Source organism: Herbiconiux sp. (assembly GCF_023264895.1).
In the GTDB taxonomy this organism is placed as follows: domain Bacteria; phylum Actinomycetota; class Actinomycetes; order Actinomycetales; family Microbacteriaceae; genus Herbiconiux.
In genome coordinates this window covers 1-53,277 of sequence record NZ_JAHFUY010000021.1, presented here as the reverse complement: position 1 = coordinate 53,277, position 53,277 = coordinate 1, and the positions used below count along the sequence as shown (strand labels likewise).

66 protein-coding genes (1 of these 66 only partly in view) are annotated in these 53,277 nt (G+C 69.4%); 29 read left to right on the top strand and 37 right to left on the bottom strand.

What is annotated here, in order from left to right; all coding sequences use genetic code 11:
- Positions 1-631, bottom strand: partial view of an acyltransferase gene (locus Q0D57_RS04070; protein WP_291038558.1) — the 5' portion only. It extends 464 nt beyond the left edge of the window; 631 of the gene's 1,095 nt are visible here — the first part of the coding sequence; the start codon lies at positions 629-631; the stop codon falls past the left edge of the window.
- Between the two features lie 466 nt (positions 632-1,097).
- Here Q0D57_RS04070 and Q0D57_RS04065 point away from each other — a divergent pair, with 466 nt between their 5' ends.
- Both Q0D57_RS04065 and Q0D57_RS04060 read left to right on the top strand, forming a co-directional pair.
- On the top strand, positions 1,098-1,637 hold the full coding sequence (locus Q0D57_RS04065; RefSeq protein WP_291038555.1) for a hypothetical protein: 540 nt from the start codon (positions 1,098-1,100) through the stop codon (positions 1,635-1,637).
- Between the two features lie 357 nt (positions 1,638-1,994).
- A complete protein-coding gene (locus tag Q0D57_RS04060; protein WP_291038552.1) occupies positions 1,995-3,629 on the top strand; it encodes an InlB B-repeat-containing protein in 1,635 nt (544 codons plus the stop codon).
- Positions 3,630-3,758: 129 nt separating this feature from the next.
- Here Q0D57_RS04060 and Q0D57_RS04055 read toward each other — a convergent pair whose 3' ends face one another.
- Positions 3,759-4,022 carry a CopG family transcriptional regulator gene (locus Q0D57_RS04055; protein WP_291038549.1) on the bottom strand — a complete coding sequence of 88 codons (264 nt, stop codon included), beginning with the start codon at positions 4,020-4,022 and terminating at the stop codon, positions 3,759-3,761.
- Positions 4,023-4,646: 624 nt separating this feature from the next.
- Here Q0D57_RS04055 and Q0D57_RS04050 point away from each other — a divergent pair.
- Positions 4,647-5,603: a GGDEF domain-containing protein gene (locus Q0D57_RS04050; protein WP_291038546.1), complete on the top strand. Its 957-nt coding sequence runs from the start codon at positions 4,647-4,649 to the stop codon at positions 5,601-5,603.
- On the opposite strand, the gene Q0D57_RS04045 is transcribed toward Q0D57_RS04050, so the two are convergent.
- Entirely contained in the window at positions 5,604-6,266 is a 663-nt protein-coding gene (locus Q0D57_RS04045; protein ID WP_291038543.1) for a hypothetical protein, read from the bottom strand. It abuts the gene before it with no gap.
- A gap of 171 nt (positions 6,267-6,437) precedes the next feature.
- Here Q0D57_RS04045 and Q0D57_RS04040 point away from each other — a divergent pair, with 171 nt between their 5' ends.
- The gene (locus Q0D57_RS04040) at positions 6,438-7,364 is read left to right on the top strand and encodes an SDR family NAD(P)-dependent oxidoreductase (protein ID WP_291038540.1); all 927 of its coding nucleotides are present in this window, start codon (positions 6,438-6,440) and stop codon (positions 7,362-7,364) included.
- A 16-nt stretch (positions 7,365-7,380) separates the two neighbouring features.
- Here the strand turns inward: Q0D57_RS04040 and Q0D57_RS04035 are convergent, their stop codons facing one another.
- The 6 genes from Q0D57_RS04035 to Q0D57_RS04010 all read right to left on the bottom strand — a co-directional run bounded on the left by Q0D57_RS04035 (position 7,381) and on the right by Q0D57_RS04010 (position 12,746).
- The gene (locus tag Q0D57_RS04035) at positions 7,381-8,580 is read right to left on the bottom strand and encodes an ATP-binding protein (protein WP_291038537.1); all 1,200 of its coding nucleotides are present in this window, start codon (positions 8,578-8,580) and stop codon (positions 7,381-7,383) included.
- A gap of 132 nt (positions 8,581-8,712) precedes the next feature.
- Complete coding sequence (locus tag Q0D57_RS04030) at positions 8,713-9,564, bottom strand: MerR family DNA-binding transcriptional regulator (protein ID WP_291038534.1); 852 nt, start codon at positions 9,562-9,564, stop codon at positions 8,713-8,715.
- Between the two features lie 119 nt (positions 9,565-9,683).
- Positions 9,684-10,280 (bottom strand): TetR/AcrR family transcriptional regulator, encoded by a 597-nt coding sequence (locus Q0D57_RS04025; protein WP_291038531.1) that lies wholly within the window; start codon positions 10,278-10,280, stop codon positions 9,684-9,686.
- A gap of 118 nt (positions 10,281-10,398) precedes the next feature.
- Positions 10,399-10,707 carry an EthD family reductase gene (locus Q0D57_RS04020; RefSeq protein WP_291038529.1) on the bottom strand — a complete coding sequence of 103 codons (309 nt, stop codon included), beginning with the start codon at positions 10,705-10,707 and terminating at the stop codon, positions 10,399-10,401.
- Between the two features lie 51 nt (positions 10,708-10,758).
- Complete coding sequence (locus tag Q0D57_RS04015) at positions 10,759-12,189, bottom strand: NAD(P)/FAD-dependent oxidoreductase (RefSeq protein ID WP_291038526.1); 1,431 nt, start codon at positions 12,187-12,189, stop codon at positions 10,759-10,761.
- Positions 12,186-12,746: a hypothetical protein gene (locus Q0D57_RS04010; protein WP_291038523.1), complete on the bottom strand. Its 561-nt coding sequence runs from the start codon at positions 12,744-12,746 to the stop codon at positions 12,186-12,188. The genes Q0D57_RS04015 and Q0D57_RS04010 overlap by 4 nt, the downstream gene beginning before the upstream one ends.
- A 142-nt stretch (positions 12,747-12,888) precedes the next feature.
- Here Q0D57_RS04010 and Q0D57_RS04005 point away from each other — a divergent pair, with 142 nt between their 5' ends.
- Positions 12,889-13,761 carry a CPBP family intramembrane glutamic endopeptidase gene (locus Q0D57_RS04005; RefSeq protein WP_291038520.1) on the top strand — a complete coding sequence of 291 codons (873 nt, stop codon included), beginning with the start codon at positions 12,889-12,891 and terminating at the stop codon, positions 13,759-13,761.
- Here Q0D57_RS04005 and Q0D57_RS04000 read toward each other — a convergent pair.
- The 7 genes from Q0D57_RS04000 to Q0D57_RS03970 all read right to left on the bottom strand — a co-directional run bounded on the left by Q0D57_RS04000 (position 13,751) and on the right by Q0D57_RS03970 (position 17,387).
- Positions 13,751-14,071: a hypothetical protein gene (locus Q0D57_RS04000; protein ID WP_291038517.1), complete on the bottom strand. Its 321-nt coding sequence runs from the start codon at positions 14,069-14,071 to the stop codon at positions 13,751-13,753. The genes Q0D57_RS04005 and Q0D57_RS04000 overlap by 11 nt on opposite strands.
- Positions 14,072-14,153: 82 nt before the next feature.
- Positions 14,154-14,510, bottom strand: a complete 357-nt coding sequence (locus Q0D57_RS03995) for a hypothetical protein (protein ID WP_291038514.1) — start codon at positions 14,508-14,510, stop codon at positions 14,154-14,156.
- Positions 14,511-14,648: 138 nt separating this feature from the next.
- Entirely contained in the window at positions 14,649-14,930 is a 282-nt protein-coding gene (locus tag Q0D57_RS03990; RefSeq protein ID WP_291038511.1) for a hypothetical protein, read from the bottom strand.
- Between the two features lie 87 nt (positions 14,931-15,017).
- Entirely contained in the window at positions 15,018-15,482 is a 465-nt protein-coding gene (locus tag Q0D57_RS03985; protein ID WP_291038508.1) for a hypothetical protein, read from the bottom strand.
- Between the two features lie 85 nt (positions 15,483-15,567).
- Positions 15,568-15,714, bottom strand: coding sequence for a hypothetical protein (locus Q0D57_RS03980; RefSeq protein ID WP_291038505.1), 147 nt, complete (start codon positions 15,712-15,714; stop codon positions 15,568-15,570).
- The gene (locus Q0D57_RS03975) at positions 15,711-16,214 is read right to left on the bottom strand and encodes a hypothetical protein (protein ID WP_291038502.1); all 504 of its coding nucleotides are present in this window, start codon (positions 16,212-16,214) and stop codon (positions 15,711-15,713) included. Before Q0D57_RS03975 ends, Q0D57_RS03980 begins: the two co-directional genes overlap by 4 nt.
- Before the next feature lie 45 nt (positions 16,215-16,259).
- Complete coding sequence (locus tag Q0D57_RS03970) at positions 16,260-17,387, bottom strand: zinc-binding dehydrogenase (RefSeq protein WP_291038499.1); 1,128 nt, start codon at positions 17,385-17,387, stop codon at positions 16,260-16,262.
- 120 nt (positions 17,388-17,507) lie between these two features.
- Here Q0D57_RS03970 and Q0D57_RS03965 point away from each other — a divergent pair, with 120 nt between their 5' ends.
- From Q0D57_RS03965 to Q0D57_RS03955, 3 genes are all read left to right on the top strand, one after another.
- Positions 17,508-18,122, top strand: a complete 615-nt coding sequence (locus tag Q0D57_RS03965) for a TetR/AcrR family transcriptional regulator (RefSeq protein WP_291038496.1) — start codon at positions 17,508-17,510, stop codon at positions 18,120-18,122.
- 82 nt (positions 18,123-18,204) lie between these two features.
- Positions 18,205-18,750, top strand: a complete 546-nt coding sequence (locus Q0D57_RS03960) for a sigma-70 family RNA polymerase sigma factor (RefSeq protein ID WP_291038493.1) — start codon at positions 18,205-18,207, stop codon at positions 18,748-18,750.
- A complete protein-coding gene (locus tag Q0D57_RS03955) occupies positions 18,740-19,804 on the top strand; it encodes a hypothetical protein (RefSeq protein ID WP_291038490.1) in 1,065 nt (354 codons plus the stop codon). Before Q0D57_RS03960 ends, Q0D57_RS03955 begins: the two co-directional genes overlap by 11 nt.
- 16 nt (positions 19,805-19,820) lie before the next feature.
- Here Q0D57_RS03955 and Q0D57_RS03950 read toward each other — a convergent pair whose 3' ends face one another.
- Positions 19,821-20,153, bottom strand: a complete 333-nt coding sequence (locus Q0D57_RS03950; protein WP_291038487.1) for a metalloregulator ArsR/SmtB family transcription factor — start codon at positions 20,151-20,153, stop codon at positions 19,821-19,823.
- A 67-nt stretch (positions 20,154-20,220) separates the two neighbouring features.
- Between Q0D57_RS03950 and Q0D57_RS03945 the strand changes: the two genes are divergently transcribed.
- Positions 20,221-21,108: an NAD(P)H-binding protein gene (locus Q0D57_RS03945; RefSeq protein ID WP_291038484.1), complete on the top strand. Its 888-nt coding sequence runs from the start codon at positions 20,221-20,223 to the stop codon at positions 21,106-21,108.
- A 39-nt stretch (positions 21,109-21,147) separates the two neighbouring features.
- Here Q0D57_RS03945 and Q0D57_RS03940 read toward each other — a convergent pair whose 3' ends face one another.
- The 4 genes from Q0D57_RS03940 to Q0D57_RS03925 all read right to left on the bottom strand — a co-directional run bounded on the left by Q0D57_RS03940 (position 21,148) and on the right by Q0D57_RS03925 (position 23,618).
- Positions 21,148-22,026: a hypothetical protein gene (locus tag Q0D57_RS03940; protein WP_291038480.1), complete on the bottom strand. Its 879-nt coding sequence runs from the start codon at positions 22,024-22,026 to the stop codon at positions 21,148-21,150.
- A 125-nt stretch (positions 22,027-22,151) separates the two neighbouring features.
- The gene (locus Q0D57_RS03935; protein ID WP_291038477.1) at positions 22,152-22,358 is read right to left on the bottom strand and encodes a hypothetical protein; all 207 of its coding nucleotides are present in this window, start codon (positions 22,356-22,358) and stop codon (positions 22,152-22,154) included.
- A gap of 78 nt (positions 22,359-22,436) precedes the next feature.
- A complete protein-coding gene (locus tag Q0D57_RS03930; protein WP_291038474.1) occupies positions 22,437-22,604 on the bottom strand; it encodes a hypothetical protein in 168 nt (55 codons plus the stop codon).
- Between the two features lie 42 nt (positions 22,605-22,646).
- Positions 22,647-23,618 carry a diacylglycerol kinase family protein gene (locus tag Q0D57_RS03925; RefSeq protein WP_291038469.1) on the bottom strand — a complete coding sequence of 324 codons (972 nt, stop codon included), beginning with the start codon at positions 23,616-23,618 and terminating at the stop codon, positions 22,647-22,649.
- Between the two features lie 136 nt (positions 23,619-23,754).
- On the opposite strand from Q0D57_RS03925, the gene ppk2 reads away from it, so the two are divergent.
- Complete coding sequence (ppk2, locus tag Q0D57_RS03920) at positions 23,755-24,597, top strand: polyphosphate kinase 2 (protein WP_291038466.1); 843 nt, start codon at positions 23,755-23,757, stop codon at positions 24,595-24,597.
- Here ppk2 and Q0D57_RS03915 read toward each other — a convergent pair.
- Both Q0D57_RS03915 and Q0D57_RS03910 read right to left on the bottom strand, forming a co-directional pair.
- Positions 24,594-24,854, bottom strand: a complete 261-nt coding sequence (locus Q0D57_RS03915; RefSeq protein ID WP_291038464.1) for a hypothetical protein — start codon at positions 24,852-24,854, stop codon at positions 24,594-24,596. The two genes, ppk2 and Q0D57_RS03915, sit on opposite strands and share 4 nt — an antisense overlap.
- Before the next feature lie 290 nt (positions 24,855-25,144).
- On the bottom strand, positions 25,145-25,930 hold the full coding sequence (locus Q0D57_RS03910; RefSeq protein ID WP_291038459.1) for an IclR family transcriptional regulator: 786 nt from the start codon (positions 25,928-25,930) through the stop codon (positions 25,145-25,147).
- 147 nt (positions 25,931-26,077) lie between these two features.
- On the opposite strand from Q0D57_RS03910, the gene Q0D57_RS03905 reads away from it, so the two are divergent.
- The 12 genes from Q0D57_RS03905 to Q0D57_RS03850 are packed head-to-tail and all read left to right on the top strand — an operon-like array spanning position 26,078 to position 38,252.
- Positions 26,078-27,388: an ABC transporter substrate-binding protein gene (locus Q0D57_RS03905; protein ID WP_291038456.1), complete on the top strand. Its 1,311-nt coding sequence runs from the start codon at positions 26,078-26,080 to the stop codon at positions 27,386-27,388.
- A gap of 33 nt (positions 27,389-27,421) precedes the next feature.
- The gene (locus Q0D57_RS03900; protein ID WP_291038453.1) at positions 27,422-28,318 is read left to right on the top strand and encodes a branched-chain amino acid ABC transporter permease; all 897 of its coding nucleotides are present in this window, start codon (positions 27,422-27,424) and stop codon (positions 28,316-28,318) included.
- Positions 28,319-28,324: 6 nt separating this feature from the next.
- Positions 28,325-30,130 (top strand): branched-chain amino acid ABC transporter ATP-binding protein/permease, encoded by a 1,806-nt coding sequence (locus Q0D57_RS03895; RefSeq protein WP_291038446.1) that lies wholly within the window; start codon positions 28,325-28,327, stop codon positions 30,128-30,130.
- Positions 30,120-30,854 (top strand): ABC transporter ATP-binding protein, encoded by a 735-nt coding sequence (locus Q0D57_RS03890; protein WP_291038443.1) that lies wholly within the window; start codon positions 30,120-30,122, stop codon positions 30,852-30,854. The genes Q0D57_RS03895 and Q0D57_RS03890 overlap by 11 nt, the downstream gene beginning before the upstream one ends.
- The gene (locus Q0D57_RS03885; protein WP_291038440.1) at positions 30,851-31,390 is read left to right on the top strand and encodes an FGGY-family carbohydrate kinase; all 540 of its coding nucleotides are present in this window, start codon (positions 30,851-30,853) and stop codon (positions 31,388-31,390) included. The genes Q0D57_RS03890 and Q0D57_RS03885 overlap by 4 nt, the downstream gene beginning before the upstream one ends.
- Positions 31,387-32,934, top strand: a complete 1,548-nt coding sequence (locus Q0D57_RS03880) for an FGGY-family carbohydrate kinase (RefSeq protein WP_291038435.1) — start codon at positions 31,387-31,389, stop codon at positions 32,932-32,934. The genes Q0D57_RS03885 and Q0D57_RS03880 overlap by 4 nt, the downstream gene beginning before the upstream one ends.
- Positions 32,931-33,854, top strand: coding sequence for a phosphotriesterase-related protein (locus Q0D57_RS03875; RefSeq protein ID WP_291038432.1), 924 nt, complete (start codon positions 32,931-32,933; stop codon positions 33,852-33,854). Before Q0D57_RS03880 ends, Q0D57_RS03875 begins: the two co-directional genes overlap by 4 nt.
- The gene (locus tag Q0D57_RS03870) at positions 33,851-34,525 is read left to right on the top strand and encodes an HAD hydrolase-like protein (RefSeq protein WP_291038429.1); all 675 of its coding nucleotides are present in this window, start codon (positions 33,851-33,853) and stop codon (positions 34,523-34,525) included. Before Q0D57_RS03875 ends, Q0D57_RS03870 begins: the two co-directional genes overlap by 4 nt.
- A 43-nt stretch (positions 34,526-34,568) precedes the next feature.
- Positions 34,569-35,399 (top strand): transketolase, encoded by an 831-nt coding sequence (locus Q0D57_RS03865; protein ID WP_291038426.1) that lies wholly within the window; start codon positions 34,569-34,571, stop codon positions 35,397-35,399.
- On the top strand, positions 35,392-36,375 hold the full coding sequence (locus tag Q0D57_RS03860; RefSeq protein WP_291038423.1) for a transketolase C-terminal domain-containing protein: 984 nt from the start codon (positions 35,392-35,394) through the stop codon (positions 36,373-36,375). The genes Q0D57_RS03865 and Q0D57_RS03860 overlap by 8 nt, the downstream gene beginning before the upstream one ends.
- A 6-nt stretch (positions 36,376-36,381) precedes the next feature.
- Positions 36,382-37,491 carry a glycerol dehydrogenase gene (locus tag Q0D57_RS03855; RefSeq protein WP_291038420.1) on the top strand — a complete coding sequence of 370 codons (1,110 nt, stop codon included), beginning with the start codon at positions 36,382-36,384 and terminating at the stop codon, positions 37,489-37,491.
- Positions 37,488-38,252: an SDR family NAD(P)-dependent oxidoreductase gene (locus Q0D57_RS03850; RefSeq protein WP_291038417.1), complete on the top strand. Its 765-nt coding sequence runs from the start codon at positions 37,488-37,490 to the stop codon at positions 38,250-38,252. The genes Q0D57_RS03855 and Q0D57_RS03850 overlap by 4 nt, the downstream gene beginning before the upstream one ends.
- A gap of 25 nt (positions 38,253-38,277) precedes the next feature.
- Here Q0D57_RS03850 and Q0D57_RS03845 read toward each other — a convergent pair whose 3' ends face one another.
- The 4 genes from Q0D57_RS03845 to Q0D57_RS03830 form a co-directional block, all read right to left on the bottom strand.
- Positions 38,278-38,610, bottom strand: a complete 333-nt coding sequence (locus Q0D57_RS03845; protein ID WP_291038414.1) for a hypothetical protein — start codon at positions 38,608-38,610, stop codon at positions 38,278-38,280.
- A 112-nt stretch (positions 38,611-38,722) separates the two neighbouring features.
- Positions 38,723-39,028 carry a transcriptional regulator gene (locus Q0D57_RS03840; protein ID WP_291038411.1) on the bottom strand — a complete coding sequence of 102 codons (306 nt, stop codon included), beginning with the start codon at positions 39,026-39,028 and terminating at the stop codon, positions 38,723-38,725.
- Positions 39,018-39,491 carry a hypothetical protein gene (locus Q0D57_RS03835; RefSeq protein ID WP_291038408.1) on the bottom strand — a complete coding sequence of 158 codons (474 nt, stop codon included), beginning with the start codon at positions 39,489-39,491 and terminating at the stop codon, positions 39,018-39,020. The genes Q0D57_RS03840 and Q0D57_RS03835 overlap by 11 nt, the downstream gene beginning before the upstream one ends.
- Before the next feature lie 52 nt (positions 39,492-39,543).
- A complete protein-coding gene (locus Q0D57_RS03830) occupies positions 39,544-40,317 on the bottom strand; it encodes an SDR family NAD(P)-dependent oxidoreductase (RefSeq protein WP_291038404.1) in 774 nt (257 codons plus the stop codon).
- 94 nt (positions 40,318-40,411) lie between these two features.
- On the opposite strand from Q0D57_RS03830, the gene Q0D57_RS03825 reads away from it, so the two are divergent.
- The 4 genes from Q0D57_RS03825 (at position 40,412) to Q0D57_RS03810 (ending at position 43,611) form a co-directional block, all read left to right on the top strand.
- On the top strand, positions 40,412-40,951 hold the full coding sequence (locus Q0D57_RS03825) for a TetR family transcriptional regulator (RefSeq protein WP_291038401.1): 540 nt from the start codon (positions 40,412-40,414) through the stop codon (positions 40,949-40,951).
- Positions 40,952-41,077: 126 nt separating this feature from the next.
- Positions 41,078-42,460: an aminotransferase class V-fold PLP-dependent enzyme gene (locus Q0D57_RS03820; protein WP_291038398.1), complete on the top strand. Its 1,383-nt coding sequence runs from the start codon at positions 41,078-41,080 to the stop codon at positions 42,458-42,460.
- A 36-nt stretch (positions 42,461-42,496) separates the two neighbouring features.
- Positions 42,497-42,886: a hypothetical protein gene (locus Q0D57_RS03815; RefSeq protein WP_291038395.1), complete on the top strand. Its 390-nt coding sequence runs from the start codon at positions 42,497-42,499 to the stop codon at positions 42,884-42,886.
- 77 nt (positions 42,887-42,963) lie between these two features.
- Positions 42,964-43,611, top strand: a complete 648-nt coding sequence (locus tag Q0D57_RS03810; RefSeq protein ID WP_291038392.1) for a hypothetical protein — start codon at positions 42,964-42,966, stop codon at positions 43,609-43,611.
- A 9-nt stretch (positions 43,612-43,620) separates the two neighbouring features.
- Here Q0D57_RS03810 and Q0D57_RS03805 read toward each other — a convergent pair whose 3' ends face one another.
- From Q0D57_RS03805 to Q0D57_RS03785, 5 genes are all read right to left on the bottom strand, one after another.
- Entirely contained in the window at positions 43,621-44,109 is a 489-nt protein-coding gene (locus Q0D57_RS03805) for a DM13 domain-containing protein (protein ID WP_291038389.1), read from the bottom strand.
- Positions 44,110-44,248: 139 nt separating this feature from the next.
- Positions 44,249-44,575: an SMR family transporter gene (locus Q0D57_RS03800; protein ID WP_291038386.1), complete on the bottom strand. Its 327-nt coding sequence runs from the start codon at positions 44,573-44,575 to the stop codon at positions 44,249-44,251.
- Positions 44,572-44,919 (bottom strand): SMR family transporter, encoded by a 348-nt coding sequence (locus Q0D57_RS03795; RefSeq protein ID WP_291038383.1) that lies wholly within the window; start codon positions 44,917-44,919, stop codon positions 44,572-44,574. The genes Q0D57_RS03800 and Q0D57_RS03795 overlap by 4 nt, the downstream gene beginning before the upstream one ends.
- Entirely contained in the window at positions 44,916-45,461 is a 546-nt protein-coding gene (locus Q0D57_RS03790; protein WP_291038380.1) for a TetR/AcrR family transcriptional regulator, read from the bottom strand. Before Q0D57_RS03790 ends, Q0D57_RS03795 begins: the two co-directional genes overlap by 4 nt.
- 125 nt (positions 45,462-45,586) lie before the next feature.
- A complete protein-coding gene (locus Q0D57_RS03785; protein WP_291038377.1) occupies positions 45,587-46,534 on the bottom strand; it encodes an AraC family transcriptional regulator in 948 nt (315 codons plus the stop codon).
- Between the two features lie 197 nt (positions 46,535-46,731).
- Here Q0D57_RS03785 and Q0D57_RS03780 point away from each other — a divergent pair, with 197 nt between their 5' ends.
- Positions 46,732-47,463, top strand: a complete 732-nt coding sequence (locus tag Q0D57_RS03780) for an alpha/beta hydrolase (RefSeq protein ID WP_291038375.1) — start codon at positions 46,732-46,734, stop codon at positions 47,461-47,463.
- 27 nt (positions 47,464-47,490) lie between these two features.
- On the opposite strand, the gene Q0D57_RS03775 is transcribed toward Q0D57_RS03780, so the two are convergent.
- Positions 47,491-47,787 (bottom strand): circadian clock KaiB family protein, encoded by a 297-nt coding sequence (locus Q0D57_RS03775; protein WP_291038372.1) that lies wholly within the window; start codon positions 47,785-47,787, stop codon positions 47,491-47,493.
- Complete coding sequence (locus Q0D57_RS03770) at positions 47,784-49,493, bottom strand: ATPase domain-containing protein (protein ID WP_291038369.1); 1,710 nt, start codon at positions 49,491-49,493, stop codon at positions 47,784-47,786. The genes Q0D57_RS03775 and Q0D57_RS03770 overlap by 4 nt, the downstream gene beginning before the upstream one ends.
- 117 nt (positions 49,494-49,610) lie before the next feature.
- On the opposite strand from Q0D57_RS03770, the gene Q0D57_RS03765 reads away from it, so the two are divergent.
- A complete protein-coding gene (locus tag Q0D57_RS03765; RefSeq protein WP_291038366.1) occupies positions 49,611-49,973 on the top strand; it encodes a hypothetical protein in 363 nt (120 codons plus the stop codon).
- 233 nt (positions 49,974-50,206) lie between these two features.
- On the opposite strand, the gene Q0D57_RS03760 is transcribed toward Q0D57_RS03765, so the two are convergent.
- On the bottom strand, positions 50,207-50,452 hold the full coding sequence (locus tag Q0D57_RS03760) for a hypothetical protein (RefSeq protein WP_291038363.1): 246 nt from the start codon (positions 50,450-50,452) through the stop codon (positions 50,207-50,209).
- Entirely contained in the window at positions 50,449-50,778 is a 330-nt protein-coding gene (locus Q0D57_RS03755) for an ATP-dependent DNA ligase (protein WP_291038360.1), read from the bottom strand. The genes Q0D57_RS03760 and Q0D57_RS03755 overlap by 4 nt, the downstream gene beginning before the upstream one ends.
- A 251-nt stretch (positions 50,779-51,029) precedes the next feature.
- Here Q0D57_RS03755 and Q0D57_RS03750 point away from each other — a divergent pair, with 251 nt between their 5' ends.
- On the top strand, positions 51,030-52,940 hold the full coding sequence (locus Q0D57_RS03750; RefSeq protein WP_291038358.1) for an alkyl sulfatase dimerization domain-containing protein: 1,911 nt from the start codon (positions 51,030-51,032) through the stop codon (positions 52,938-52,940).
- Here the strand turns inward: Q0D57_RS03750 and Q0D57_RS03745 are convergent.
- Positions 52,930-53,277 (bottom strand): DUF1214 domain-containing protein (locus tag Q0D57_RS03745; RefSeq protein WP_291038354.1); only part of this gene is annotated, 348 nt, incomplete at its 5' end. The two genes, Q0D57_RS03750 and Q0D57_RS03745, sit on opposite strands and share 11 nt — an antisense overlap.

The window sequence follows — 53,277 nt, the reverse complement described above, 5'->3', positions numbered from 1 at the left end:
GGTCCCATGCGAAGGCCAGGCAGACTCCGATCGCGAACATGGGCATGTAGCGGAGAAAGGCGTTCTCGCTCGTGGACCCGATCGCGATGAGCACGATCGAGGCAGCAATTCCGACCAGCGGCGGGAGCCGTCGCAGGACGGCGATGTAGAAGACGAGCAGGAGCGAGAACAGCACTTCCCACTGCAGTGTCCACAGGGGCGAGAGATGGCCGCTGACCCCTGTCAGGAGTGTGAGGTCCTCGATCACCGCGTTGATGCTGAGCGTGTCTGGGTGTCCGTCGATCCAGTTTCCGAACCCGTTCGCGGCGCGAGGAATGAGAAGGATCGAGACGGAACTCAGGGCGACGGCGGCCCAGACCGGAATGTAGAGGCGCGCGAGGCGCGAGAGCACATAGCTCCCGTAGTCGAACTTCGGATGGGAGGCGAAGCGGGTGAGGACGAGCCCCGACAGCACGAAGAACAGCCAGACGGCATGGCCGCCGATCATTCCGAGTTCGCGGTTGACCTGGCTGAAGACCGGCGCTGTGAAGAGTGGGCTCTCGTAGTTGTCGACCACGATGAGTCGGAGGTGCCCGATCACTACGGCGACTGCCGCAACACCGCGGAGTCCGTCCAATGACCGAATGCGCACCTATGGTCTCCCCCCCAGAGCTTGCCGCCAGCCTAGCGAAAGCTCTACCCGCACCGGGGACGGCTACGCATGGACGCTCGCTGTGCCGCGCAACATCGCGGCAGCCGGAGTCGTGGGTTCAGTCTCGAGCTGACTGCGTGCCTGTTGGGACGCTTGCCGCGATGAAGGCGAAGGGGATCTAGCTTGTCGTGCTCGTTGGAGGTCGCGACTTGCTCGGCACCCTCGTTGAATCATTGGCGACTTGAAAGGCACGCATGCCCTGTGCGCTCAATTCTCGGCGCGAAGTGACCCAAGCGCCTGTCGAAAATGAGGAACATTCTACAATCCATTTGGGTAAAGCAACAGCTTCTGCGCCCCCCACTTGGGGCACAAGCTGGTGGTGACCAAGGAGGGTCATCATGAAACGACAACTTCTTCTCCTGGGTTCGTGCAAGAGCGGCCAGCCTGCAGACTCGTGGTCCTACCGGTGAACCTGCTCAAGCGGTGGGAGGAGATGGCGAAGAATCCACTCAACGCCGACCGGGTCGGGGAGTTCCCGGGGCCGGTTCTTCGGTCGCTTCATGAGGACACGATGATCGTCGGGTACTCGATCTGGTCGCATGGGGGCGCGGTGTCGTCGGTGGAGGTCAACCATGTCGTCGCATCCAGTGCCGGAGCCGACCGCCCGGCCGGCGTCGCGACGCGCGCGATCATCGGCGACGGCGGGTCTGACGATCCGTTGAAGCTGCATGCCCCGAGCTTTCTGGTGGCGTTCGATCCGGAGTGGGAGATTGCCGGCTCCGATCGGGTGGCGCGTGATCGCCTTTCACGGGAGATCGCATCGATCGGTCTTGATGAGGTGACCGTCGTCGTCGACGGTTCGGCCGTTTCGGGGGAGGGGTTCGTGCGGGGAAGGTGGTGCTTCTGGAAGAGCGTTCGAGGCGGCTTCACGTGGACGGTCGCAGCGCCCAGCGACATCGCCGCGGTCGGTTTCACGACGTCGATCAGGCTTACCGCGCATCCGTAGATCGTGGTTGAAGCGGCTCGGACAGGAGCGGCCGTGGGGTGTGCATGATCCGTTCGAGTCATAGGCATCGGGTCTGGCGGGAGACCGCGGAGCGGGCGAGGGGACTATGACTCGAACGGATCATGCACACCCCACTGCCAGACGAGCAACCCGGGGAGGTCCGGGGCAGGCGACTCAGGTCCATTGTTCGGGGGCGGCCGGGCGGGGAACATGAAGCGTGCAACGTCGCGCGGGCTCGGATGAGTGTTGGCGGGCGTGCGTCGACGTTTCAACCCGAGTCCGATGAGGTGCGACATGAAGCTGTCTGTTTCGAGAGGTGCTGCGGTGGTGGGCGCCGCAGCACTCTTCAGTGTTCTGGTGAGTGTGCCTCTTGGGGCGCATGCCGAAACGGGTGCTTCGGCGGCTGCGCCTGCCGTCGAGGCTCCGCTCGAGGGGTATCCGACCGTCGCTTCGCTGGCGGCCGCGTTCGCGAACGCCGCTCCCGGCGCGGTGATCGTGCTGAATCAGGACCTCACGGGCACTGCGTCCGATCCCGCCGTCGCGGTGCGCGATTCCACTGCGGTCACGCTCGACCTCAACGGGCACACGGTGAAGCTGACTCGCACAGATCGGTTCGCGGGCATCGATGTTCCGCCGGGCAGCACGCTGACGGTCACCGACTCGGACATCGATCACACCGGACACCTCATCGTCGAGGCGAGTGGCGGTGCGGGAATCGGGGCTTCTGCGCTCGGTCATCCGGGCCAGGCTTCCGGGTTCGGCAGCATCGTGATCGCCGGAGCGAAGGTCGACGCGACCTCGAGTGCTTCGGCGGCGATCGGATCCGCCATCGACGGCGGCCCCGGCGGAGACATCACGATCACCTACAACACCGTGGGCAACTTCAACTTCGGCAGTCATGTCACGGCGACGTCGAAGAGTGCTGCGGGCATCGGTGGCGCGTTCGACAGCGTCTGGCAGGGAGCCATCACGATCACGGGCCACAGCACCGTGGAGGCGACGGGTGGGCAGGGCATCGGCACGGCGGGCATCGGTGGCGGGCCCGACTCCACGATCGGAACGATCAGGATCAACGACGCCGATGTGACGGCGACCGGAAGCGGCAGTGGAGCCGGCATCGGGGGCGGTGGTGGTGCCAGGGGCCCGATGCCGCCGATCACCATCACCAACAGCATCGTCGAGGCAATCGGCGGCCCCCTCGGAGCCGGCATCAGCGCCGGCAGCCGGGGCGATGGGGAGGGGGTTCCTGTGCGGCTGGCGGTCACCGGCCGTTCGGTGCTGTCTCCGTCATCGGCAAGTGGTGTGGCGATCGATCTGAGTGCGGCGGGGTCGGAGCTCACGCTCGGCACGAGTGAGCTGTACATCGCGAGCGGCAACTCGGTCACGGTTCCCGAGGGCGTGACCGTGGTCAACGACGGCGGCGAGATCGCGGTGGAGGGCACGATGGCCAACCACGGCACGATCCGGAACATCAACGGAGGAAGGGTCCACCGCCCCGAGCGGGTCTCCGACAACAACACGACGATCACGTGGGATGGCAACGGCGGCACTGCGCCGGTCGCCGAGACCGGGCCCATCTTCGCGCGCACCATCACCGACGCCGGGGATGTCTCGTTCCCTGTCCCGGTGCGTGCGGGCTACGACTACGTGGGCTGGTACACCCAGGCCGATGGGGGCACTCGGCTGACCGAGGACGTCGACCTCGGGGGCGGTGGTCCGAAGACGATCACGGTGTATGCGGCGTGGGCGCCGTCGGGCGGCGGGAGTGAGTCGCCGGACATCGGGTCCGGCGCTCCTCCCGTGGGGTCGGGTTCGGGTGGGCCTGGCGGGCCCGCCGGCTCCGCTGGTGGCGCCACCCTCGCCGCCACGGGTTCCGGTGTGGCTCCCTGGGTGCCGATCGGGGGCGCGGCTCTAATCGTCATGGGGCTGTTCGGAGTTGTGCGGGGATCGCGTGCGGGCATCGGTTCGAGCCGGGAGACCGTGGCGGGGTGAGACCGTGGGGTGAACCACGCGGGGGGATCAGAAGGATGCCGTTCGGGCATGCCTCTCTGAGCGGAGCCGCGACATGCCGCACTGACCACCCACACCCAGAAGACTGGTCTGGTGCAGATCGCGGGCGGGTCAGAGGGCGTCGATGAGCTCGCGCATGAGCTGGGATGGTGTGGTGTGACGCTCCTGCGCCGCCACATCCAGCTTTGCCCGCCTCGCTGCGTCAAGACGCAGCGTGAACGGACGCGCCTGAGCACCCACGCTGACAGGACGACCAGGTATGGAAGAGCCAAGGTGCTTCCCGGTGTAACCCTCCTCGGACTCCGTCGCTGCTGCCCACTGCTCGATGTCGTCATCGGTGAAAGGCGCGCCATTCACATCGGTGTACTCACTCATCTGCTTACCTCCTCAACCCAACCTCTATCAGAACTTTCGTTGTCGCCGGCATCGCGTGAACCACCAGCCAACCCATCAACGGCCAGTTGCCTCTCACCTGACGACGTCGTAGCGGGCGCTGAAGGCAACGTGACCCTCGACCTACGCTCGCAATTCGCAGGTTACGCCTTCGGCACCATCGCCGTGACCAACGACGTGCCGGAGTTTCCCATGGAGGAAAAGGGACGACTGGGGACCCGCGCTGTTCGCGATCGCAGTGGCCGAATACAGCACTCCGGCGAATCCCTTGGGAGATGTGGCTCTTCTCGCGTCGCCGATCACCGTGGCCGTCGACGCGGACGGCCTGACCGGGAATCCCGGGCTGTCGTTCGAACTGGTGCCATCGGCTCGGTAAGCGGCCTCGGAGACCGCCGCCCTTCTTGGGCTTGGGTGAGGGACCAGTTCTCGACCTGGGCCGGTCGTGGTGGGGTGCACCGGGCGACGGGGTTCTCGGTAGGTCGGATGCCGCTGGAGGAGCAGCTGAGCGCGCCGGCGCGGAGTCGCCGGGGCTGACCAGCACCGGCGGGCGGTCGAGGTGCGATCAGGGGCGCGTCGGCTGCTCTATTCTGTGGGGCGGGGGAGCGCATGGAGAAGATCAGAGCGGTGTCGGTGGGGCGGAAGGTGACGCCGTTCGGGTGGGTCACGTCGGCGCTGGGGGCCGTCATCGTGGGGAGCGGGCTCATCGATGCGCTGACGTCGCCCTCGGGTGGCGGGCTCGGGAGTGCGTGGACGTGGGTGTGGGTGGTGGTGACCGTCGTCGTCGCGGCGGTTCCGCTGGTGCTGGGGGATCGGTCTGTTCGCGTGGTGGGGTTCGCGGGCGCGTGCGTGTTCTTCGCGGTCACGACGCTGCAGGTCGCCGTGTCCACCGCGCCGATCGGCACCGTCAACAACCTCGTGCTGTGGCCCATGGTGGCCTGCTATCTCGGGTGGTCGTTCCGTCGGCTGCCGGCGCGGGTCATCACCGGCGTCGCGTTCGCCGCATCCGGAGCCGCACTCGTCGTGAATACGCAGGACCAGATCGGCATCGTGTGGCTCAACCTGATGCTGGCGTCGGTGTTCTGCCTCGAGGCGGCGTCGTTCCTGCGCGTGCGGCTCGACCGTGAGATCAGCACCGACCCGCTCACGGGAGTGCTCAACCGCGCGGGGCTCGACGAGCGCATCGATGTGGAGCTGGGGCGGGCCGCCCGGACCGGTGCGCCCGTGACGATCGCCATCCTCGACCTCGACGACTTCAAGAGGATCAACGACGAGCGGGGCCACTCAGCGGGGGACCAGCTGCTGGTGGAGTTCGCGGCATCACTGCGGGCCCACGTGCGGCCGCTCGGCTCGGTGGTGCGCATCGGGGGTGACGAGTTCCTGCTCGTGCTCCCGGCCATGGAGTCGTCGCAGGCGGCGGAGCTGCTCGAGGGCATCCGGGAAGACGTCCACGAGCACTGGTCGTACGGGCTGGCCACGGGCACCCCCGATGACACGGCGCACACCATCCGCGACCGCGCCGACAGCGCCCTCTACGCGCAGAAGCAGCATCGCAAAGGCCTCTGATCAGAGGAGCAGCTGGCTCAGTGGATGGACGAGGTAGCGCAGCGAGTACGCCTCCCACACGGCGCCGACGATGAGGAGCGCGACCGCCGGCAGCGCCAGCAGGCCGAGGCTGCGGAGCCCTCGTGCGTACCCCTGGCGGCGGTTGGCGGCCCCTACGCGGTGGGGGAGCAGCCAGTTGCGGCCGAGCAGGTAGACGCCCAGCAGGAGGAGCACGTAGGCCTGGAGCTCGATGAGGATCGTGAGGGAGTGCGGGATGAGGGCGACCCCTCCCGCTGCGGTCGTCGGCGCGAGCGTGATGCCGGTCTCGACGGCCCAGTAGGCGAAGAGCGCCAACCCCGAGAACGGCACGATGAGGGAGGGCAGCACGATGGTCGCGAGACTCAGCCGGAGGACGTTCACGGCGAGGATCATGAGGGCGAAGAGCGGTGGGGTGTTCACGAGGTCGCGGACGAGCTCGCCCGTGCCGTCGTCTTCGAGCGCCGTGGAGCGGGCCGCCTGGAGCTCGGGGAAGAGGAGCCCGACCCCCAGCCCCCCGAGCGTGAGACCGTAGGCCGCGAGGTTCAGGACGAGGTAGGCGCGTCCGTTCTCGCGCACGATCCGGAAGGGGCGTCGCCAGAGGGGGACAGCCCCTGGGCGTGCGGCGGTTGCGGTGTCGGTTGTCATGCATCCAGTCCACGTTGCCGGGCCTCGGGCGTGAAGTGACACGGTGTCACCGAAGCGGGTGACAGGTGTCACGTACACCCCACGGCCCACACGGGCAACCGCCCGGCCTAGGGGCGATGGCCGGTTGCGCGCATCGGTCGTACGGTGAGGCGAACGACGAGAGGGCGAGTGATGAGCAGAACAGACGATGTAGCCGGGAAGACGATCGTGATCGCGGGCGCCTCGAGCGGCTTCGGGCGCGGTGGCGCCGTCGAGCTGGCGCGACGGGGCGCGCAGGTGGTCGTCGCGGCCCGCCGCGGTCCAGTGCTCGATGAGGTGGTCGCGGAGATCGCGGCCGACGGCGGGACGGCGCTCGCGGTGCCGACCGATGTCAGCGATCCGGATGCCGTCACCGCGCTGGCCGCGAGCGCGCTCGAGCGGTTCGGGCGGATCGACGTGTGGGTCAACAACGTGGGGATCGGCGCGATCGGCATGTTCTGGGACATCCCCCTCGACGCGCATGCCCGCCTCGTGGACGTCAACCTCAAGGGCCTCATCTACGGTGCCCACGTCGCCATCAGGCAGTTCCGCTCGCAGGGGTCCGGGGTGCTCGTGAACGTGGGCTCGATCGACAGCGAGGTGCCGCTGGCCTATCAGTCCTCGTATGCGGCCACGAAGGCCGGTGTGCTCAGTCTCAGCCGCTCCTTGAACGAGGAGCTGCGGCTCGTGGGTGACCAGGATCGGATCAAGGTCGGGACGATCATGCCGTGGGCCGTCGACACGCCGTGGTGGACCCACGCCGCCAACTACAGCGGGCACACCGCCCGGATGGCCGCGATGGACGACCCTCAGATCGTCGTCGACGCGATCGTCGCCGCCTGCACGGATCCGAAGGAGGAGCAGCCCGTCGGCGCCAAGGCCCGCACGGCGAACCTGTCCCACCACCTCTTCCCGGACCTCACCGAGCGGCTCTCGGCCAAGACCGCCGACGGCGAATCGAAGAAGGGTGATGAGCTCCCTGCGACCGACGGCTCGATCTTCGAGCCCGTCGCCGCCGGCACCACTGTCGACGGCGGCATCCGTGCGCGCATGAAGGAGGAGGACGCCGGCGGCCGCTGATCAATACCACAGTTCCTCAGACGTCCGGGAATCCGGTGACCCGGTCGTACGTCGCGCTATCTGCACCCTCGTTCTTCAGTCGGAGTGCGTACTCCTTCATGTACGGGAACGCGATGATGAAGCGACCCCGCACGACGGGGTCGGCCACCAGGATGCCGGCATCCACCAGATCTCTCCGGTAGCCGGGCAGGCTCGTCTCAGCGGTGCCGAGCACGCGGGCCATCTCCTTCGGGGTGATCTCGGGATGCTCAGCGATGGTCCGGATGATCAGCTTCTGCTTTGCAGACAGTTCCTCGTAGGCGACTCCCGCGACAGATCCGATGACCTTCTCGAGGAAGGCGTCGCGGACAGCCAGGACGTGCTCGACGTCGATCAAATCGCCGCCCGAGCGTTCGTAAGCCAGGTACCCGATCTCCTGGATCATGTAGGTGTTGCCTCGGCTGAGTGCTGCCATCTTCTCGACCGCGCTGTCGGTGATCAGCAGATCGGACGCGAGGGCGATGGCGCGGATGACCGATTGGCTCTCCTGGTAGGTGAACTCGTCGAGTCGGATCTCCTCGGCCCGCGTCAGGAAAGAGATGTGCTGGTTCCGGCGAGCACGCTCGATGGGGATGGGCAGCCCGGAGATGACCACGGCGACCGGCAGATCGTCCTCGATCAGGGACTGGTAGGCGCTTGAGAAGGAGACGATGTGCTCGAGAGTGGTGTCTCGGGCGTGTTTGAAGTTCATCTCATCGATGACGATGAGGAGACCGGACATCTTCCGCTTCACCAGCAGATCGATGAGCACTCGCATCGAGGCACCGAACGGACGCTTGTGAGCATCCGCGGCGCGTTTCTTCCGTGTCAGCTTCGCACCCGGGATGCCGACACCGAACGCGGTGAGACCGACGTTGATCTCTGCGAGTGAGAGATTGGGCTTGCGACCGAGCTCATCGACGAGCCAATCCACTGCGTAGTGGACGTCGTCCAGGAATCCACGCTTGGCACCTACGCGCAGCACGGGGATACCCATACCCTGAGCGCGGCGCACGGTGGCCGTGAGCAGGGTCGTCTTGCCGATGCCTCGGTTACCTGTGATGATCGTCGCACGACTATGGGCAGGGTGCTTGGCGCCAAGTGTGAAGGACGTGCGGTCGATGAGATCCATTTCGGTCTCGCGGCCGTAGAGCACTGTCGGTGGCGTCCCGAATCCCGGCGTGAACGGGTTGGCCATGCTGCTCCTTGCACTTATGCGCACTCTTTTGCATAAAATAATAATCTGGATACCGCAGCGCTAGCAACCCGCGATCAGGTCGGCGGCTCGGGCGTGCAGCTCGCTGCCGAAGCGGAGCGATCAAGCGGAAGATCAGCGGGAGACCGTGAGCGAGACCTCGACCGCGTAGTCGGCTTCGCTCTCGCCGAGGACGGTCTGCCGCACCTCGGTCACGCCGTCGATCCAACCCCGGGACTCGCCGCCGATCGTGCCGAGCGCACGATCGGCGAGGGAGTCGAAGAGGGCGACGATGGCGGGGTGGAGGGTGCCCTCCGGGAGTTCCTCGCCCTCGAGCGGCCTCCAGGTGGCCACCAGTTCGGTGCGGGGCGGGAGCAGCCCGGCGAAGCTGTCGGGGCCGCAGACGCTCTCGGGCACGGGGGAGGATGTCGGCCAGCAGCAGACGAGCTCGGCGGTTCCGAGCTCGCCCGCCCGCAGCGTCGTCCAGAACGGGCCGGAAGGCCCGAGACCGGATGCGTGGAGCGTCGCGAACAGGGCGCCGAACACCTGGTTGGCGTCGTCGTCCGACAGCTCGTCGGCGTCGTCCACCGGGACGGTGATGACCTGACCGACGAAGTGCTGGGCCGGCATGGAGCGCTCCCTCACGTCCACGGGCACCGCCAGGCCGCGCAGCACGCCTTCGGCCGCGCGGAAGGCCTGGTCCTCGCGGTCGCGCTGCTCCAGGATGCGACGGCGGTGGCTCTCGAGGGCCTCGCGGGCCTCGCCCGTCTCGCCGCCCAAGACCGCCGACGACACCGCGGGCAGTGGCACGCCGGCATCCCGGAGCGCACGGATCACGACGCCCGCGCGCACCTGGCCCTCCGCGTAGCGGCGATACGCCGACCGGTCGTCGACGTCGGCCGGCACCAGCACGCCCTTCTCGTCGTAGTGGCGGAGCGCCTTCACGCTCAGCCCCGTCAATCCCGCGAACTCACCGATTCCCAACATGAGTCCAGCATCCCCTCTCCCCTAGGGGGAGGGTCAAACCCGGCACGACCGGCACTGCCACACCGGCGTCATCGAGGCGCTGCGGCCGCCGAGCGCTGCCGCGACTCGGGGTCTGAGCCTCAGGAGCGGGCGGCGGCGAGGGCGTCGAGGTAGGCGGCCTGGAGGGTGTCGCTGATCTCGTCGGGCTCGCCGAGGTAGCCGCCCACCATGGCGCCGTCGCGGAGCATCAGGAGCTGGCGGGCGGTCTTGTCGGGGTCGGGCACCTGCGCCGCGGCGGCGATGCCGGCGAACATGTCGCGGGTCCAGGTGCGATGCGCATCGACGACCACTCGCACGGGATCATCTGCGTCGGGGGTCTCGGCGGCAGCGTTGATGAAGGCGCAGCCTCGGAAACCGGGCAGACAGCTCATGGTGCCGATCAGGCGGGCGATGTTCTGCAGCGCACCCGCGGGGTCGACGTCGGCGCGGGCGGCGTCGAAGGCACCGCGCTCGGCCGCGGCCTGCTGCTCGAGGTAGGCCACCGCGAGGTCGGTCTTGGTGCGGAAGTGGCGGTAGAAGGTGACCTTCGTGATGCCGGCCGCCTCGATGATCCGGTCGGCGCTGGTGCCGCGGATGCCGTGGGAGTAGAACAGGTCGGCGGCGGCATCGAGGATGCGCTTGCGGGCGGCCCCCTCATGGCCCCGGCCGACGGGTGCGGCGGTGGCGGTCTCGGTCACGTCCGGCCTCTCTCGCCGCTCGGGTGACGGCGTGCTCACCGTCAAGGCTATGCCCACCGGAACGCCGTGCCACGGATCGAGGATCCGGAGCACGGCGCTCGTGGGTGCTGTCAGTCGCTCACACCGACTCGACGTCGAGGAAGAGTCCGGTGATCCTGCCGCCGGTGGCACCGACGACCGTGCCGAAGAAGGCCTGCCCCTCGGGCGACGCGGCGGCCGCGGAGGCTTCGGTGTAGCCGTCGAAGGAGAGGGCGAGGGTGCGGTAGGCGGGGGTGGGGGTGCCGTCGTCCTTGGGCCAGACGCGGCCGGACTCGAGGCCGCGGAGGCCGGGCAGGGCGCGCGCCTTCTCGAGCAGGTCGGGCAGCGCCTGCTCGAACGCCTCGGTGTCGTCGAGGTTGTCGATGATGATCTCGATCGTGGTGGTCATGGTGTCTCCTTGTTCGTGTTCTGTGGGTGGGATGGTGGGGTGACGCTGCGGTCAGGGCCTGCCGTACGTCTCGAGCAGGCGCAGCCAGATCTCGCTGATGGTGGGGTAGGCGGGCACGGCGTGCCAGAGTCGCTCGAGGGGAACCTCCCCGACGATGGCGATCGTGGCCGAGTGCAGCAGCTCGGCGACGTCCTGGCCCACGAAGGTGGCGCCGACGATGACTCCACGCTCCTCGTCGACGACGAGCTTCGCCCGGCCGGTGTAGCCGTCGGCGTGCAGCTTGGCGCCGGCGACCCAGCCGATGTCGTACTCGACCGTGCGGATGTCGTGGCGGCGCTCGCGGGCCTGCGCCTCGGTGAGTCCGACGGCGGCGACCTCGGGATCCGTGAACACGACGCGGGGGACCGCGGCCTGGTCGGCGGTCGCCGCGTGCAGTCCCCACGCTCCGTCGTCGACGGGATCACCGGCGAGGCGGGCGGCGATGGCCTCGCCTGCGGCGCGCGCCTGGTACTTGCCCTGGTGGGTGAGCAGCGCGCGCCCGTTCACGTCGCCGACGCCGTAGAGCCAGTCGGTGCCGCGGACGAGCATGGTCTCGTCGACCTCGAGGGCGCGGCCGGCCGGGATGCCCACGGCGTCCAGCCCCAGATCGTCGGTGCTCGGGCGGCGGCCGGTGGAGACGAGCACCTCGGCGGCGGTCACCTCGGTGCCGTCGGCGAGCGCGATGCGGACGGTTCCGTCGGCGTCGCGGTCGACCCGGTCGAAGCCCACTCCGGTGCGCACGTCGATGCCCTCGGCCGTGGCGGCTGCCGCGACCAGCTCGCCGACGAACGGCTCTTCGCGGGCGAGCAGCGGATCCCTCGACAGCAGGGTGACCTGCGAGCCGAGCGACGCGAAGGCGAAGGCCAGCTCGGTGCCGGCGACGCCGCCGCCGATGACGGCGAGGCTCGTCGGAACGTGATCGGCCGAGGTCGCCTCCCGGGTTCCCCACGCGCCCGCCTCGGCGAGCCCGGGGATCGGGGGGAGGACGGGCACGGAGCCGGTGGCGATGGCGACGGCCTTCGCGGTGTGGATGCGGTCGCCCACGGCGACCTGGCGAGGGCCGGCCAGCCGGCCCCGGCCGCGGATCAGTGCGACGCCGACGGAGTCGAGCCAGCCGACCTGGCCGTCGTCGTTCCAGTTGCTCGTGAACTCGGTGCGGCGTGCCAGCACGGCGGCCGGGTCGAGGGCGCCCGTGACGGCTTCGCGGGAGCCGGCGAGACGCTGGGCGGCGCGGAGGGCGTGCCCGCTCCGCAGCAGCGCCTTCGACGGCATGCACGCCCAGTAGGAGCATTCGCCGCCCACGAGCTCTGCTTCCACGATCGCGACCCTGACGCCCTTGCGGGCGGCGTAGTCGGCGACGTTCTCGCCCACCGGGCCCGCGCCGATCACGATCAGGTCGTAGTCGTAGTCGTAGTCGCTGTCGGGTTCCGACGCGGCGTTCATGCGTTCCTCCGCAGGACCACGCTGAGGCGGATGGCGGCGATGAGGAAGAAGATGCCACCGAGGACGGCGTAGCCGCCGATCCCGATGGCGCTCGAACCACCCTGGAGTCCCGAGGCCAGGAATGCGGCTCCGGCGAGCACGGAGATCGCTCCGCTGACGACGAGGGGGATCTGGCCGCCGGCGCTGCGGCGCAGGAGTGCCGTGACGAGCTGGGTGATGCCGGACAGGATCGCCCAGACGCCCCAGCCGGCGAGGACCGCTCCGACGGAGATGGTCGAGAGGATGCCGAGCCCGATCGCGGCGGCGAGGCTCAGCACGATGTTGAGGGTCTCGGCGATCCGGGGTGATGCGCCCTTGCCCTCGGAGCGGAGCTGCCAGGCGACGGAAGCCGCGTCGACGAGGGGGTAGACCACGACGAGCACGGTGAGCAGCGGGCCCTGGGCGGCGGCGGTCGCGATGAGCACGCCCGCCCAGACGAGGGCGAACGCGAAGCGGATGAAGTAGAGGCGGCGGAGTGCGTAGCCCTGGGCGGGGGGAGCCGCGGTGAGATCGGTCACGGCATCTTTCTCTTCGGTGTTAGTAGACGAACTAGTACGTCTACTAACGAGGAGACTACGACTTCGCGGAGCGCAGCGCAAGCAGCGCGCCCCCCTAGGCTGGTTTCGACGTCCTACGGGAGGGACGACGAACGGGGGCGTCATGACGGAACACGGACTCGAAGTCGATCAGGAGCGGGAGCCCCGATCCGCCTGGGCCCGGTTCTGGAACGCGGGCACCTGGTGGAAGGCGCTGCTCTTCATCGCCGTCTACTGGGGCGTCTACCAGCTCATCGGACTTGCCGTCACGACTCTTGCCGCCGGCCTGGTCGTGCGCGACGACATCCTCTCCACGCCGCTCAGCGTGCTCTTCGGGGTGGCGGTGCCGATACTTCTCGCGGGGCTCGTCCTGCTGCTGTTCGCGCGGTCGCTCGGCTGGGTCCGCCCGCTCTTCGCCCGGCAGCCGGTCGAGGGGCGGGCGTGGATGTGGGTCGCCGTCGTGCTGGTGCTCATCCCGATCGTCGTACGACTCGTGGCCACCCAGTGGTCGGCGTGGTCGGTGGCCCAGGTGCTGGCGATCCTCTTCCTCGGCCTCTGCATCGGACTCACCGAGGAGCTCGCCACCCGCGGGATCGTCATCCGGATGCTCCGGGGCGGCGGCCACCACGAGCGGCTCGTCTTCGTGCTCTCGTCGCTCTACTTCGCGCTGCTCCATGCCGGCAACCTCGTGAGCGGGCAGGATGTCGCGACCGTCGCGATCACCGTCGTCTACGCCTTCGGCTTCGGCGCGATGATGTATCTCTCGCTGCGCGTCACGGGCCGCCTGGTCTGGGTGATCCTGCTGCACGCCGCGACCGATCCCACGACCATCCTCGCCAGTGGCGGCATCGACACCCACTCCGCCGCCGCCGGCTCCTCGGGCCTGCTCAGCATCGCGGGCCTCTTCAGCATCGCCTACGTCGTGCTCGCCCTCGCGGCCATCTTCCTCGTGAAGAACCGCGCGGCGGTGGGGCGCCCGGGCGGAGCTACTGGGTGACGGCTCGGGCTACGAGGCCGCGGGCGTAGTTGGCGCGGGTCTGGAGCTCGTAGAGCTGGGCCGCGGGGTTGTAGCCGGCCGGCTCGCCCGTCTGGTAGGTGAAGGTGCCGTTCGTGACGGTGATCTGCATGAATCCGGTGACCCGGGTCTCCTTGACGAGAAGGAAGAGGAGCCCGAGGAGGAAGAAGAAGAAACCGATCACGGCGAGCACGATGGCCCAGGTGGGGATGAAGCGTTCGGTGCGGGTCTGATCCGTGATGTAGATCTGGGTGTTCGCGAGGGGAACGTGCCCTGCGGGGTGATGACCCACTGATCCGTGAACGAGATGTCGCCGAAGCGCACGAGGGGCTGGCCGCCTGGAGGCGGGGTGGCAGGCGTGTACGGATTCATGGTCATGTGAGTGATTCCCCCGGTGGTGGTTGGCGGGTCGAGCCTAGCGGCGGGCGACGACGCGATGACAGGATCCAGAGCAGCATCGCGGCCAGCGGGAGACCCAGGAGGCAGACCCAGAACGACTCGATGCCCACCCACCAGGTCACCGACGACGCGACGAGGTTGAAGCGGGTGCCGGGGAGCACATCCGGCTGCAGGCCCTGCGGGATGCTCCAGCCGACCTCGTGCTCGAACCCGCTCTGAGCGACGCTCTTCGTGATGCCGAGCAGCCACAGGCCCACCACCGACGGGAGGATGCCGAGGAGCCAGACGAGCGCGACCACGCCGGCCGACGTCGCGTACCTCCGATCCCGCATCCGCTCGCCCCCTCCGCGTCGTCGCACCGGCCCGACCGGGCGGCTCGTGCGCTGCCCCGACACTACGAGCTCACGGCACGCGGGGCGATGGGGAGGGCTCCCCATGCGGCCCTGTCGCCGGATCCGGATCCGGATCCGTCACCGTCCTACCGGCCGCTGCATCCCGGCATCGGGCCCGTGCTCTGCTTCGAAGCTCTTCCGACGGCGCCGCGCGACGACCAGCTGGGAGATGCCTACCGCGAGCCACCCCACCATCACCACGGAGGTGAACCATCGGAAGGCGCCGTCGGGCGGGCCCGTGAGGAGCAGAACCGCTTCGACTCCGAGGAACAGTGCCGCGACCACCACGATCACCAAGCCGATCGTGCGTCGTCTGCTGATCGCGATCCGCTGCTGGATCAGGCTCCTGCCGTCGTTCATGTCCACCCCCACGGGGGAGCGTACGCCCCGGCGCCGCGGGACGCAGCGCCGACCGGCGCACGCGGCGGGCGGACGGGCGGCCCACGGTCACTCGGCGCAGGTGCCGGTGAAGCGGCCGGGGACCGAGCCGCTCGTCGTCCAGGTGAAGGCGGCCACGGTCTCGGGTCCGTCCGTCACCGTCCAGGTCACGACGTCGACGGTGACCGTGGTGTCACCGCTCGGGAGTTCGACGACGCTCTCGGAGCTCGTGTCCTCGCGTTCCACGTCGAATCCGGCTGCCTTCGCCGCGTCGGTCACCGCCTTCTCCGCGGCGGCCGTCGTCGTCGGCGATCCGACCTCATCCTGCAAGGCGGCGCAGCTCGCGCGGGCGTCGTCCGACGGGCCGGGCTGCGTGGGCTGAGCCTGGCCCAGGAGGCTCGCGCTCCCGACGATCACCGCAGCGCCGGCCACGATCATGGCTCCCGAGCGCACCGCCCAGCCGAGCAGAGACGGCTCCTGCGCATCCGGATGTGAACCTGTGGCAGCACGGTCTGGCCCTCTTCGGCGTGGCACCGGCATGCGCCTCGTCGGAAGGGATCGACAGCGGAGGCCTCGACGCGGTCGGAGTGCTAGCCCCGACCTCTAGCCTCGCGGAAACTCAGGCGGGCTCGGGGTTCTGAGGGGAGTCGGGCTCGGTGCCGAAACGGCGGATGTAGACCTCGCGCAGCTCTTGGAGCTGAGCTCGTTCTCGATCACTGATCGGTTCGGCCTGGCCGGCGGCGATGCGGCGCTGCAGGCTGCTCACCTGCGCCCACCCTTCACTGACTTGACCCATGGCACGTACCTCCTCCGCCGTTCATTTTCCTCGCGCTCGACGCCGGCGTCCAGGCCTGCGGCGCTCTGCAGGTTCTCGATAGTGCGGAAGATCATCCTGAACTCCATGCGAGTCGCTTCTTCGGACAGGGCCACAAGAGCGTCGTTGGCCACCTCCCGGCCGCTGCGACTGTCAGAACCAGCTTGGGCAAGTGCCCACTCCGCCCGCTTCCACCACTGCTCCCGGGCCGCATTCTCTCGAGCGATGCGAGTCGAACGGAACGCAGGGAAGAAGGCGATGGATGCGGCCACCACCGCGAATGCCCCGCCGAGCGGAGGGCCCGCCAGCATCTCCCGCCACAACTCGTCGTCGATGACGAACGGAGGAAGGAAGCTGCGCGCCCCGAAACCGACGGTCAGGCCTAGGACGCTGACCGCAGCGTGGGACCGCGCAGGCTTCGCCCTCGCCCAGAACTTCGCCGATGCAACCATTGCGGCACCCTACGATGCTGGGGCTCTCCTGACCGCCTTCCACCTCTAACCTGTGGAGAACGCATGATCTCCACAGGCCGGGGGCGTCAGAAGCTCGTGATCACCACGCGGTTGATCTTCGGGTCGCGGAGGGAGGCGTAGCCGGCCTGGATCTCGTCGATCGAGATCTCCTTGGAGACGAGTTCGTCGAGCTTGTAGCGGCCCTGCAGGTAGAGCTCCGCGATCATGGGGATGTCGCGCTTCGGGTTGGTCGAGCCAGCCCATGTAGACGCCCTCCACGCGCTTGCGGCCGCCGAGGAGCTCGAACGACGAGAGCTCGATGCTGTTGGTGGGGTCGAGCACGCCGATCAGGTAGAGGCCGCCGCCCTGCGCGAGCATGTCGAATCCGGATCGGGTGACGCCGGGTGCTCCCACGAAGTCGAACACGAAGTCGGCGCCGAGGCCGCCCGTGAGGTCCTTGACGGCCTGGACGGCGTCGACCTCACGCGAGTTGACCGTGTCGGTCGCCCCGAAGTGACGCGCGTTCGTGAGCTTGTCGTCGGCGACGTCGATCGCGATGATCCTGCTGGCGCCCGCGATGACAGCGCCGCTGATGGCGTTCGTGCCCACGCCGCCGGTGCCGATGATGGCCACGGTCTGGCCGGGCTGCACCTTGGCGGTGTTCATGACGGCGCCGGCGCCGGTGACGACACCGCAGCCGAGCAGGGCGGCCTGCGGGAACGGCATGGCATCCGGGACCTTGGCGAGCTGGTTCTCATGGATGAGCGCGTACTCGGCGAAGCCGCCGAGCCCCATGCCCTGGTTGACCTCACGGCCTTCGCCGTCGGTGATCCGGTTCTCACGGACCGTGGCCTCGGGGTGGAGGCAGAGATTGACGCTGCCGGTGAGGCACTGGATGCAGGCGCCGCAGTACTGCACGAGGCATCCGACGACATGGTCGCCGACCGCGACGTCCCTGACCTGATCGCCGATGGCCGTCACGATTCCCGCGACCTCGTGGCCGAAGACCACCGGCACGTCGAAGCCGAGATTGGTGGACTGGGCGAGCTCGTCGCTGTGGCAGAGGCCCGACGCCTTCACCTCGACGAGCACCTCGCGACCGACCGGATCGGACAGGGTGACGTCTTCGGTGTGGAACCCTCCGCCGAACTCGCGGACGACTGATGCTTTCATGGCTGACCGGCCTCTCTGTTAACCGAACGCGGCGGACATCGGTGTCTGGCCGCTCTCTTCACGTTACCCCCATTTGCTAGACACTCGTCTACAAAGTGAGGCATGCGCGAGGATGGGGGGATGACGACTTCGGGGCAGGAGGGACGCCGGCGACAGCTCGCCGTGGCATCCGACCCGCGGGTGGCGCGCACCCGACGGGACATCGTCGCCGCCTGCCGCGAGCTGCTCCGGTCGGACCGGCCGGTCTCGGTCGCGGCGATCTGCACCCGCGCCAACGTGGGGCGGAGCACCTTCTACACGCACTTCGCCACCGTGGGCGACGTCGCCGTGGCCGCCGTGGACCAGCTCTTCGATGCGCTGACGGTGAAGGACATCGAGAGGCGGTCGGAATCTGCGCTCCGCCGGTCCGAGATCGTGCGCATCGGCCTCGCCGACCTGCTGCGCGGCGCCCTCGAGGAGCGGCCGTTCTTCCTCTACGCCCTCGCCGCTCCGGCGGCGGAGCGCGTGCGCGAGCGCTTCGCGAGCGATCTCGCCTCGAGCCTGCAGCACACGATCCGCGCGGAACGGCCGAACGCCTCCGAGGCGTTCTACCGCACCGCGGCCGACTTCACCGCCCACGGGGCCGTCGGCGCGCTGCTCGACTGGGTCGCCGACCCCGCCGGCCGGACGGAGGCGCAGATGATCGACTTCCTCGCTGAACTCCTGCCCCGGTGGCTGACCGACGAGACCGCCTAGCCCAGCGAGCCGCATCGCGGAGCACGGCTCCCGGGCGGATTCGTGATCATTTCCCCAGGAGCGACATTCCTATAGTGAGGGGGTGCGCGTGGACGTCGATGATGGTTCGGACGCCGAGCTGCTGAGAGGCGCGGCGACGGGGGACAGAGGGGCACTGGCCGGCTTGCTACGGCGCCATTCGCCCGCTGTCACCCGGTACGCGTGGGCGCTGGTCGCGAACCAGCAGGACGTCGAAGAGGTGGTGCAGGACACCTTCCTCACCTGTTGGAGGAAGTCGGACAGCATCGAGGTGCTCGACCGCTCCCTTCTCCCGTGGCTGCTGGTGACGTGCCGGAACACGGCCCTCAACCTCAACCGGGCCCGCGCGCGGCACGCCGCCGATGAGCTCCCGGCCGACGTGCTCATCCTCGATGACGACCACGAGGCCCGCGATCGTCTGCGCTGGGTCACCGACGAGATCGCGCGGCTGTCTCCACTAGACCGGCGGGTGTGCGAACTCTGTCTCATCGAGGGACGCAGCTATGCCGAGGCGGCGGAAGCGACCGGCATCAGCGTGGGTGCCGTGCGGCAGCGGGTCTCCCGCAGCCGAGACAAGCTCCGAAAGGCGGTGATCGACAATGAGAACTGAGCCACCCACTGGCGACGAATTCGAGCGACTTCTCGGCCGGATCAGCCAGAACGTCCTCCAGAACGCCGAGGACCCCGCGGTCCTGCCCCAGGCCGTCTCCGTGCCGAGGCGCCGATTCCGGTGGGGTGCGGTCGTCGTGGCCGTGCTCATCGTGCTCGGGCTGGGAACCGCGGGCGGCGCCGTGGCCCTGAGTCTCGGGTTCCTCGGCTCGGGGAGCGGCGACGGGGCGCCCGTGGTGCCCGTGCCCACGACCTCGTCGCCGACTCCGGAACCGACCGCCGCTCCGACGACCGCACCGCCGGTTCCCGTGACACCGACACTGACCGTCGGCGACTCCGTCTTCAGTCCGGGTGACTGGGGTGCCGGAGTCACGGCGAACCTCTCGGGATTCGCCCCGAACACGGAGTATGCGCTCTCGATCGATTCCCGCTATCGCGGCGAATCCGGCCCCGATGCGGCGCGGCCCTACTTCTCCGTCTTCAGCAGCCCTGTCACAGTGGCGACCGACCCGAACGGCGCTGCTTCACTCACCTGGACGCCCGACGTCTTCCCGCAGAACTTCACCGAGAGCGGCGAGAGCGGCTATCTCCTCGGGAGCTACGTGCGGGTGGACGCGGGAGACGGCCCGCCGTTCGACGATTCGGTCCCGGGCTTCGCCGATCCGCTGCTGCTCAGCGAGCCGCTGGGGATCGAGTTCCTCCCGATCGCGTCGGTGACCGTGACGGCTCCCTCCTGCATCGAACCGGAGCAGCTCGTCAGTGGTGAGGCAGGTCTGCCGGTCAGCTTCTCGGGGCTCCAGCCGGGCGAGGTCGTCTTCGTGTCGGGCAGGCAGACCGGTAGGCCGACGAGCTTCTCCTTCGGAGGGCTCGGCCGAGCGGACGGTCAAGGGAACGCGACCATCGTCGTCAGTGGAAACACCGCGATGTATCCCGTGTCTCGATCGGCCGACATCGCCCCGGACTCCTGGCACCTCGAGTGGTCGGCGAGCTACCGGCAGACCCCGACCGAGGAGGCCCCGGTCGGCACCCTGCCACTCACGGTCGGCGGATGCTGAAGCGCCGGCGGAAGGGCTAGGCGCGGGCCTCCGCGGCGGGGCCCGGGGCGCGCTTGCGGACCTCGCGGAGGACGATCTGCTCGGGGCAGACGGTCGAGAGGAAGTCGCCGACCGAGAGGGCCAGGCGCTCGCCGACGAGGGAGTAGAGGATGCGGTTCGCGTCGCGGCGCTCGCTCACGAGGCCCGCCTGGCGGAGCACGCCGAGGTGGCGGGAGATGGTGGGGCCGGTCGCGTTGAAGCGCGACGCGATCTCGCCGGCCGCAAGCTCGCCGTCCTTCAGGTCCTGCAGGATCTGCCGCCTCGTCGGGTGGGCGAGTGCCGCGAAGATGTCGGAGGCGGAATCTGTCATGGTTGCAATTTAGCACATGAGCTCATTACAGTGTAGCCACATAGCTAATAAGCAAAGGAGTGTCGCCATGCGCGTAGCCGTCACCGGGGGATCCGGATTCGTGGGTCGTCATCTGGCCGAACGCCTCGACCCCGCCGACACCGTGATCGTCTCGCGCCGCACGGGCGTCGAGATCGACGACGTCGAGGCCCTGACCGCCGCCTTCGCGGGCTGCGACGCCGTGGCCCACTGCGCCGGCATCAACCGCGAGATCGGCGAGCAGAAGTTCCGGTGGGTGCACGTCGAGGGCACCCGCGCCGTCATCGAGGCCGCACAGCGGGCCGGCGTGAAACGGATCGTGATGCTGAGCTTCCTGCGCGCCCGGCCCGACACCGGATCCGCCTACCACGAGACGAAGTGGGCTGCGGAGGAGCTGATCCGGGGTTCGGGCCTGGACCACACCATCCTGAAGTCGGGCATGATCTACGGCCCGGGCGACCACATGATCGATCACGTGACGAAGGCCGTGCGCACCTGGCCCGTGTTCGGCACCGTCGGCTACACGGAGAAGAAGGTGCGCCCGATCCCGGTGCAGGATGCGGTGGGCGTGCTGCTCGCAGCCCTCGACGGCCGGATCCCCGATCCGACGGTCGCCGTGATGGGCGCGGAGGAGCTCGAACTCGGCGCCGCGGTGAGGCGCATCGCCGGTGTGGCGGGGGAGCGGCCGCTGTATGTGCCGCTTCCGGTGTGGGCGATCAAGGCTCTCGCGCAGCTGACCGAGTGGGTGATGGTCACCCCTCTCGTGGCCAAGGCTCAGGCTCGGATGCTCGCCGAGGGCGTGAACGAGGCGGCACCGTTCGCGCCGGAGCCGCCGGCCGGCATCCGCCCGTCGTCGCCCTTCAGCGAGGAGCTGATCCGGGCGGCGCTGCCTGTCGGACGCTTCGGGATGCAGGATCTGCGTCTCGCGCGCCGCTGATCCGACGGAGGCCCTGGCCGTGGGCCTGGGTGCGGCGGCTCAGAGAACTCCCGTGGTGAGCGACTCCGCGGCGGTCAGCGGCTCGCCGGAACGCCAGGAGTTCGCGGCGATCACGAGCGCCGCCGCGCCCAGCACCGCCGCAGCGATGGGCGCCCACACGTCGGCGGCCGGGTAGCCCTCGCCGCCGACGAGCGCGTAGGGGAGGCCGCCGAGGAACCCCACGGCGATGAAGCCGAAGACGAGCTCCAGGCGCCACATGTACGACAGGAACAGCCAGAGCCCCGATGAGCGCTGCCCATTCGGCCACGACGTCACGACCTTCGTCTTCCCCTTCTCCTTGCCCTTCCCCTTCTTCCCCTTTCCGTTCTTGGTCCTCCTCACGACCGTCGTGCGCCTGGGCGTGAGCCCGAGGCGGTCGGCGAGGTCGTGGCAGAGCGCCTTGATCAGCGAGAGCAGCATGGTCCCGAAGACGCCGGCGGCCGCGAAGGCGTTGGCGATCACGACGATCTCGGCGTAGGTGCCGGGGTGGTAGGCGTCCCAGTCCCAGGGCTGCCCGGAGTTGGCGATGAGCAGGGGAGTGAAGAAGATCGCCGCCCACGCGGTGAGGGGCACGAGCATCCAGAGCACCCGCTCGAGGTAGCTGCGCCTGGTGACATCGACGAGGTTCGAGCCCGTGCCCGAGATGCCGCCCTCGGGGTTGCGGGCCGCGCGGCCGCGGTGCGAGAACTGGGCGATCAGGATGGCCGCCGTCGCCAGTGTGAACAGGAGGAACTCGATGCCGATGACGGCGTTGGCGTCGAGGGAGAACAGCCGGTCGCTCACCTGCGCGGAGTGCCAGCAGTACCCCACGAACAGCGCGACCGCCGCCAGCGAGAGCACACTCCCGGCGATGTACAGCCCGATGATGCCGCGCGACATTGCCGCCCCCCGTTTCCGACGTGCACCGCGCAGGATCGCTCCGGTGCCACCCCCTACTGTGCGGTGGCGAGGTCACCGCCGCCATGGGGACCGCTCCCCAGGGAGCGCGACAGGATCGTGGGAGCTCAGGCTGCGGACCGCACGAGGATTCCCCGGCCACCGATCGCGTCCTCCGGGACGTCGTCGGCCGCCGGAATCGGAATGGGGAGCAGCAGATCCGCCGGCCCGAGCGAAGGGCGACCCTCGCCGATCCAGGCCAGATAGGCCGCATAGGGATCATCCCTGGTCGTCACCGCCGCGACGGGGGTGCGCCGCTTCCTGTCTCGCCACATGCTTCAAGTATTCGGCCTGAAAGAACTGCCGCTGATCACTTGACATCGCGCCAGAACCAGGTTTCGACCGCAGGTCGGTCACTCCGGGTCGCGGGGTCGGTGCTGGTCGCTCGCATGCCGGCGGAGCGCAGACAGGACGGCACCGCGGATCACCAGCCACTGCAGCCCCAGCCCGATGACCAGAGCCGGGAGCCAGATGGGAAGGAGGATCATCACGGTGTCGAACGGGGTGGGTCCTAGGGGCACGGGGTGTCCTCTCGTCGGCCGGGCATCGATCCTCGATCAGGCTCAGGCGGGCACGCGCACGGTGAGGGCTCCGGGCTCGATCCAGGCGTTGAAGGCCGTGGCCTTGCCGAAGCCGTCGCCGTCGAGTTCGATCTCCTCGGGGCGGGAGAGGCGGGCGATGAACCGCTTGCCGGTCTCGTAGTGCAGGTCGCCGTCGTTGCGGCGCTCACCCGCGAGGGCCTTGCCGGCCTTGGTGCGGCGCACGACGCCGTTGGTCCAGGCCACCTTCACCCAGAGCCGGATCCAGCCGAGGGCGCTCCCCGGCCGCATCAGCATGAGGTCGAACAGACCGTCGTCGACGACGGCATCGGGCATGAGGAGGATGTTCGCCGGCAGCGAGCCGCAGTTGCCGAGGATGACGGTGTGCACGGTGGCGCGCTTGGGCTTGCCGCCATCGAGCTGGAACCGCAGGTGCAGCTCGTCCGGGTCGCGGAGCGACTTCACGATCGCGTCGACGTAGGCGGCCCAACCGGCTTTGGCCTTGAGGTCGTCGTCGGTGTTCTTGATCATCTTCGCGTCGATGCCCATGCCGGCCATGACCACGAACACGTGCCGGTCGCGGGAGCGGTCGGCGCGCTCGATGTCGATGACGCCGAGGTCGATGCTGCGATCGGTGCCGGTGAAGGCGGATGCGACCGAGTTCGGCATGTCGTCGAGGGTGAGTTTCAGATTACGGGCCAGCAGGTTGCCCGTGCCGGAGGGCAGCAGCGCGACGGGCGTCGCATGACCCCGGACGGCCTCGGCGACGGCACGGACGGTGCCGTCGCCACCGGCGGCGATGATGAGGTCGACATCCTGCTCGAGCGCCTGCTTCGTGACCTCCTGGCCGACGTCGTCGACGGAGGTCTCGAACCAGAGCGTCTCGCCCCAGCCCGCCGCCGCGGCTTCGACGGTGACGGCGTCGCGGAGGGCGTCGAGGTCGACCTTGATCGGGTTGTAGATCACGGCGGCGATCTTCGGGCGGGTGTCGGTCATGGAACCTCCAGTGGCGGCGAGTGCGGGGCCATTTCGACGCTACCCCGCGCGGAATCGTCCCAACAGGCGTAGCGTTCCGATTCGCGCCGTATCAGGCGACCGTCGATGTCCTCGCGAGGACAGCTGGGATCGGGCCATGCCGAAGTCGTCGAAGTCGTCGAAGAGCAGCAGCACGTCGAGCAAGCGGATCCGGAGGGACCTCTACGAAGCAGAGCTCGAACGGCTCCAGGTCGAGCTCGTCACCATGCAGCGGTGGGTGATCGAGACCGGAGCCCGGGTCGTCGTGATCTTCGAGGGCCGCGACGCCGCCGGCAAGGGCGGTGCCATCAAGCGGATCGTTCAGTACCTCAACCCCCGCTCCGCGCGGGTGGTGGCTCTGCCCACGCCGAGCGAGCAGGAGAAGGGCGAGTGGTACTTCCAGCGCTACATCCGGCACCTTCCGACCACCGGGGAGATCGTGCTGATGGATCGCTCCTGGTACAACCGGGCCGGGGTCGAGCGCGTCATGGACTACTGCACGCCCGAGCAGTACCGGCTGTTCCTCCGGCAGACGCCTGTCTTCGAGCGGATGCTCGTCGAAGACGGCATCATCCTCATCAAGTACTGGTTCTCGGTCTCCGACGACGTGCAGGAGGAGCGGTTCCGTTCGCGGCTGGACGACCCGATGCGGCGGTGGAAGCTCTCGGACACCGACATCCAGTCGATCACCCGGTGGGAGGACTACTCCCGCGCGAAGGACGAGATGTTCGAGGCCACCAACCACGCGGATGCGCCCTGGTGGACGATCGAGAGCGACGACAAGCGCGCATCACGCCTCAACACCATCAACCATCTGCTCTCGCAGATCCCCTACGAGCACCGCGATCCGGAGCCGATCGAGATCCCGGGCCGCCCGGTGTCGAACACCTACGAACGACCCGCGCGCGAGCGGCACCAGTACGTGCCGGACCACGCCCGCACCCTGCAGGGCGCGCGCTAGGACGCCGCGGGCGCGTACTGGTCGAAGTCGATGAAGTCCGGGCCGTCGTGCCGCTCGTCGTGGGCTTCGGTGAGCAGGTCGATGCGCACATGCGTGGCCGGCGTGATCATCAGCTCCGGCCCTTCGGGCACGTCGCTCAGGGCGACCAGGCGCCCGCCGGCGCGGACGGCCTGTTCGAGATCGGCGCGCACCCGGCTGATGGCATCCGGGTCGCGGAGGATGAACTGGTCGTGGTTGACCGTGATGACGAGCGGCATGATGACCTCTGGAGTCGATGAGCGGATGGCTCCCGGCGAGGTCTGGGCCGAGGGACCCTATCGTAGGCCTGGTTCCTGAATGACAACCCTGGTCGCGCCCTGGGCCAGGAGCCCAGACGCACGGCCGCGACCGCCTGACGGCCGACTCGAGCTCGTCTGGGGTGGGGAACGCGCGACTTGACAGTAGGCGCGCCTATTCGGCGTGACTTGACACAAGATGTGCCAAGTCGGCGCGTTTCGGCGCAATTACTGTCAGGTGGGCGACCCGTCCGCAGGACGGAGCGACGAACCTAGCGGCGGGTGTAGCCGAGGCGGGACGAGATGTCGGCGGCCGCCGAGGTGACCGCCTCGGCGAGCTCGTCCTGGCGGGGGAGAAGAGTGGTCAGCATGGCGCCCACGCTGACGGCCGCGACCGCCACGCCCCGCGCGTTCCGGACCACGGCTCCGAGCGCTCCGACGCCGGCCGTCACGTCCTCGAGACTCACGGAGTAGCCGCGCTCACGGGTCTGCTCCAGTCGGCGCTTCAGCTCGTCGACCTCCAGGTGCTGACCGGTCGCCGTGGTCATGTCGCCCTCGGCGAGCACGAGCGGCAGCAGCTCGGACTCGCGCTCCGCGAGGAGCGCGCAGCCACCACCGCCGATGTAGAGCGGCAGCGACTTGCCCACGTCGAGCGCCATCATGCGCACGTTCGAGCGCCCCTCGATCCGCTCCAGGCACACCGCGCGCGGCCCGTCCGGCACGACGAGGTAGACATCCTCCCCGGACTTCCCGGCCAGCTCGGTCATCACCGCTCGCGCCTCGTGCCGCAGCTCCACGCTGCCCACGGCGGTCGATCCGAGCCGGAACACCTGCAGCGAGAGGCGGTAGTTGTCGCCGTTGCGCTCGACCCAGCCCACGAGCACGAGGGTGGCGAGCAGTCGGAAGGTCGTCGTGCGGGTCAGCTTGCTGCGCCGCACGATCGTCTCGAGGTTCAGCTCGGGCTGCTCGTGGGTGAACAGTTCCAGCAGCCGGATCGCCTTCGCGACCGACGCGACGTGGTTCTTGGGGTCCAGAACCGGTTCTGCGTCAGCTGTCATGTCCTTCTCTCGTCCCTGTGGTGACTACTTCTCTGTAGTGACTTGACATTAGTGGTCGCTCAGGAGAAGCTTCCCGTGTTCCGGAAACGCGTTCCGCAATCCGGAAGACTCAGTGTCGAGTAAGAACTTACCAATAAGGGAAGCACTATGACAGTCTCCACCTTTATTTCCCGGGCCCGCCGGTTCACGGCCGCAGCAGCGGTCGCCGCGCTGGCCGTCGGTCTCGCCTCCTGCGCCTCGAGCGATTCGGGCACCGCCGCCGCGTGCGACGGCGACACGGCCATCAACGGCATCTTCGGCGAGGGCGGCGAGGCCGGCGGCCAGGGCGTGACCGTCAAGGTCGGCATGCTGCTCGCGATGACCGGATCCGGATCGTCGTACGGCGAGGTCATGAGCAACGGGGCGAAGCTCGCTGCGGAGCAGATCCTCGCGGCCTGCGGCCCCGACTTCGAGATCGCGATCGGCGACCACGAGAGCGGGAGCGTGCCGGCGGCCGTGGCCGCGGCGCGCAAGCTCATCAGCCAGGACGGCATCAACGTGCTGCAGACATCGTTCGGCGGTGTCTCCGAGGCCATCATCCCGCTCGTGCAGCAGAACAAGATCCTGACCCTGCAGGGCGGCGGCACGAGCCCCGGCCAGATCGGCAAGGACTACCTCTGGAACACCCGCCAGCTGTTCGCCGACCCCAGCATCCCCGGCGGCCTCGCCTGGGTGGCGCAGACCTACCCGGAGGCCACGAAGATGGCCGTCGTGGGCACGCTCGAGAACGGCATCAACGCCCAGACCAAGCTCATACCCGAGATCTGGCCCGAGGTCGCCCCCGGCGGCACGGTCGTGCTCAACGAGCAGCACGAGGTGGGCCTGACCGACTTCGGGCAGATCATCGCCAAGATCCAGTCGGCCGAGCCCGACGTGATCTGGATCTTCGAGCAGGGCGGCGACAACGCCACCTTCATGAAGGCCCTCCGCCGGGCGGGCGTCACGGCTCCCGTCGTCTCGTCCGAGACCGGCGGCGAGGAGGTCTGCAAGCTCGCTCCCGAGGAGTTCGACACCGTCATCGCCCTCGGCGAGAACTACGACGTGGCCAACCCCAACCCGTTCAACGAGCAGTTCGTGACCGAGTACAAGGATGCCTACGGCAAGAACCCGGACATCTTCGCGGCGAACTACTACGAGGAGATGTTCGTGTTCTGGGAGCTCGTCAACCGCGTGGTCGCCGACGGCGGCGACCCCACGAGCGGTGAGCAGCTGCAGGCCGCGCTCGCTGCGGATCCGACCTTCCAGTCGGTCTACGGCGGCAGCGCCGACGAGGTGGGCACCATGTCGATCGACGAGGAGACCCACCTGCCGGTGAAGCCCATGGGCGCCTACACGATCAAGGACTGCCAGCTCACCCAGGTCGCCACCATCACGGAGGTCGACGAGGGCGGCGACCCGTTCTCGGGCGTCTCGAAGTAAGTCTCGCCGAAACCCTCGACGTAAGAGCTGAATGTGCATCTGATATCCGCCGCCGGCGCATCCCCGTCGCTGGTCCTCCAACTGGTCGTCAGCGGGGTGGTCCTCGGATCGTTCTACGCCCTGCTGGGCATGAGCGTGAGCGTCATCTACTCGACCACGAAGGTGTTCCACTTCGCGCACGCGTTCGTCTACACGGCGGCCGCGTACGTGGCCCTCGGAACGGCGTCCGTGCTGGGGCTGCCGATCGTCCTCGCGATCGTCATCGGCCTCATCGCGGCCGTCGTGCTGGGTGTGACGATCGAGCTGGTGGTGTATCGCTCCATGCGGAGATCGGGGGCCTCCTCGCTCGGCATCTTCCTCGCGTCGCTGGGCATCTCGATCGCGGGCCCGAACCTGATCCAGATCATCTTCGGGCCCGACGGTCGCAACCTCCCGGTCGGCAATCCCACCCTCTACACCGTCGGCACCGTGACCTTCACCACCTGGGACATCGTGACGGTCGTGGTGAGCTGGGTGCTGATCGGCGGCGTGCTCGCGATGCGGCGGTCGCGCTGGGGGCTCGCCTCCATCGCGGTGAGCGCCAACCGTGAGCTGTCGGCCGCGGTGGGCATCTCACCGCAGAAGATCTACGTCTACGCCTTCGCCGTCGGCTCCCTGCTGATCGGATCCGCCGCGATCCTCTTCACCCTGAACCAGGCGGCGACTCCCAACATGGGACTGCAGCCGGTGCTGTTCGGCTTCATCGCGACCTTCCTGGCCGGTGTCGGCAACCAGAAGACGGCACCGCTCGCCGGGTTCGTGCTCGGCATGGTCGTGAGCCTCAGCGGCATCTGGCTCTCGCAGACCTTCCAGACGGCCGTGATCTTCGGCCTGCTGTTCGTGGCCCTGATCGTGCGCCCTCAGGGCATCTTCCGGAAAGCGGCGGTGTAGAAGCTCATGGAGTACTACGCAGACATAGCCATCCAGATCATGTTCCTCATGATGCTGGCCCTCTCGCTCAACCTGCTCGTCGGCTACACCGGTGAGACCTCGATGGCCCAGGCCGCGTTCTACGGCATCGGTGCCTACACCGTCGGTCTCCTGACCATGCCCGTGGCCGTCGCCGGTCTGGAGATCGCGACCTCCAGCGGAGTGGCGGGAGGGGCCGGGTGGCCGTTCTGGCCGGCCGTGCTGATCTCGATCCTGGTCTCGGCGGCCGTGGCCTCGGCCATCTCCATCCCCGCGCTGTCCCGGGTGCGAGGCGAGTTCCTCATCCTCATGACGCTGGCCTTCCAGCTCGTCACCACGCAGCTGATGGGGTCGCTGACCTCGATCACGGGCGGCACCTTCGGCCTGACGCCCATCCCACCCATGACCTTCTTCGGTCAGTCGCTCATCAAGCCCTCGCAGGTCGTGATCGTCGTGGGCATCGCGACGGTGCTGACCTTCGTGTTCTGCTACCGCCTGGGGGAGTCGCCGTTCGGCCGGGTGCTGAAGGGCATCCGCGAGCAGGAGACCGCCGTGCGCGCCGTCGGCAAGGGCACGGTGCTGCCCAAGGTCATCGTCTTCGGCGTGGCCGCCGGGGTCGCGGGCCTCGCCGGAGCACTCAACGCCTCCTACTACCAGGTGGCGGCGCCGCAGTCGTTCAACCTCGACGTGTCGATCCTCGCGATCGCCGTCGTCATCCTGGGCGGCGTGGCCAACCCGGTCGGCACCGTCGTGGCCGCCATCCTCCTCGGCCTCCTGAACCCCGTGCTCGATGCGCTGGTGGGTGCGGAGGCGAGCGCCTGGCGCGGCGTCATCTACGGTCTCGCCCTCGTGCTCGTGATGCGCTACCGCCCCCAGGGCCTCGTGCCCGAGCACCAGGGGCCGCTCAGGTTCCTGCGGCGTCGGCGGCGCAGGAATGCGCCGGCGGTCGCGGCCGCAGCGACGACCCGTGCCCCGCGCGACGGCGCGCCTGACGCGACGCCCGGTGCACCCGGTGCTGTGCCGAGCGGCCCCGCACCCGAGGTGGTGCTGAAGGTCGAGGGCATGTCGAAGTCGTTCGGCGGCATCAAGGCCGTCTCGGATGCGACCTTCGACCTGACACGCGGGCAGATCACGGCCCTCGTGGGCCCCAACGGAGCCGGCAAGACCACGCTGTTCAACCTCATCACGAACGCGATCACGCCCGACCAGGGTGCCGTGACGCTGAACGGCACCTCGATCACGGGGCTGTCGATCAGCGAGATCGCCCGCCGGGGGATGGCGCGGAGCTTCCAGGACGGTCGGCTGTTCGAGCGGCTCAGCGCGATCGACAACGTGGCGATGGCCATCCCGGATCAGCGGGCCGAGAACCCGTTCATCCTCACCGTGCGTCCGCTCTACGTGAAGAAGCGCGAGCGGGCGGTGCGCCAGTCGGCACTCGAGTGCCTGCAGCTGGTGGGCATGCACGCCGACGCCGAGACCCTCGTGGCCGATCTGTCCTACGGCGATCAGAAGCTCGTGGCCATCGCTCGGCTGATCGCGACCGGGGCCGACGTGCTGCTGCTCGACGAACCCACCTCGGGCGTCGATCCCTCCGCCGTGGAGCACGTGATCGACGTCATCAGCGATCTCCGAGCGGCGGGCAAGACGATCTGCCTGGTGGAGCACAGCGTGCACATGGTCGAGCGGCTCGCCGACCGGGCCGTGTTCCTCGACCAGGGGCGCGTGCTCGCGATGGGCTCGATGAAGGAGCTCATGGCGCGACAGGACCTGAAGGAGATCTACTTTGGAGCGTAGCGAGAAGGCCCAGGCGACGACCGATCGTCTGGTGGCCAGCAACCTGGTCTGCGGCTACGGCAAGCACAGCGTGCTCCACGACGTCTCGCTGACCGTCGGCGCGGGTGAGATCGTCACGATCCTCGGGCACAACGGCGCGGGCAAGACGACCGCCCTGAAGGCGCTCTTCGGCCTGCTGCCCTTGCAGTCCGGGGTCGTGATCCACGACGGCCAGAACATCACGAAGTCGTCGACCGCCTCGCGCGTGCGTGGCGGGATGTCGTACACCTCGGCCACGAGCGCGATCTTCCGCGACCTCACGGTGCGGCAGAACCTCGAGCTCGGGGCGTTCACCGTGCGCGACTCGAAGGTCCGCGCCGAGAGGCTCGCCCGCATCCACGACCTCTTCCCTGTCTTGAAGGACCGGGGGAGCGCTGTCGCAGGGCGGATGAGCGGCGGCCAGCAGCGACTCCTCTCCATCGGGCTGGCCCTGATGAGCGGAGCCGAGCTGATGCTGCTCGACGAGCCCTCCCTCGGCATCGCGCCCAGCCTCGTGACGGAGCTCTTCGAGTCGATCCGCGCGCTGTCGCGCGACGCCGGACTGTCGGTGGTGCTCGTGGAGCAGAACGTGGGAGCGGCCCTGCCGATCTCCGACCGCGTCTACTATCTGCGGGCCGGCGAGATCCTGCTGTCGGAGAGCGCCGACGAGGCGCGCGCCCGAGACGATTGGTGGGAGCTGTTTTGAGCGCATCCGAGTCCGTCGTCGAGGTCGGCGACGTCATCACGCTGCGGCGGGGCGGGGAGCGCATCCTGCTCGGCCCGGGCCTGGCGACCCTGCGCTGGTACCAGCGCACCTTCTGCGCCACCGACGGCACCGACGAGGACGCCCGCATCGAGGAGATACTTCGGCCCGCACTCGAGGTGCCGGACGGAAGCAACGGTGTGCTGTTCCTGCCCGGCGACGACGGGGGCTCGTTCTTCGGGATGACCTACCAGACCACCTCGGCCGAGTGCACCCGCGCGGTGCACGAGGGCCTGGTGCACGCGGCGGTCACCGTGCTGCAGGATCTCTCGGTGCTGCCCTCCGGGTTCACGCTCGCCGGGCCCCGAGCGGGGAACGCGCTGTGGTGCGAGCTCTTCGCCCGGGCCACCGGCGTTCCCGTGACCGGCGACGGGGCGGCCCACGTGCCCGACCCCGGATCGGTCGCCGTGCACACGGCGCTGCACGCTCTCCACCGACAGTGCATGGCCGCGATCCGGGAGCTCGAGGTGACGGCGTGAAGGTGCTGATCGGGGTCGACAAGGGGACGTCGGCGACCAAGACGGTGGCGATCGACGCCGAGAACGGACGCGTGGTCGCCTCGGCGGCGAGGCGCACGCCGACCCTCGACACCGCACCGGGCCGGCACGAGGAGGACATGGACACGACCTGGTCGTGCGTGGCCGAGACCCTGCGGGAGTCGCTCGGCGCGCTCGCGGCGGACACCGAGGTGCTGGCCGTGGGCGTCTGCGGGCACATGGGAGGGCTCTGGTGTCTCGACGCCGACGGCCGGCCTGCGGGTCCCGCGATCGGATGGACCGACAGCCGTGCCGTGGGGATCCTCGAGGAGTGGGAGAGCCAGGGCCTCGGCCCGACGATCTTCGACGTGGGCGGCAACGCCATGATCGCGGGGATGCCCTCGGTGCTCTACGCCTGGATGGCGCGCCACGAGCCGGAGTTCCTCGACCGCGTGACGTCGGTGTTCATGGCGAAGGACTTCGTGAACTACCGTCTCACCGGCCGCATCACGACCGACGAATCCGATCTCTCCTTCGTGCCGTGCGACATCCGGCGCCGTGAGCTCTCGCCCGAACTGTTCGAGCTCATGGGCATTCCCGGGCTGCTGCCGTTGCTGCCGCGAGCGGTCAGAAGCGAGACGGTCATCGGGCACGTCACGGCCGACGCCGCCGCCCAGACCGGGCTGCCGGAGGGGACCCCGGTGGTGGCCGGCCTCGGCGACTCCGTGGCGAACGCCCTGGGTGCCGGGGCCTACGGTGCCGGCCAGGCCGTGACCGTCATCGGCACGAGCTTCATGAACGCGGTCTCGACGAGCGAACCGGTGCTCGAGCCCGTTGGAGTCGGCTTCACCTACCTCATGCCGGAGAACCGCTGGCAGCGCGTGCTGTCGAACACGGGAGGCGGCACGCTCGGCATCGACTGGTACCTGCGCTCGCTCGGCTCGAGCGACGGCGACGCGATCAAGGCGGGCGAGACGACGCTGGCCGAGCTGGTGGAGGGGCCCGTCAGTGCGGTGCCACCGCTCTCGAACGGAGTGACCTTCCTGCCGTACCTCGGCACCGCCGGCGCGACCGCTCCCTTCGTGGATCCGTTCGCCCGGGCGAGCTTCACGGGCCTGACCGAGGCGACCACGAGGCACGACCTGCTGCGGGCGGTGCTCGAGGGCGTGGCCTACTCGATGCGGGAGTGCTACGCCGCCATGCCCGTCGACGTGCACGAGATCCGGATGACCGGGGGCGGGGCCAGGAGCGAGCTCTGGCGGCAGATCTGCGCCGACGTCATGGGCCAGGAGCTCGCCGTGCCCCAGGTCGACGAATCGGGCGCCGTGGGCGTCGCGGTCGCGGCCGGCGTGGGGGTCGGTCACTTCCGCGACTACGCGGAGGGCGTGGCGCGACTCGTCGCGGACGGCTCCGTGCAGACTCCCGAACCCTCGCGGGCACCGGACTACGACCGCGGCTACGCGGCCTACCGGCGACTCCGCTCCACCTTCTCCGAACTGTGGCGCGCCCGCGCCGCGTTCCTCGACTCCGAAAGGACGCCCGAGTGACCATCATCCGAACCCTCACCGGTGACATCGACGGCTCCGAGCTGGGGGTCACCCTCTGCCACGAGCACCTGCTCACGGGGCCGCCGTCGTGGGCGGTCGCCTCCGACCCCGACCTCCTCCTCGACGATCCCGACCGGGCGGTCGAGGAGCTCGGGAGCTACGAGGCGGCGGGCGGCGGCGCCCTCGTCGAGATGACCACGATCGACTACGGCCGCGACGCCGCCGCACTGCTGGCCGTCGCGAAGAGGTCCCGCGTGCACGTGATCGCGGCGACCGGCTTCCAGAAGGGCACCTACTATCCCGAGGGGCTCGAGAAGACGCCCGTCGAGCAGCTCGCCGCGCGCATGATCGCCGACCTCACCGAGGGGATGGATGACACCGGTGCTCGCGCCGGCGTGATCAAGTTCGGCACCTGCCGCACCGACGACCTCCAGGACGACGAGCGCCACGTGCTCGCCGCGGTCTCCGCCGCCCAGCTGCGGACCGGTGCACCGATCTCGACCCACACCCAGGCCGGCACCCTCGGCGACAAGCAGATCGAGCGCTTCGTCGACGCCGGGGTGCCCGCCGACTCGGTACTGATCGGCCACGTCGACCGCAACCTCGACTTCGGCTACCTGCGGGCGATCGCGCAGACCGGTGCCTGGCTCGGCTTCGACCACTGGACGAAGTCGAAGTACGCCGAGGACGACGACCGGGTGGCGAACATCACCCGACTGCTCGAGGAGGGCCACGACAGGATCCTCGTCTCCGGCGACCTCGGACGACCGTCGTACCAGCTCGCCCACGGAGGCACGCCCGGGTTCGCCGGCATCGTGCAGACGGTCAGGCGCCGGCTGGGCGACGAACTCGCCGATCGCTTCCTCGTGACGAACCCGGCGCGATTCTTCGCCTTCGACCCCGAGAGGACCCGCGCGTGAACGCCCTGACCGGAGACATCCAGTGCGTGCTGTTCGACTTCGACGGCACGCTCATCGACTCCCGCCCCGCCCTCGTGGGCGCCTACCGGGCCGCCTTCGAGGAGGTGCTCGGGCGGAGCTTCCCCGAGCTCGAGAACGACCCGCAGCGACTGCTGACACCGCGCGTGGCCGAGGTCTGCCGCGACATCGCGGGCGATCGCGCCGACGAGTGCGTCGAGGCCTACGACCGGCACTACCGCGCCTCGACCTACCGGCTCGCCACGCTCTACCCCGGGGTCGAGGAGATGCTCGCCGCCCTGCACGAGCGGGGCATCCGCACCGGCATCGTCACGAACAAGGGCAGGGCCCGCACCGAGAAGGACCTCGACTGGCTCGGCATCGCGCCCGAGTCGATGGCCGCGATCATCTGCGCGGAGGACACGGTGGAGCGGAAGCCCCACCCCGCTCCGGTCGCGCTCGGCATCGAGACCGCCGGCTTCACCCCCGACCAGGTCGTGTACGTCGGCGACGGCCCTCAGGATGCGAGATCCGGGCGGGCGAGCGGGGCCCAGACCGTCTCCGTGCTCTACGGCTACTACCCGGAGGAACTGCTCGCCGAGGCAGGGGCGGACGCGACCGCGTCGTCACCGGCCGACCTGACCCGGATCCTCACCGGCACGCCGTCCGCGTGAGCATCCATCCGCGATCCACCGCCTGAAAGGGAATGAGCTGACAATGACCGACACCACCACGCGACGAAGCGTCGCGGAACTCACCGAGATCGCGCACCGGCTGCGACGCCGGATGATGCGCATGGCCGCCGACAAGGGCGAGGGCTACATCGCCCAGGGGCTCGGCATCGCCGACATGCTCGCCGCCGTCTACTGGTCCGAACTCCGGTTCGATGCCGAGCGGCTCGATGACCCCGACCGCGACCGGTTCCTCCTCTCGACCGGCCACTACTCCATCGCGCTCTACGCCGTGCTGGCGGAGCTCGGCGTGCTGACGGACGAGGAGACGGCCACCTACGCCCTCAACGGCAGCGACCTGCCCATGAGCGCCTTCGACGAGACCCCGGGTGTGGAGATCACGAGCGGCAGCCTGGGGCACGGCCTGGGGCAGGGCGTCGGCATGGCGCTCGGGCTGCGGCTGAAGGGCTCGCCGGCGACGGTCTACGTGGAGCTCTCGGACGGCGAGCTGCAGGAGGGCTCCACCTGGGAGTCGGCGATGGCCGCCAGCAGCTTCGGGCTCGACGGACTGTGGGCGCTCGTCGACTGCAACGGCATCCAGGCCGACGGGCCCATGGTGATGGACATCGAGTCGGTCGCCGCGAAGTGGAGCGCCTTCGGCTGGTCGGTCGAAGAGGTGAACGGCAACGACATGGCCGAGATCGTCGCCGCCTTCGCGGCGCTCCGTGGCAAGCCGGGCCCGAAGGCGATCATCCTGCGCACGACCCCCGGCTGGGGCGTGCCGACGATCGTGGCCCGCGACCGGGCGCATTTCGTGCGCGTGCACGAGGACGAATGGACGAAGCTGCTGGCCGAACTGGAGGAGAACCATGGTTGAGCTGAAGAACCGCGCGGGCGGCATGGGCGAGGTCGCCGAGGTGGCCGGCCCCTACGAGGTCGCGCCGTTCGGCACGGCGCTCGCCGAACTGGGGAAGACGATGCCCCACCTCGTGGGCGTGACCGCCGACATGGGGCGCTACAGCGACATCCTGCCGTTCCGCGACGCCTTCCCCGACCGCTTCTTCAACGTGGGCATGGCCGAGCAGGATGCCATCATGGTCGCCGCCGGGCTCGCGAAGGTCGGGCACGTGGCGTTCGTGGCCACCTACTCGGTGTTCCTCACGCGCCGCGCCCTCGACTTCATGGCCATCGCCTGCGCCCACAGCAAGGCCGACGTGAAGGTCATGGGCGGATCGCCCGGCCTCGTGAACCCCTACGGCGGCACGCACCAGGCGCTCGAGGATCTCGCCGTGATGCGGATGATCCCGGACGTCACGGTCATCGATCCGTGCGACGCGACCGAGCTCAAGCAGGTGGTGAAGGCCGCCGCGGAGACTCCCGGGACCTTCTACATCCGCAACATCCGCGGCAAGGTGCCGGTCACGCTCGACGACTCGTACCGGTTCGAGATCGGGAAGTCACGCGTGCTCCGTGAGGGCACCGACGTCGGCATCGTGAGCACGGGCTTCATGACGGCACGGGCGCTCGAGGCCGCCGACCGGGCGGCGGAGGCGGGCGTCTCGGTGGGGGTGCTGCACGTGCCGACCATCAAGCCCTTCGACACCAAGGGCCTGCTCGAGTTCGCCTCGCGCTACCCCCGGCTCGTGACCGCCGAGAACCACCTCCGCGCCGGAGGCCTCGGCACCCTCGTGGTGGAGACGCTGTTCGACGCGGCGGAGGCGAGGCCCGTCATCCGGATCGGGTTGCGCGACCGGTTCCACCCCTGCGGCTCGCAGGACTACCTGGACCGCATGTTCGGCCTCGACACCGACTCGATCACCGAGGCGCTCGTCGCCGATCGATGGGACCACTAGGCCCTCATGGTTCCCTCGACAGCGCCCCCGGGCGCTCGCATCTACAGTTCTCCACTCCGCTACGTGCAGGGGCCGGGTGCACTGGACCAGGTCGGCCGGTTCGCCGCGCTGGGTCATTCCAGGGCGGCTCTGCTCCTGGACTCGTTCATCGCCGACGCGATCGAGCCCCGGCTGATGCGTTCGCTCGAAGCGGGCGGCCTCGCGATCGACTGCCGGCGGGTGAGCGACGAGGTGACGGCCGGCAACATCGCCGATCTCGCGGCGGAGTTCGCGGTCAGCCGTCCTGATCTGGTCGTGGCGGCCGGAGGGGGCAAGACCCTCGACCTCGGGAAGGGCGTCGCTGCCGCACTGTCCATCCCCATCATCACCGTGCCGACGATCGCGTCGAACGACGGCCCCACGTCGCGGGTGATCGCCCAGTACGACGACGAGCACCGGCTCGTCGCCACGCCCACGATGTCGTTCAACCCCGAGGCCGTCATCGTCGACACAGCCCTCATCAGCGGGGCCCCGCGCCGATTCCTCCTCTCGGGCATCGGCGACGCGCTCGCCAAGACGTTCGAAGCCGGGGCCACCGCACGGGCGGGCGGTCTCAACTCGCACTCGACCGCGCCGCTCAGTCTTCCCCTCGCCATCGCGGCGCACTGCTACTCGGTGCTCCTCCGCGACAGCGCGAGCGCCCTCCGCGACCTCGGAGGGCCGACGGTCTCGACGGAGCTCGAGAACGTCATCGAGGCCGTCGTGCTGATGTCGGGCCTGGCCTTCGAGAACGGCGGTCTGTCCCTCGCCCACGCGATGACGCGGGGGCTCATGGCGGAGTCCGGGGCGTCGTCCCACCTGCACGGCTTCCAGGTGGCCTACGGGCTGCTCGTGCAACTCGCGCACGAGGGAGACCGGGCCGAGTTCGAGCGGGTGAGCCGCTTCTTCGATGCTGTGGAGCTTCCCCGCACCCTGCACGATCTCGGGGCGGCGAGCGACGACGGAACCCTCCGGCGGATGGCGACGGCCGCGATGTCGGCGCCGCACGCCCGCCATTCGACACCCACCGCATCCGTCGACTCGCTCATCGGCGCGATGGAATCGGTCGAGAGCACTCTCGAGGAGAACCCGGCATGACCGCACGGACAGCACTCATCACGGGCGCGGCCCAGGGCCTCGGGGCCGAGACGGCGCGCCACCTCGCGGGTCGCGGATGGCGGGTGGTCGTCGCGGATCTCTCGCTCGAGGCCGCCCAGCGCGTCGTCGACGAGCTCGGCCAGGCCTTCCCCGTGGAGGGCGGGCACCTCGCCCTCGGGGTGGACGTTGCCGACGAGCAGCGGGTCGAGGCGGCCTTCGCCACGCTGAGCTCGCACATCGACGAGCTCCACGGCGTGGTCAACGGGGCCGGGGTGCTCTTCCGGATGGCGGCGGAGGAGTTCGAGACCGCGTCGTGGCGGCTGCAGCTCGACGTGCACCTCACGGGCGCGATGCTCTGCAGCCGCTTCGCCTTCCCCCTGCTGAAGCGCGCGGGCTCCGCCTCGATCGTCAACGTGGCCTCGGTGGGCGCGACCTTCGGCCTGCCCGGGAGGCTGGCCTACTCGACGGCCAAGAGCGGCGTGCTGGGCCTCACCCGCACCCTCGCCGTCGAATGGGGGCCACACAACATCCGGGTCAACGCCATCGCACCGGGGTACATCGCCACCGAGATGGCGCTCAGCGGATTCCGCTCCGGCGCCCTCGACCGCGACCGCATCATCGACCGCACGCCGCTCGGCCGGCTCGGCGAGCCGTCGGAGATCGCCTCCGTCATCGCGTTCCTCCTCGGCGACGAGTCCTCGTTCGTCACGGGCGCGGTCCTGAACACCGACGGAGGGGTGACGATCGACGGCACCTTCTAGGGGCGTGCGGGGCGCCGGGCGGCTCCTACTCGGGGTAGTCCTCGTGGAGCACCCGGTCCGTGATCTCCTCGGGGATGCCGCGGCCGCGCATGTAGCGTTTCGCGCGGTCGGAGATCTCCTCCACGAAGTCGTCGACGTCGGGGTCGTTCGCCCCGTCGTCGATCGGGACCGCGACGATCTGACTCGCGGGGCCGATGGTGGAGCGGACGAGCGAGGGCCGGCCGTCGTCGGTGACCGTCGGGATCACGATCGGCTGCGCCTGCCCGGCATCCGCGATGACGATGGCGAAATCGAGGAGCGCCACGATCGCGGCATCGGCCACGAGGAACTTCTCTCCGGCATACGAGACTCTGTGCATACGACAAGCCTCGCGCGCGGGCGCCGGCCGGCAAGGGGCTACCGTCGCCGCCGACTTTCCGTTAGACCCCGCCCGCCATCAGACCCCGCCGGCCATCAGGCCCTGCCCGCCATCAGACCCCGCCCGCGATGCGGCGGAGGGCCGCCACGTGCCCGTCGAAGGCGCGACGGCCCTCGGCGGTGAGCGCCACCGTGGTGGTGCGGCGCTGGTCGCCGCGGCTCGTCGACGACGCCTTCGAGACCCGCACGTAGCCGATCTCGGTCAGGCTCCGCAGCGTCTTGGAGAGGTTCGCCTCCGACAGCCCGAGCGTCGAGCGCAGCGCCGAGAACTCGGCCGCGTCGACGGGTCGCAGCAGTCCGCAGATGCGCAGTCGGGTCGGTGCGTGGATCTGCTCGTCGAACCCGTCGTCACCGGCCACGGCGCAGCTCGCGGTCGAACAGGCGATCGCAGAGGCGGCCGCCGATCCACATCGCGGCGAACGCCGCGGCCGCCGTCAGCCACACCCAGGAGCGGTGCCCGGTGGCCGCCAGCGCGAACGAGACGCCCAGCAGCAGCACGACCGTGACGCCGAGCACGATCGCGGCGACCAGGGTCCTCGGTCCCGGCATCCGGGTCACCGTCAGACCCGTGATGCGCTGGTAGGCCAGCGAGAGGAAGACGATGCCGAGGCAGCCGAAGACCACCAGCACCGACTGACCGGGCATCCCCGCCCCGGGCGATCCGATGAGGAGAGCCGTCGAGAGCGCCAGCAGAGGGTAGTACCAGGCCGGCGTGCGGGTGCGGTCGGCGAGAACCTGCCGATCAGCGTCCAGCGCCGAGAGTGCCTCGCGGGCGGCGTGCTCGTCAGGGCGGCGTTCCGGATTCTCAGAGTCACTTTCCATGCAGCCAAGTCTTTCACTTGCCGTGCGGTTAAGTAAACCCCTCGTCGGCAGGTTATGCTCTCGCGCGCATCATCTTCTCCGCCGTGCGGAGCCCGAACCGCTTCGGGAGGACTCGGGTCGAGAGGAGCGCGAGGAGGCTGTTCGCGCGGCCGTCGACCACGGAGGGCGCTCCCGTGCCCATCGCCCGCCAGGCCGTCTCGACCACCTGCTGCGGCTGGCGTTTGTTCTTCGTCGGCCCCGGGTTCATGGGGGTCTCGGTGTCTCCGGGGGCGACGGAGAAGATCCGCAGGCCGTGCTCGCGATGCTCCTCGGAGAGCGCCTCGGTGAAGCGGATCACGTACGACTTGGAGGCCGCGTAGGCGGCGTAGTGCGGCATCGGCTGGTAGCCGGCAGCGCTCGCGATGTTGATGATGGTGCCTGTGCCGGCGTCACGCATCCGGATGACCGCGGCCCTCGTGAGCAGGGAGAGCGCGGTGATGTTGATGTCGACCATCTGTCGCAGCGCATCCGGGTCCATCCGGTCGAGGTCGCCCTCGGGGGCGGTGCCGGCGCTGTTGACGAGGTGGTCGAGGCGAGGCAGCCGTCGGGTGATGAACTCGACGAGGCCCGCGACGTCCGCCGCGTCCGCGAGGTCGGCCCGATGCACGGAGGCGGTGATGGCGTGCTCTGCGGAGAGATCGTCGGCGAGGGCCCTCAGCGGGGCCTCCGAGCGCGCCACGAGCAGCAGGTCGAAGCCCTCGCGGGCGTAGCGGCGAGCGAACTGGGCGCCGATGCCCGAACTCGCGCCGGTGATGAGGGCGAGGGGGCGGGGGCTGGCTGTGTTCATGAAGGTGTCCTTTCGTTGCCACCATCCTAAACGGATGCATCATCCACTTGGATCGCTTGTCCGTTTCGTTGATTCTCGCCTAGGATGAGACGCCATGGACGGTCTTCGGCGCGACGCTGCTCGCAATCGCGCCCGCATCCTCTCGGCCGCCCAGGAGCTCGTCGGGCGAGGGGACGTGCTGGCGCTGAACGCGGTGGCTCGCGCGGCCGACGTGGGCGTCGGAACGGTGTACCGGCACTTCGCCACCGTCGACGAGCTCGAAGAGGTTCTCGTCTGGGACCGGTTCGCGGAGCTCGACCGCGTGCTGGACGAGGCGGGGCCCGACCGGTTCGACCGGGTGCTCGCCGAGCACGTCGCCCTCCTCGTCGCGGATCCGCTGTTCGAGAAGGTCACCGCGCAACCGGATCCGGCCCTCCCGGAGACGGCGTCGAGGCGCACCGCGCTGATCGGCCGTCTCGGCGAGGTGCTCGCAGAGGCCCAGGCCGAGCGGAGGGTGCGCGGTGGCATCGACGCCAACGCGGTGCTGCTGCTCGCGTGCGGAGCGGCGCACTCGATCCGGAGCGCCGGGTTCGCGCCCGACAGCGACGCGGCGCGGGTGCTGCTCGAGGTCATCCTGCGGGGGCTCCGCCCTTAGAACCCGCCTGGTGCCCGCCACCAGTGGCTGCCGCTGGTGCCCGGTCTGCGCGCCCGGTGAGAATAGGGTCGACAGCAGTGCGCTCAGCCACAAGCGAGAGCGAGAACGGAACGAAGGTCGAGAACCATGCCCCAGGATCCCTCCGCCCGGATGCACAGCATCTCCGATGAGACCGAGCGCGTCGTCGACCGGGTGCTCGACGCATCCCGTCGGCGCATCCTGCTGAAGGACGTGCCGCTCGACAAGCCCATGACGCCCGCCGACCTCGCGAGGCTCGCCTCCGGGTCGATCTCGCCCGGCGGGCTCGGCGATGCCCGGGCGCTCGCGCTCTTCGAGCACGTGCTCGCGCCCGCCTGCATCTCGGTCGATCATCCGGAGTACCTCTCGTTCATCCCCTCCGCACCGAGCAAGGCCGCGCTCGCCTTCGACCTCGTGGTGTCGGCCTCGGCCGTCTACGGCGGGTCGTGGCTCGAGGGAGCCGGCGCCGTGTTCGCCGAGAACGAGGTGCTGCACTGGCTCGCGGCCGAGTTCGGGCTGCCCGCGGGGGCGGGCGGCGTGTTCGTGCAGGGCGGCACCATCGGCAACCTGTCGGCGCTCGTGGCCGCCCGCGCGCGGGCCCGGCGGGTGCGGCGGTCGGTGGGGGCGGCGATGCCGGAGTCCTGGGTGCTGGTGTGCAGCGACGAGGCGCACTCCTCCGTGGCATCCGCCGCCGAAGTGATGGACGTCGAGATCGTGCTCGCGCCGGCGGATGCGGACGGCCGGCTCCGCGGGGAGGCCGTGCGCGCGGCGCTGCTCGAGCACGGCGACTCGGTGTTCGCGGTCGTGGCGACCGCGGGCTCGACCAACTTCGGCACCGTCGACCACCTCGAGTCGATCGCGGCGCTGAAGGACGAGCACGACTTCTGGCTGCACGTCGACGGCGCCTACGGCCTCGCGGGCATCCTCGCCGACGAGACGCGCGAGCTGTTCCGCGGTGTGGAGCGCGCCGACTCGGTGATCGTCGACCCGCACAAGTGGCTCTTCGCCCCCTTCGACGCGTGCGCGCTCATCTACCGCGATCCGCTCGACGGCCGGATCGCGCACACCCAGTCGGCCGGCTACCTCGACACGCTCAACCAGGCCGACGAGTGGAACCCGTCCGACTTCGCGATCCAGCTCACCCGGCGGCCGCGCGGCCTCCCGCTGTGGTTCTCGCTGGCCACGCACGGCACGGATGCGTACCGCGAGGCGATCGGGGCGTGCGTGCGGCTCGCGCGTGAGATCGCCGACGAGATCCGCTCCCGCCCCGAGCTGCGGCTCGTGCGGGAGCCGGACCTGTCGGTGGTGGTGTTCGAGCGGGAGGGCTGGGCGATGGCCGACTACGAGCGCTGGTCGGCGGGCCTGCTCGATCAGCAGCAGGCGTTCGTGACGCCGAGCTCGCACCACGGTCGCCCCGTCACCCGCTTCGCGATCGTGAACCCGCGGAGCTCGGTGGAGAAGATGTCGGCGGTGCTCGACACGATGCGCTGAGCGGGGTGGGTTGGTGCTCACTGGCAGACTTGCGGCATGACGATCGCGGGGGCGGATGCGGAGGCGGTCGAGACCCGGGCGGATCTGCGCCGGGAGACCGTGCGGAGCTCGGGGACGCTGCTGCTGTGGATCGGTGCCGGACTCTCCTTCGCAGGGCTGGCGGCGGTGGTGCTCGCGTGGACCCTGCTGAGCCGGACACCGTGGGCGGTGCTCATCGCTCCCGGCTGCTTCGCGATCGTCGCCGGCGCGAACTTCGCGTGGTGGGGCGACCGGTTCCGGCACTACGACCCCGTCTTCCCGAGCGGTGCCTGGGGGGCGGTCTTCGCCGCGGTGTGCTTGGCGGTGTCGAGTGTCGCCGCAGTCGCCTTCCTCCTCTACGTCAACTCCTGGCTGGGGTCGGTGCTCGACTGGCTCCAGCGCCCCTAGCCGTTCCCGACCTCGATCGAGAGTGGTTTGTCATCTGTTCGTTGACGGATCACGCAACGGCGACTAGCGTCGTGGGCATGGAATCGACACGTGCTGCCGGCGATCTCGCCGCGCGACTGCAGACGGCGCGGGCCGCCGAACCCGAAACCGGGGTGCTGCTGGAGGCCGTCTCGCTCGCCGAGGAGCTCGGGCGCGAGGCGCAGGTGCAGCTTCAGGATGCCGTGACCGCGGCGCGCGCCCACGGCGTCTCGTGGCAGAGCATCGGCCGCACGCTGGGTGTGACCAGGCAGGCCGCCTTCAAGAGGTTCAGCCTCGCCGACGACAGTCCCACGAATGGTGACGCGGATCCGGCCGCGATCGACCTCTACGCACGCACCGCGACCGTGTTCTCGAGTCTGGCCGCCGGCGACTTCGACGCGGTCAAGGCCCTCATGACCTTCACCTGCTCCCGCCAGCTCACCAGGCGCAAGGTCATGGGCGTGTGGGCCGAGCTCGAGAAGAGCGCCGGGCCGTTCGAGCTGTGCACCGACCTCGTCGCCACGACCCTCGACGGCCGCACCATCGCCGAGAAGATCCTCAACCGCCACCTCGTGGGCGGCGTGGTGATCCAGACCCGGCTCGTGCACGAGAAGCAGGACTGGACGGGCCGCGTGGCCTACAACGGATCCGGCCGCATCACCGGCCTCCTCATCGTGCCCCTCGGGGCCACCGACCTCGCGTTCTAGCCGGCTCGGCTACCCCAGCGGGGCGGCCCCGAATGATACGCCGAACTGAACGCACCACAGCGAGACGCTGCGATAGAGGCTCAGGTCGACATCGGCGGGGATGTCGTAGACCTGGTCACCCTGATTCCCCTTGATGACGCCGAGGTCGACGTAGTCGGCCCCGCCGGCCAGGAACCAGCCGTCGAAGCCCTCGACCGCGTCCGCGGCACTCAGCCAGACGTGGACGTCCGGACCAGTGGTGGTGTCGAGGCTCTCGAACGCGAGCACGCGCGTGCCGTCTGGATTCCCGACGACCGTGGCGGTGCCCGTCGTCGCGTGCTCGTGGCTGATGAAGGAGCTCGAGGCGAGGATGATCGGCACCTGGTCCGGCGCGGAGGTGGGCGACGGTGTGGCGGACGTCGCGGGGTCCGGGTCGGTGGTGGCGGGGGCCGGGTCGGGGGTGGGATCGGGGGTCGGCTGAGCGGAGCGGGCTGTCGGCAGCGCGTCGTCGACCCGCACATCGCTGAACAGCAGTCACGGCTGCAGCACCACCACGCCGGCGCCCAGGAGCGCCGCCGCCACCAGGCCGCCGACGATGAGAGGTGCCCGCTTCATGGGGGAAGTGTAGCGACGCGACCCGGGTGCACACGCGGCCGCTCTAGTGCGCCTGGCTCCCCAGTTCGATGAGGAGCACGCCGATCGCGATGAGCACGATGCCGGCGCCCATCCGCCAGGTGAGTCGCTCCTTGAAGAAGACCCGCGCCCCGATCGCCGTCAGGGCCACGCCGCAGGCGGCCCAGATGCCATACGCGATGCCGACCGGCATCCCCGCCGCCAGTGTCACGGTCAGCAGGCCGAACGCGCTCAGGTAGAAGACGGCGACGGGAGCGATCCAGCGCTTCTTCCGGAGGCCCTCCGAGGCTCGGAGCGACATGGTGGCGGCGACCTCCAGCAGGATCGCCGCAGCGAGCAGGAGCCACGTCACGAGCGGCCACCCGCGCTCTCGACGGCTGCCCCGTGCCCTGTCTCCACGAGCACCACCCCCGCGATCACCACGGCGATGCCCAGCCCGATCAGGAACGTGAACGGCTCGCCGAAGACGATGCTGCCGAGCACCGCGGTCAGAGCCACGCCTGCTGCCGCCCAGATGCCGTAGACGACTCCGATCGGGGTGCCGAGGCGCAGGAGCATCGACAACGCGACGAAGGCTCCGCCGTAGCCGACGACCGCGAGCAGCGCCCACCACGGTGCGTCGATCGCGGCGCGCAGCGACAGCGTCGCCGTGACCTCCAGCACGATCGCGCCGGCGAGGATCAACCATCTCCTCATCGGTCGTCCTCCTTCGGCAGGATGGCGAGCAGGGCCGCCACCAGCGCCTCGCGACCGCTGCGGTCGACGGTGAGGATGCCGGTCGACTCCGCGATCCAGAGTCCGTTGGCGGCCAGCCAGACCAGGAGCAGCGGCGTCGCATCCGGAAGGCTGCCGTCGCCGACCCCGAACCACGTCTTCAGATACTCGAGCCAGGGTGCGGACAGCGCCGGGCGGCGCACCGCTTCGGAGAAGACGGCGAACTCGCCCGGAGTGGCTCCGCCGGTGCCGGTGAACTCCACGAAGGCCCGGACGCGCTGCTCCAGCGTCGACTCCTCGAGGGGCACTCCCAGGGCGGTTCGGAGTTCGCTCTGCCAGCGGCCGATCACGTGCTCGATGATCGCGATCATCATCGCGTCCTTCGAGGGGAAGTGGTACATGAGGCCGGCCTTGGTCAGACCGGCCTCCCGCGCGACCGAGTCGTAGGTGATGTCACCGCCGTCGGCGGCGTCGAGCACGCGCATGGCGGCATCGAGGATGTCGGGAAGGGAACTGGATCGCATGCCAAAACTATACCGTACGTAAGGTAAAGTTTTAGCCACTCCCGAGGCAAGAAGATCAGGCCGCCGCTCGTGCCGCCGGCCGCACAGCAGACCGACGGCGCGCCCACCCCGGCCCGAGGGCCCGCTCAGCGGGCGAGGGTCTGGGAGGGGAGCTCGGCGAAGCGGTCGGCGTACCAGCGGGCGAAACGGCCGAGGTTGCCGAAGCCGCAGCGGTGGGCGACCGCGGCGACCGACGTGCCGTCATCCGGATGCGACGCCAGCAGCACCTCGTGCGCCCGGTCGAGGCGCAGGTCGCGCAGCAGCAGGGTGGGGGTCGTGCCGAGGTGGCGCCGGAAGGACTCGTGCAGAGCCCGCGGGCTCACGTGGGCGACCGCCGCGAGCTCCTCCGTGCTGAGGTGACGGTCCGAATGCGCCACCATGTGATCGACGACAGCGCGGATCCGGCGAGGAGCGATACCCGCCGGAGAATCGACGAGGCCCGTTCCGCGGAGACCCAGTCCGGCGACGAGGGTCGCCGCGACGTGCTGCTCCAGCGTCTCGTCGATCGCGGCCGACGGACCGGCCAGAGGTGATGCCGGCCCACGGGCCACGTAGTCGATCAACCGGTTCCAGCCGGCCCCCGTCCCACCGCGCCCCGCAGCGGAATCGAAGTGGAGTGCGGTGCCGGGGCGCCATCCTGCAGCCACAGCCGCCCCCTCGACCGCCTCGCGGCGGAGACGCACCGTGCGCAGGCGGCAGTCGTCCTCCCAGAGCAGGGTGAACGGCGCATCGGGCGGGATCACGGCCACCTCCCCGCGCCCCACGCGGATCTCCTCCCTCCCGTGTCGCACCATGAGCGACCCACGCGTGGGCGTGCTCACCAGAACCCACGAATCGAGCGGATGCGCCCGCGCCGTGACGTCGGCCCCGTAGGCCAGGTGATGCACGGCCAGGGGGCCAAAGACCGTCTCGGTCTGCACCGCGTGGAAGCGCCGGCGGGGGCGGTCGATCTCGAGGCGGTGGTCGCAGTAGACGTCGGCGATGCGACTCCTGGCCTCGTCGATGTCGCGGGTGTCCACCAACCGTGTCGGCATCGCTCACCTCTCCGCTCGGGCGCCGGGCGACCGGCGATGGGCGTCGGGCGATGGGCGCCGGCCGACCCGCCGACTCGGCGGTCGGCGGCCACGGCCGTGCGCGATCCGGCTAGGAGCCGATCGTAGAGGCCGCTTGGCTGGGGAGTCAACGGATGCGCGACCGATCGGCATCACCACACCGACCCGAAGGAGACAGCATGCCCACCTACGTCCTCGTCCACGGATCCTGGCACGACGGCAGCCTCTGGGAGCCGGTGGCCACGGAGCTGCGGGCCGCCGGCCTGACCGTCCACACCCCCACGGTCGCCGGGCACGGGAACGGAGTCGACAAGAACGTCGACCACGCGGCCTGCGTCGCCTCGATCGTGGACTACATCGAGGGGGAGGGGCTCGACGACGTCGTGCTGCTCGGCCACAGCTACGGCGGAACGATCATCGCGCGCGTGTTCGAGGAGATCCCGGAGCGCATCCGGCGGCTGGTCTTCTGGAACGCGTTCGTGCCGGCCCCGGGCAACTCCCTGCTCGACGAGGTGCCGCCGCACTACCGCGCCCTGTTCGAGCAGCTTGCCGCCGCGTCCGACGACAACACGGTGCCCATGCCGTTCCCGATCTGGCGCGAGGCCTTCATCCAGGATGCCGACCTCGAGTTCGCCACCTCGACCCACGCCCTGCTCTCGACCGAGCCGTTCCAGCCGTTCGTCGACAAGCTCCCGCTCGACCGGTTCTACGCGGCCCTGCCCACGGTCGGCCGGAGCTACATCAACGGCACGGAGGACATCGCGCTCCCGGCGGGGGAGTGGGCGTGGCATCCGCGCATGTCGTCGCGACTCCAGGGCCCGCGGCTCGTGCAGCTCCCCGGCAGCCACGAGGTCATGTTCACCAACCCGGTGCTGCTCGCCCAGAAGATCATCGAGGCCGGCCGCGACTGAGGCCGGCCGCTCTCGGCCCCTGTCGGCTCAGTGCGGAGCGTCGCCGAGGAGGAAGCGCAGGGGCGCGGTGTCCCTGAGGTCGCCGACGACACGGAACTCCCGCTCCGGCGTGGAGACGATCAGGGTCGGCGTGAAGAGCACCCGGTGCCGCGCGGCGTGGTGGGGTTCGGCGAGCACATCGATGACGCGCAGGGAATCTCCGAGCGCAGGGCGCGACTCGATCAGCCGGGCGAGGTTGACCTGGGCGGCGACCGACGTCGGGGAGTCGCCGGCCACCAGCAGCGTCAGCGCCGCATCCGGGTTGCGCGGGTCGGGCCCGCTCATCCGGCGACGCCCTCGTCCTGCGGTGTCCGCGAGGCGATCCGCGCCTGCGCGGCGTTCTCGCTGCGCTCGAGCACTCCGGCGCGTTCGGCCCGGAGGCGCTCGAGGTCTCTTCGGCGCAGCTCCACCTCGGTCAGCATTCCCGTGGCGCGCACCTCCATCTCGGCCACCGCGGCGAGCAGCAGAGCCTCCTCCTGCTCGTAGTCGACCGCGCGCTGCCAGGCGGCGGTGCGGTCGGCCTCCTCCTTCTGCGCCCGGGCCGAGCCGAGCAGCACGTCGCCGTCGGCGGAGTAGGCGGGCCGCAGCTCGATGCCGTTCGACGAGATGAGGAGCTCCCGCACCTGGTTCGTGTGAGCGGATCCGCGAGACTTCACGACGGTGAGGGCGCGGTTGCGCTCGCCGCCGGCGGCGATGTAGCTCAGGTGGATCCAGTTGTCGGCGATCGTCGAGATCTGGCTCCGCGTGGACTCGTTCTCGAGGCTCGCCTGCCCGGTGAGCAGGGAGGTGAGCAGAACGGTCACGCCGCGATGCCCGAGGGCGGAGAGCAGGTAGGCGATGGCCTCCTCGGAGAAGAGCCGTCCGGATCCGGTGATGGCGGAGATCGGATCGATGATGAGCGCGGTCGCGTCGATCTCGTCGACGCCACGGAGGATGCGCAGCACCGCCTCCTCGGGCGTCCCCTCGGCACCGGACAGCTCCACGATGCTGATGCTGCCGCTGTCGAGGTGCTCCCGGAAGCCGTAGCCGACCGTCCGCATGTGCAGCTCGATCTGGGCCGCGACCTCGTCGAAGCTCGCGTACAGCACCCGGCCGCCCCGCTCGACGACGGCCAGGGAGAACGCCGCCGCGAGCGTGCTCTTCGCCGTGCCGGGCGCGCCGGAGAGAAGGGTTCGGGAGCCGACGAGGTACCCGCCGCCGAGGAGGGCGTCCATGCCCTCCACCCCCGTGGGCAGGCGGTCCGAGCTCCGCGTCACGGGCTCGTCGGCCGTCGTGGCCGAGGCGGGCGAGGTCACGGCCAGCACCTCGATGCCGTCGCCCGTGATGACCACCGGGCAGACCTGGCCGCTGTGGTCGGCGCCGCGGTACTTGGTGACCTGGAGCGTGCGTGACACGGCGTTCCCGGATCGCGGGCGGTCGAGCACGAGCACGCAGTCGGTCTGGAAGTCGAGGATCTCCGCGCGCGTGCGGCTGCGCTCCTGCTGGGTGCTCGACTTGGCGGTGATGAGCACGGTGAGCCCCTGCATGCGCACCCAGTCGGTGAGGCGGAGGAGCTCCCGCCGTTCGTCCTCCTCGCGGAGGAGCAGTGAGAGCAGGGCGTCGAGGCCGTCGAGGAGCACGATCTCCGCCCCGGACTCCTCGGTGACGGCGAGCAGCGTGGCGATCAGGCCCTGCATGTCGAACTGGCCGGACACGTGCAGGTCGGCGGGTACGCCTGTCTCCAGGACGATGAGCTCGTCGTCCGAGAACCCGTCCCGCCCCCAGGAGAAGCCCGAGACGTCGGAGAGCACGCCCTCCGCCGTCTGCTCGAAGCTCACCAGCACGGCCTTCTCGCCGAACTCCTTCACCCTGTGGGCGAGGATCTGCAGGCCCAGGATGGTCTTGCCGGCACCGGCGCTGCCGAAGATGCTGATCACCCGCCCCCGCGGGAGCCCGCCTCCGGTGATGCGGTCGAGCCCTGTGACCCCGGTCGTGATGGTGCGATCGTCCACGCTGCCCCGTCCGTCAAGGGGGCTTGACACGCGGCCCCGTACACACGACAGAGACTATCTACAGCTGACGGAGAAACCTATTGCGGCCGAGCACCCCGAGCCGGGCATAGTGGAGGCATGGATGAATCCGACGCGAGACTGAGCCGTGAAATCACGGAAGCGCTCAACAGCTCGATGCCCGACGTCGTGCAGGCCGCGGGTCGCGGGCGCACCGCGTCGACGATGCTCACGGGCGGCGCGGTCGTGGCCGCCGCGGTCGGGATCGGCGCGGCGATCTTCGGCTCCGCGCTCGCCACGACGCCCGCCCTGTTCGCCGTCATCCTCGTGGTGTTCGCCGTCATCATCGTCGTCGAGATCGTGGCTTTCGTCGTGGGCCTCCGCGCCAAGCGCGCGTTCACCCGGATCGCCGAGACGGTCGCGAGCCGGCACCGGGCCACCCTCGTGCGCGTGGTCGGCCGCGAGGTGCACGTCCGCGCTTGAGCGGCAGCCGGATCCGGGCCCGTCTGGGACAAGACCTTGTCTTTCCCCACGGGCTGTCGTCTCCGGGTAGGTTCCTCAGGGTGGAACCCATCAAGCTCAACTCACGGTGCAGCAGCTGCCCCGACGGCGAGATGATGGTTCTCGGCCAGTTCGTGTACTGCACCTGCTGCGGCCCGCAGCCCGCCTCGGAAGACCCGTCGCGCCCCACGCCCGCACCCTGCTGAGAGGGTAGCTCAGCGGTCGGGCGTCGACGGAGACGTGGCGGGGGCGTCGTCGTCCTGGGTGATGGGGAGGATCGCGATCGGGATGCCCGGGCCGATGAGGAGTTCGGCCGGCTGCGCGCGGCCCTCGCCGTGGTTGACGGTGATCCAGGTCGCCGATCCGGTCGCGGCTGAGGTGATGGCGGCCTTGACGGCGTCGTAGTCCTCGCGGCCGATGGAATAGAGGGCGCCGTCGTAGAGCACGTCGATGCGCTTCATGCGGAGGCCTCCGTGACGGGTTGGCCGTTCTCGGCGGGTTCCGGGATGAGCTGCAGCCCCTGGGTGGAGTTCGCGGTGAGCATGAGCGCCTCGACCCAGTGCCGGTTGATCACCGGCGGTCGCCCGCCGTAGAACTTGAACACGACGGGCGCGGTCGGGTAGATCCAGATGACGGTTCGCCCGTCACCGTTCTGCGGGTCGTCCTTCCAGGAGAAGAAGAAGGACTCGTTGCGCCGCAGCTTCGCACCGATCACGAGATGCAGGTGGGCCAGCACGCGGTCTTCGAAATCGACGGTCAGCGTCGAGTCATAGATAAGTTTGCCCATGGTCGTGGGCCTCCCGTCTCGGGCCCGGGGACTGGGGACCCATCTTTCAGGTTCCCACGATCCGCGCCCCGACGCCTAGCCGGCGCGGGGGAGTTGCGCACCGCCGCTCGCTGCGTTATGAGGGACGCTCGGGGATCAGCCGATGCATTGCCTCGCAGTGCTGCCGAACAGTACCCTGACCTTGAGCGGCGGGGGGCCCAAGACCTGGGTTGCGGCGACGGTGCCGGTTGCCGCACCAGGAGGTCGTCGACATGTCGTATCGTCCGAAAGAAGCAACACCGGTCACCGCCTCGATCAACAAGGCGGGCGAGTCGTTCTATCCCCTGGACGATCGGCACGACTTCCACGACGCCCGTCTCAACCTGATCGCTCCCATCCCCGACGGGAAGGTACACAACGCATCCGGTGACGTCGTCTTCGACCTGGGTGATTTCGCTTACCTGACCGATGATGCTCCTCGGCCCGACACGGTCGACGCCAGCCTGTGGCGCACCTCGCAGGTCATCCACGAGGGCGGCCTGTACCGAGTGATCGACCGGATCTATCAGGTGCGCAACAATGACATCGGCAACCTCACCATCGTCGAGGGTGACGACGGGCTCATCATCATCGACTGCACCACCAGCGTCGAAGCGGCGGCTCAGGGCATGGCGCTGTTCCGCAAGCACGTGGCGGACAAACCTGTCGCCGCGGTCATCTACACCCACACCCATGTCGACCACTACGGCGGCGTGAAGGGCGTGGTCGACGCCGCCGATGTCGCCTCCGGGGCGGTGCCCATCTTCGCACCGGGCACGATCGCGTCGTTCGACAAGTTCGCGATCGGTGAGAACGTGATCGCCGGCAACGCCATGTCCCGACGTGCTCAGTACGCCTTCGGCAACCTCCTCGATCGGGAGCCGCACCAGTTCGTCACTCTCGGAGCGGGCATCGGCAACGGCAAGCACGGCATGACGATCTCTTACATCTCGCCGACCGACCCCATCACGGAGACAGGTCAGACCCGCACGATCGCGGGACTCACGTTCGAGTTCCTTTACGCCCCGGACACCGAGGCGCCCGAGGAGATGCACATCTGGATTCCGGAACTGAAGGCACTGACCTGCGCCGAGAACGCCAACCACTGCCTGCACAACATCCAGACCCTGCGTGGTGCCCGCACCCGCGACGCCCGGAACTTCGCCCGGTACCTCGACGAGACCCTCGAGCGCTGGGGCGAGCAGGCCGAGGTGCACTACGGGCCGCACTCGTGGCCGGTCTGGGGCAACGAGAAGATCGTGCAGTTCCTGGAAGACCAGCGCGACATGTACAAGTACATTCACGACCAGTCGCTCCGGCTGGCCAACAAGGGTTTCACGCCGCTCGAGGCCGCCGAGGTCATCGCCCTCCCCGACGAGCTCGCCCACAAGTGGTACAACCGCCAGTACCACGGCACCGTTCACCACGACGTGCGCGGGGTGTTCACCAAGGAACTCGGCATGTGGGATGGCGATCCGGTCTCGCTTCATCCACACATCCCCGTGGAGTCGGCCAGACGCTACGTCGACCTCATCGGCGCGGACGCGATCCTCGCCGAAGGCAGGAGGGCCTTCGACGAGGGCGACTATCGCTGGGCGACCGAAATCCTGCACAAGCTGGTCTTCGCCCGGCCCGCTGACCAGGAGGCCAAGAACCTCCAGGCGGATGCCTATGAGCAGATGGGCTACCAGACCGAAGCACCGCAGTGGCGAGGCATCTTCCTCACCGCCGCGCGTGAGCTCCGCGAGGGCATCGTCGAAGCGGTGTTCAGCACGGCCTCACCCGACAGCATCCTCGCGATGCCGCTGGATGTGCTGTTCGACTTCGCGGGGGTGCACCTCATCGGGGACAAGGCGGTCGACACCGACCTGCGCATCGACTTCGACTTCACCGACGTGGGCGAGATCTGGACGGTCTGGGTCAGACGAGGCGTGCTCAACGCCCGGCGAGGCGCATCACCGGAGACGCGTCTGACGGTGTCGGGGCCGAAGTCGGCCCTGGTGGGAATCGTCCTCGCACCCGCGACCGGAGCTCCGCTCGCCGAGGCAGGTCGTGTGACCTTGGACGGCGACAGCTCCGCGTTGACCGGACTCGCCGCTGTCATGGACACCTTCGACCCGAACTTCGCCATCGTCACGCCCTAGTCGGCGGCTGACGTCGTGGAGTGATCGCCGGCAGCCTGTAGGTGCCCTCTGCGATCGATTCGTCTCCGCCGTACGCGCGGATGATCACGGTGAACGGGCCCTCCGACGAGGGCAGCCAGTTCGCCGCCTGCGCTTCGTCAGCGGGTCGGCGGTGCTGCACGAACAGGGTCAGCGATCCGTCGTCGGCGTAGCGGATGCCCTCGGTGCGGTCGCCGATCGAGTACCGGTCGATCTCGTTGGCGCTGAGCAGCCGCTGAGGCAGCGTGTAGAGCGTGGCCGACCAGAAGAAGCGGGCCTTCGGCAGCTGCTCGGCGGTGAAGGTGATCGTGTAGTCGGT

Bases quoted from the DNA above. Each gene is read 5' to 3' on its own strand.
- Q0D57_RS03970 (WP_291038499.1), bottom strand. From the start codon at position 17,387: ATGAAAGCATCAGTCGTCCGCGAGTTCGGCGGAGGGTTCCACACCGAA.
- Q0D57_RS03825 (WP_291038401.1), top strand. From the start codon at position 40,412: ATGGACGGTCTTCGGCGCGACGCTGCTCGCAATCGCGCCCGCATCCTC.
- Q0D57_RS03830 (WP_291038404.1), bottom strand. From the start codon at position 40,317: ATGAACACAGCCAGCCCCCGCCCCCTCGCCCTCATCACCGGCGCGAGT.
- Q0D57_RS04045 (WP_291038543.1), bottom strand. From the start codon at position 6,266: ATGACAACCGACACCGCAACCGCCGCACGCCCAGGGGCTGTCCCCCTC.
- Q0D57_RS04005 (WP_291038520.1), top strand. From the start codon at position 12,889: ATGACGGAACACGGACTCGAAGTCGATCAGGAGCGGGAGCCCCGATCC.
- Q0D57_RS03750 (WP_291038358.1), top strand. From the start codon at position 51,030: ATGTCGTATCGTCCGAAAGAAGCAACACCGGTCACCGCCTCGATCAAC.
- Q0D57_RS03940 (WP_291038480.1), bottom strand. From the start codon at position 22,026: ATGTCGCGCGGCATCATCGGGCTGTACATCGCCGGGAGTGTGCTCTCG.
- Q0D57_RS03850 (WP_291038417.1), top strand. From the start codon at position 37,488: ATGACCGCACGGACAGCACTCATCACGGGCGCGGCCCAGGGCCTCGGG.
- Q0D57_RS03760 (WP_291038363.1), bottom strand. From the start codon at position 50,452: ATGAAGCGCATCGACGTGCTCTACGACGGCGCCCTCTATTCCATCGGC.
- Q0D57_RS03860 (WP_291038423.1), top strand. From the start codon at position 35,392: ATGGTTGAGCTGAAGAACCGCGCGGGCGGCATGGGCGAGGTCGCCGAG.
- Q0D57_RS03945 (WP_291038484.1), top strand. From the start codon at position 20,221: ATGCGCGTAGCCGTCACCGGGGGATCCGGATTCGTGGGTCGTCATCTG.
- Q0D57_RS03765 (WP_291038366.1), top strand. From the start codon at position 49,611: ATGGATGAATCCGACGCGAGACTGAGCCGTGAAATCACGGAAGCGCTC.
- Q0D57_RS03905 (WP_291038456.1), top strand. From the start codon at position 26,078: ATGACAGTCTCCACCTTTATTTCCCGGGCCCGCCGGTTCACGGCCGCA.
- Q0D57_RS03785 (WP_291038377.1), bottom strand. From the start codon at position 46,534: ATGCCGACACGGTTGGTGGACACCCGCGACATCGACGAGGCCAGGAGT.
- ppk2 (WP_291038466.1), top strand. From the start codon at position 23,755: ATGCCGAAGTCGTCGAAGTCGTCGAAGAGCAGCAGCACGTCGAGCAAG.
- Q0D57_RS03975 (WP_291038502.1), bottom strand. From the start codon at position 16,214: ATGGTTGCATCGGCGAAGTTCTGGGCGAGGGCGAAGCCTGCGCGGTCC.
- Q0D57_RS04030 (WP_291038534.1), bottom strand. From the start codon at position 9,564: ATGTTGGGAATCGGTGAGTTCGCGGGATTGACGGGGCTGAGCGTGAAG.
- Q0D57_RS04035 (WP_291038537.1), bottom strand. From the start codon at position 8,580: ATGGCCAACCCGTTCACGCCGGGATTCGGGACGCCACCGACAGTGCTC.
- Q0D57_RS03780 (WP_291038375.1), top strand. From the start codon at position 46,732: ATGCCCACCTACGTCCTCGTCCACGGATCCTGGCACGACGGCAGCCTC.
- Q0D57_RS03810 (WP_291038392.1), top strand. From the start codon at position 42,964: ATGGAATCGACACGTGCTGCCGGCGATCTCGCCGCGCGACTGCAGACG.
- Q0D57_RS04055 (WP_291038549.1), bottom strand. From the start codon at position 4,022: ATGAGTGAGTACACCGATGTGAATGGCGCGCCTTTCACCGATGACGAC.
- Q0D57_RS03995 (WP_291038514.1), bottom strand. From the start codon at position 14,510: ATGCGGGATCGGAGGTACGCGACGTCGGCCGGCGTGGTCGCGCTCGTC.
- Q0D57_RS03950 (WP_291038487.1), bottom strand. From the start codon at position 20,153: ATGACAGATTCCGCCTCCGACATCTTCGCGGCACTCGCCCACCCGACG.
- Q0D57_RS03935 (WP_291038477.1), bottom strand. From the start codon at position 22,358: ATGTGGCGAGACAGGAAGCGGCGCACCCCCGTCGCGGCGGTGACGACC.
- Q0D57_RS03990 (WP_291038511.1), bottom strand. From the start codon at position 14,930: ATGAACGACGGCAGGAGCCTGATCCAGCAGCGGATCGCGATCAGCAGA.
- Q0D57_RS03835 (WP_291038408.1), bottom strand. From the start codon at position 39,491: ATGGAAAGTGACTCTGAGAATCCGGAACGCCGCCCTGACGAGCACGCC.
- Q0D57_RS03815 (WP_291038395.1), top strand. From the start codon at position 42,497: ATGACGATCGCGGGGGCGGATGCGGAGGCGGTCGAGACCCGGGCGGAT.
- Q0D57_RS03795 (WP_291038383.1), bottom strand. From the start codon at position 44,919: ATGAGGAGATGGTTGATCCTCGCCGGCGCGATCGTGCTGGAGGTCACG.
- Q0D57_RS03820 (WP_291038398.1), top strand. From the start codon at position 41,078: ATGCCCCAGGATCCCTCCGCCCGGATGCACAGCATCTCCGATGAGACC.
- Q0D57_RS04015 (WP_291038526.1), bottom strand. From the start codon at position 12,189: ATGAACGCCGCGTCGGAACCCGACAGCGACTACGACTACGACTACGAC.
- Q0D57_RS03865 (WP_291038426.1), top strand. From the start codon at position 34,569: ATGACCGACACCACCACGCGACGAAGCGTCGCGGAACTCACCGAGATC.
- Q0D57_RS03775 (WP_291038372.1), bottom strand. From the start codon at position 47,787: ATGAGCGGGCCCGACCCGCGCAACCCGGATGCGGCGCTGACGCTGCTG.
- Q0D57_RS03965 (WP_291038496.1), top strand. From the start codon at position 17,508: ATGACGACTTCGGGGCAGGAGGGACGCCGGCGACAGCTCGCCGTGGCA.
- Q0D57_RS03910 (WP_291038459.1), bottom strand. From the start codon at position 25,930: ATGACAGCTGACGCAGAACCGGTTCTGGACCCCAAGAACCACGTCGCG.
- Q0D57_RS04040 (WP_291038540.1), top strand. From the start codon at position 6,438: ATGAGCAGAACAGACGATGTAGCCGGGAAGACGATCGTGATCGCGGGC.
- Q0D57_RS03915 (WP_291038464.1), bottom strand. From the start codon at position 24,854: ATGCCGCTCGTCATCACGGTCAACCACGACCAGTTCATCCTCCGCGAC.
- Q0D57_RS03925 (WP_291038469.1), bottom strand. From the start codon at position 23,618: ATGACCGACACCCGCCCGAAGATCGCCGCCGTGATCTACAACCCGATC.
- Q0D57_RS03755 (WP_291038360.1), bottom strand. From the start codon at position 50,778: ATGGGCAAACTTATCTATGACTCGACGCTGACCGTCGATTTCGAAGAC.
- Q0D57_RS04020 (WP_291038529.1), bottom strand. From the start codon at position 10,707: ATGACCACCACGATCGAGATCATCATCGACAACCTCGACGACACCGAG.
- Q0D57_RS04050 (WP_291038546.1), top strand. From the start codon at position 4,647: ATGGAGAAGATCAGAGCGGTGTCGGTGGGGCGGAAGGTGACGCCGTTC.
- Q0D57_RS03895 (WP_291038446.1), top strand. From the start codon at position 28,325: ATGGAGTACTACGCAGACATAGCCATCCAGATCATGTTCCTCATGATG.
- Q0D57_RS03845 (WP_291038414.1), bottom strand. From the start codon at position 38,610: ATGCACAGAGTCTCGTATGCCGGAGAGAAGTTCCTCGTGGCCGATGCC.
- Q0D57_RS03790 (WP_291038380.1), bottom strand. From the start codon at position 45,461: ATGCGATCCAGTTCCCTTCCCGACATCCTCGATGCCGCCATGCGCGTG.
- Q0D57_RS03955 (WP_291038490.1), top strand. From the start codon at position 18,740: ATGAGAACTGAGCCACCCACTGGCGACGAATTCGAGCGACTTCTCGGC.
- Q0D57_RS03855 (WP_291038420.1), top strand. From the start codon at position 36,382: ATGGTTCCCTCGACAGCGCCCCCGGGCGCTCGCATCTACAGTTCTCCA.